Genomic DNA, 57,671 nt, shown 5'->3' on the forward strand with positions numbered 1-57,671 from the left:
ACCGCAGGTCTGCTGGGTGCTGGACAGGCAAATGGGCGACAACTAGGGTTAACTGTGCTAGCTCCCAGTCAGATCAGCTAGCCAGCACCGGTCGCGTTTTCGAGGAACTGCAAGGGTTTTCAGGACGACGGGCAAGGCAACGCGACAGCGCATTCCGCGTCATGGGCCGTCAGCGGAACCCCCTCCACGTACCGCAACAAGCTGGAGTCCTGTCATGAAAATGCTCCTCACCGTCGAGTTCCCACTCGAGCCATTCAATACCCTCGTGAGAACCGGCAAAGTGGGCGACGTCATCGCCCGCATCCTCGAAGCCATCAAGCCGCAAGCAGCCTACTTCACTGAGCAAGACGGCAAGCGCGGCGGTATCTTTATCGTTGACGTGCAAGAGTCGTCGGATATCCCCGCCTTGGCGGAGCCCTTCTTCCTCAACCTCCAGGCCGACTGCAGATTCCGCATCCTGATGAGTCCCGAAGACCTGCAAATGGCAGGGCTGGAAGAGCTAGGCAAGCAATGGGCGTAAATGCCGCCTGACCGCCACGCACGGGGACAGCAGCAAGCGGCGCCTCGGCGTTTGCACATCGACTCCGGCTCCACAGGGCAAAAGCGCGCGTCTTCATTTTCCGAGCCGAGCGTTTCGCCTGGGCGATGAATTCGCGCCCTCCCCCCGCCGTCATGCATGCCGTCACGGCGGCTACTCACAGCACGCTTTCATCTTCGTACCGCGCCTTGCGGGTCACACCGACCGGCATAGTCATGGCCTTGGCCGTGCGGCCCACTCCCCCGGGACCAGGCGTGATTCGGCGGTTAAAAATGAATCTCGGCGTTCTTCATACCCAGCTCGCGCAACTCGTCGATCAAGTCATCCAGATGAACAAATGACTCGACTTCCTCGCGCTCATCGACCAGGAAATAGCTTCTCCCCGCATCTTTCTTGAAGAACACGATCCACTCTTTGAGGTTGGTCGGGTTGGCAATCACATGGGTGTCGAAGGTGACGCCCTCGGCATGTTTGGTCTTGACGTCGTTACGGTTCATCTCGGTCTCCCGCTGGTAGGTGCGCGCGCACCTGTGCGCTCAATGTCAGTCGCCTGCGCCGCTACGCTTCAACCAGAAAAGCTCTGCAACGGGCCTCGGGACGCTCGATCAAAGAGCCGCGTTATTATCACCACATGATAATATCATGCACATGCACTCGCAGAGGAGCTCACCATGATTGCAGTACGCGAAGCCTGGAAGGCCGGCCTGCTGGGGCGCAAGCACTGGCTGAACAATCTGGTCTCCGGAATCATCGTCGGGATAGTGGCGCTGCCACTGGCAATGGCCTTTGCCATGGCCTCCGGGGTCAAGCCGGAGCAAGGCATCTATACCGCGATCATTGGCGGCGTACTGGTTTCCCTGTTTGGTGGCAGTCGTGTACAAATCGCCGGGCCGACCGGCGCTTTCATTGTGATCCTGGCGAGCATCACCGCCGAGCACGGCATCGCCGGCATGCAGATCGCCACCATGATGGCCGGGGTCATGCTGCTGTTGCTGGGTATTACCCGGCTTGGCTCGGTGATCAAGTTCATTCCCGCCCCGGTGATCGTCGGCTTCACCGCCGGGATCGGGGTGATCATCTGGGTCGGCCAATGGCAAGACTTCTTCGGCTTGCCCAGAGTCGACGGTGAGCACTTCCACGAGAAGGTCTGGCAGTTGCTCCAGGCGCTGCCCCAGCTGCACCCGGCCACCACGCTGCTGGCCCTCCTCAGCCTGAGCCTGGTGCTGCTGGCGCCAACGCTTCCGGGTCTCAAGCGCGTGCCCGGCCCGCTGGTGGCGATGCTGCTGGTCACGCTGATCCAGGCGTTGTTTCACTTCGATGGCGTGGCCACCATCGGCAGTGCCTTTGGCGGTATCCCCCAGGGCCTGCCCGATTTCGCTCTGCCTGAAGTCAGCTTGCCGCGGGTTATCGAGCTGATCGGCCCGGCGTTTGCGATTGCCATGCTGGGGGCGATCGAGTCGCTGCTGTCGGCGGTGGTGGCCGACGGCATGACGGCCACCAAGCATGACTCCAACCAGGAACTGGTCGGCCAGGGCATTGCCAACCTGCTCACACCCTTATTCGGCGGCATCGCTGCCACTGGCGCGATTGCGCGCACGGCAACCAATATCCGTAACGGCGGCACCAGCCCGCTCGCCGGCATCATGCACGCGCTCACCCTGCTGCTGATCATCCTGTTCCTGGCCCCGCTGGCCTCGGACATACCGCTGTGCGCACTGGCGGCGATCCTCTTCGTGGTTGCCTACAACATGAGCGAACTGCGCCATTTCAAACGCATGGTGCTGCGGGCGCCACGGGCCGACGTGGCGATTCTGCTGATCACCTTCGGTCTGACGGTATTCAGTGATCTGGTGGTGGCCGTGAACATCGGCGTGATCCTGGCGATGCTGCACTTCATGCGCCGCATGGCCGCCTCCGTGGAGGTTCAGCAGGTCGTCGAACAGGAACTCGAAGCGGAGTTACGCGTTGGCGGTCAAAGCCGCCTGCCAGCCGGCGTGCTGGTGTACACCATTGAAGGACCGCTGTTCTTTGCCGCAGCAGAAACCTTCGAGCGCGCGCTGGCCCAGACCCACACCGACCCGCGCTTGCTGGTGATTCGCCTGAACCGCGTGCCATTCATGGATATCACCGGCCTGCAAACCCTGGAGGAAGTGATCCAGCAACTGCACAAACGCAAGATAGTGGTGAAACTCTGCGAGGCGAACCGCAAGGTGCTGGCCAAGCTGGATAAGGTAGGCATCCTGCACCTGATCGGTGCAGAGCATTACCACGCCGACTTCAACGCCGCGCTGGGCCCCTTCGCGGCGAGCGAACCGACACCGGGTCATGGCTGAGTCGACCAAGGCATGGCCGAGCACCAGGCTGAGCCGCTCGGCGGATCATGGCTTGGCGCCGGGCCCGCGCTTGCTCTGGGTGGCGTAGGTGACGCCGTGGCTCTCGAGGTAATCGCGAATCAGTTGGCGCACGACCTGGGAAGGGGTCAGATCCTGTCCGGCGCACAGCTCCTCGAACGCCTTCTTCTTGACCGGATCAATCAGCACGGTGAGACGCGCAGTCTTGCTTTCCATAGAATCGCCAATCACTCTAATCTGATGTTAATCAAATTATAATAGTAGAAGCCGCGGCTGTCACGGCACGGCGCCCTGCCAAGCCGGGCCGAGGGCTTGCGATCCGCCCAGCCACAGCGGCAAGCTTCGGCTAAATCCGCATAATTATTTGATCGTTCAATAAAAATCGTCCTAGACTGCGCCCCCACCCAGCCAAAAATCCAACCCACGGAGACACCGATGCCCAAGGTCGGAATGCAACCGATCCGCCGCTCGCAATTGATTGCGGCGACCCTCGAAGCCGTCGACCAGGTCGGCATGGGCGATGCCAGCATTGCCTATATTGCCCGGCTGGCGGGGGTTTCCAATGGCATCATCAGCCACTATTTCAAGGACAAGAACGGCCTGCTCGACGCCACCATGCGCCACCTGATGCAGGCCCTGAGCACAGCCTCGCGCGCGCGCCGTGCAGCGCTCAAGGACGACAGTCCGCGCGCGCATCTGCGCGCGATCATCGACAGCAACTTCGACGCCAGCCAGGTCAGCGGCCCGGCCATGAAGACCTGGCTGGCCTTCTGGGCCAGCAGCATGCACCAGCCATCCTTGCGCCGCTTGCAGCGGGTCAACGACCATCGCCTGGATTCCAACCTGTGCTGCCAGTTCCGCCGCATCCTGCCCGTGCCGCAGGCCCGCGCCGCCTCACGCGGTCTGGCCGCCCTGATCGACGGTCTCTGGCTGCGCGGCGCCTTGTCCGGCGGCGACTTCGACACCGAGCAGGCGATCCAGATCGCCTACGACTATCTCGACCAGCAACTGGCCAAGCAGCAACTCGAGGCCGCCTGATCCTGCCCGGGCGCAACTAATCCGGGCGCGATCGAAACACTCGCTGATTCCCCCGCACGAGTCACGCCGGACACTCGGCCGGCACCCGCACGCCGCGCACAAAGCCCTGCCCCGCCTGAACACCCCGCTTGTCGTATCCAGACCGCCACGAGTCGTTCCGGATAATTATTATTGATTGATCGTTCAATAAAAATCACGTAGGCTGGATTTCACTCTTCCGGCCTGGACAGTAACGCCGCGCGCGCCACTGAACCTGCCGACCCATCTGGCCAAGGCGCACTGAAGCCGCCAGCCAGCCTTGCGCAGACCACAGACAAGAGAGGACTCCACCATGCCCCGATTCGACGAACAGAAGCTCTACATCGGTGGTCGCTATGTCGACTCGACCAGCGGCGCCACCTTCGAAAGCATCAATCCGGCCAATGGTGAAGTGCTCGCCAACGTGCAGAGCGCCAGCCAGGCCGACGTCGAGCGCGCGGTGGCCAGCGCCACCGCCGGGCAGAAGGTCTGGGCAGCGATGACCGCCATGCAGCGTTCGCGCATTCTGCGCAAGGCCGTGGACATCCTCCGCGAACGCAACGACGAACTGGCCGAGCTGGAAACCCTCGACACCGGCAAGCCGCTGTCGGAGACCCGCTACGTCGATATCGTCACCGGTGCCGACGTGCTCGAGTATTACGCCGGCCTGGTGCCGGCCATCGAAGGCCAGCAGATCCCCCTGCGCGACAGTGCCTTCGTCTACACCCGCCGCGAGCCCTTGGGCGTGGTCGCCGGCATCGGCGCCTGGAACTACCCGATCCAGATCGCCCTGTGGAAATCCGCTCCGGCCCTGGCCGCTGGCAACGCGATGATCTTCAAGCCCAGCGAAGTCACCTCGCTGACCACCCTCAAACTGGCCGAAATCTACAGCGAAGCCGGCCTGCCGGATGGCGTGTTCAACGTGCTCACCGGCAGCGGCCGCGAAGTCGGCCAGTGGCTGACCGAACACCCGGGCATCGAGAAGATTTCCTTCACAGGCGGCACCGTCACCGGCAAGAAGGTCATGGCCAGCGCCTCCAGCTCGTCGCTGAAGGAAGTGACCATGGAGCTGGGCGGCAAATCGCCACTGATCATCTTCGAAGACGCCGACCTCGACCGCGCCGCCGACATCGCGGTGATGGCCAACTTCTACAGCTCCGGCCAGGTCTGCACCAACGGCACCCGGGTGTTCGTGCCGCGCATGCTGCAGGCGCGTTTCGAGAGCAAGGTACTGGAGCGGGTCAAGCGCATTCGCCTGGGCAACCCGCAGATTGAGTCCACCAACTTCGGCCCGCTGGTCAGCTCGGCCCACATGGAGAGCGTGCTCGGCTACATCGCCAAGGGCCGTAGCGAAGGCGCACGCCTGCTGATCGGTGGCGAGCGGGTGACCGAGGGTGAATTCGCCGATGGCGCCTACGTGGCGCCCACCGTGTTCACCGATTGCACGGACAAGATGACCATCGTGCGCGAAGAAATCTTCGGCCCGGTGATGAGCATCCTGGTCTACGACAGCGAAGACGAAGTGATCCGCCGCGCCAACGACACCGACTACGGCCTGGCGGCTGGCGTGGTGACCCGTGATCTGGCGCGCGCGCACCGGGTCATCCACCAGCTGGAAGCCGGTATCTGCTGGATCAATACCTGGGGCGAGTCGCCGGCGGAAATGCCGGTGGGCGGCTACAAGCAGTCCGGGGTCGGCCGCGAAAATGGCCTGAGCACCCTGGAGCATTACACCCGGACCAAGTCGGTCCAGGTGGAACTGGGCGCCTACGCCTCGGTGTTTTGAGCGGCGAGTGATCGGTGGATGAGCGGCGCGCACTGCCCGGCCGCAGGCCAGGCAACGCCGCCTCAGCCACCCGCTCGCCAGCCCGATCGACCCGCCAGGATTCGGCGCGGAGCGATCGGCCGCATGACCAAGCCCGGTCTTGCGCCCCGCCCTTATGGCCGGCGCAGACCCGTCAATACAGGTAACGCCCATGTCCCAAGAATTCGACTACATCATCATCGGCGCCGGCTCGGCCGGTAACGTGCTGGCCACCCGCCTGACCGAGGATGCCGACGTCAGCGTGCTGCTGCTGGAAGCCGGCGGCCCGGACTACCGCCTGGATTTTCGCACCCAGATGCCCGCCGCCCTGGCCTTCCCGCTGCAGGGCCGCCGCTACAACTGGGCCTACGAGACCGAGCCGGAGCCGCACATGAACAACCGCCGGATGGAGTGCGGGCGCGGCAAGGGCCTGGGCGGCTCATCCTTGATCAACGGCATGTGCTACATCCGCGGTAACGCCCTCGACTACGACGGCTGGGCCAAGGACAAGGGCCTGGAAGACTGGAGCTACCTGGACTGCCTGCCCTATTTCCGCAAGGCGGAAACGCGCGACAGCGGCGCCAACGCCTACCACGGCGGCGATGGCCCGGTCAGCGTGTGCACGCCGAAGACCGGCAACAATCCGCTGTTCCACGCCATGGTCGAGGCCGGCGTGCAGGCCGGCTTCCCGCGCACCGACGACCTCAACGGCTACCAGCAGGAAGGTTTTGGCCCGATGGACCGCACCGTGACCCCGCAGGGCCGGCGCGCCAGTACCGCGCGCGGTTATCTCGACCAGGCCAAGGGCCGGCCGAACCTGACCATCGTCACCCACGCCCTCACCGACCGCATCCTGTTCAGCGGCAAGCGCGCCATTGGCGTCGACTACCTGCAGGGCGACAGCACCAGCCCGACCACCGTCAAGGCGCGCCGCGAAGTGCTGCTGTGCAGCGGCGCCATTGCTTCGCCGCAGATCCTCCAGCGGTCGGGCGTCGGCCCGGCCGCGCTGCTGCGTGAGCTGGACATTCCGCTGGTCCACGAGCTGCCCGGGGTCGGCGAGAACCTGCAGGACCACCTGGAGATGTACCTGCAATACGCCTGCAAGCAGCCGGTTTCGTTGTACCCGGCGCTGCAGTGGTGGAACCAGCCGAAGATCGGCGCCAAGTGGATGTTCCTCGGCAAGGGCATCGGCGCCAGCAACCAGTTCGAGGCCGGTGGCTTCATCCGCACCAGCGCCGAGTTCGAGTGGCCGAACATCCAGTACCACTTCCTGCCGGTGGCGATCAATTACAACGGCAGCAACGCGGTCAAGGAGCACGGCTTCCAGGCCCATGTCGGCTCCATGCGCTCGCCGAGCCGCGGTCGCGTCCAGGCCAGGTCGAAAGACCCGCGCCAGCACCCGAGCATCCTGTTCAACTACATGTCCAGCCCCCAGGACTGGCAGGAGTTCCGCGACGGCATCCGCATTACCCGCGAGATCATGAACCAATCGGCACTCGACCCCTTCCGCGGGCGTGAACTCAGCCCCGGTGCCGCGGTGCAAAGCGACGCCGAACTGGATGCCTTCGTCCGCGATCATGCGGAAACCGCCTTCCATCCGTCCTGCTCCTGCAAGATGGGCGAAGACGCTATGGCAGTGGTCGACGGCCAGGGCCGCGTGCACGGCATGCAAGGCCTGCGGGTGGTCGATGCCTCGATCATGCCGCTGATCACCACCGGCAACCTCAATGCACCGACCATCATGATGGCCGAGAAGATCGCCGACAAAATCCGCGGGCGCACGCCGCTGCCGCGCAGCACCGCGCCCTACTACGTGGCGGGCAACGCACCGGTGCGCCACACCCCGCAGCGCAGCTGAATACGGTTCAGAGGTTGTGAAAAGATCGAGCGCCGCAGCGAGACCGTCTCCAGGCGGGAGTTTTTTCACAGCCTCTCAGTAGCCGGTCATTTCCAGGTAGCCAACGCCCTGGTGGCTGCCGCTGAACCGGATCGGTCCCTCCCAGTAGGGAAAGCGGGTGGCCATCCAGGCCTGCTCCTGCAACGGCGTGGTGTCGATGGAGAACGCCTTGGCGGGGATGCGCAGGCGCCAGGCGGTCGGCAGGCGCCGGCCGGCAACGCGACTGAAGTGCACGGGGACCATCTCGATGTCCGCCTCGCTCAGCGACTGGGCCTGGCCGTCCGCCGCGATCCAGGTGCCGGCGCGGTAATGCGCGCCGCCGGCCTGGCGCAACTGGAACAGCATCAGCTTCTCGCCCGTCTGCAGATGCAGGGAGAACCAGTCCCAGCCCTGCTGATCGGGCGCCAGCGGCTGGCTGCTCCACTCGTGGTCGAGCCAGGCCTGGCCCGTGACCGCATGTCGCTGGCCGTCCAGCAGTAGGCTGCCTTCGGCCTGGAAGAACGGCTGGCTGTAGTAATAGGAGGCCTGGCCCTGGGCGGACTTCTGGCTGAACCCCTTACGCCCGTGCAGCACCGGCGGCCGTGCGCTGGTGAGGCGCAGGCGATAGCCGAAGCCCGCGCCGCGCGCATTCAGCTCCAGCTCGCCCAGGCCGCCATTGGCCGGGCCGTGGCTGGCTAGCTGCCAGTCGTCGATCCAGGCCTGCAAGGGTTCGGCCATCACCCCGGCCTGGCCGATACCGCCGCGGGCGAAGGTCTCGGCATAACGATGACCGTCCGCCCCCGTCAGGGCGGCATGGCCCATCCACAGGTTCTGGTTGCGCCAGTCCGTCTCATGCGAACCCGGCTGCAGGGCGTTGCGAAACAGCGTCCACTGCACGCCCCAGGCGCGGCCCTGGGCGTCCTCCAGGTTGGCGGTGAGGTACCACCACTCGATGCGGTAGTCCGGGTGCGCGCCGTGGTCGGCCGGAAACCCCAGCGCCCGCCCCGGCGCGACCCGGGCAAAACCCGCCGCCGAACCACCCAGTCCGGCGAAGCCCACGGCCGGCGGCGTTTCGGCCTCGCAGGCGGCGAGCAGCAGCAGGCCGGCGAGCAACGCCAGGAAGGCACTGGCGCTGTGTCTCTCGCCCCCGTATGCCATCGGCCTCCTACCATTGCATGAGCGCACGCGATCCATCAGCGAGTCCTCCTAGCGTTCATCGGCGAAGCTGCGCAACAGCGCCGCCGGGGTGCTGCGGCCGAGTTGCCAGAGCGGCCAGGCGGCGGCCAGCAGGGTGGCGAGCAGCGCCAGGCCGAGCAACTGCAGGAGCTGGCCGGGGAATACCTGCAGCGGCAGGCGCCAGCCGAAGGCCTGCACGTTGATCACCGCGACCAGGCACCAGGCCAGCAACAGGCCCAGCGGCAGCGCCAGGAGCAGGGTCAGCACGGCCAGCAACAGGGTCTGGCCGAGACTCAGCCAGGCCAGGCGCCTGCGGTCGACGCCCAGCGCCCAGAGCGGCGCCAGCTGGCTCAGGCGGGTCTGGCCGAGGGTCAGCAAACTGATCAGCAGCGCCACCGCGGCCACGCCCAGGGTCAGGCTGTTGAGCGCGGCGGTGGCGGCGAAGGTGCGCTCGAATACCCGGTTCGACCAGGCCTTGAGCGCGGCCTGGTCGATCACCCGACTGTCGTCCAGGGCAAAGCGCGCCTGCAGCGCCTGGATCAACGCGGGCACCTCTGCGGCCGGCAGGCGCAGGCTGAAACTGCGCGGGGCCAGCCCCGGCCAGTGGCGCTGCAGGCCTGCCGCATCGACCAGCAGATGCCCCCTGGGATTGCCGTAGTCGGCGTAGATGCCGAGCACCTCCAGCTCCCAGGTACCGCTCGGGGTGGGCAGGCGCAGGCGCTCGCCCAGGTGCAGGTCGAGGCGCCGCGCCAGTTGCTCGCTGAGCATCAAGCCCTGCTGCCGTGCCAGGCGCTCCCAGGCCCCGGCGCTGGCGCTCAGCAGCGGCCAGTGCGCGCGGTAATACGCTTGCGTGCGGATACCGTTCAGTTGTGCCGGCCAGCCCTGCAGTTGCAGCTCGACCCGCCAGCTCGGCAGCAGCGCGCGCACCTGCGGCTGCTTGGTCAACCAGGCCTCTATGGCCGTGGCCTGGCTGGTGTCGACCGGGTTCAGGTAGAGTTCGGCGGCCAGGCGCTGGTCGAGCCAGCCACTGAAGGTCTGACGAAAGCCCGCGGTCATGCTGCCGACGCCGATGTTTGCCGCCAGCGCCAGCAACAGGGCCATCAACGCCAGCGCCAGACTCGGCAGTTGCTGGCGGCTGTCGGCGACGAACCACTGGGCCAGCGGCGTACGGCAATGGGGCAGCCAGGCCTCGAGCACGCGACTCAGGCCCACCGGCAAGGCCAGTGCCGCACCCAGCAGCAAGGCGGCGAGCAGGACAAAGCCGGCCGCCAGGCTGTCGCCGAACCACAGCGCCAGCAGCGCCACACCGCCGAGCAGCGCCGCCAGCCAGCCCTGACGCCGTAGCCAGCGCGCCTGGGCCTGCTGCCAGGCCTCGGGCTGGGCCAGGGCCAACAGCGGCAGACGCGCGGCGCGCAGCAGGCTGCCGGCGCCCGCGCACAAGGCCCCGAACAGGCAGACCAGCAGGCCGCCCAGCCACCACTGCGGCGCCAGGCTGAGCCGCCCGGCCACCTCGGCGCCATACAGGCTGCGCAGGCTGGCGGCGACATCCGGCAACAGCCAGGCCGCCACGGCATAGCCGCTGAGCAAGCCGGCGACCGCGCCGAGCAGCGCCAGCACGCCGAGCTCCACGACCAGGGCGACCAGCAGGCCGCGCAGACTCACCCCGCAGCTGCGCAGGTTGCGCAGCAACACCCGGCGCTGCTCCAGGGCCAGACCGATGGCGGCGTGGACGATGAACAGGCCGACGACGAAGGCCAGCAGGCCGAGGGCGCTGAGGTTGAGGTGAAAACTGTCGGTGAGCTGGGCCAGATTGGCGCCCTGGTCACCGCGCTGCAGCACCAGCTGCGTGGCCAGTTCCGCCGGCAGCGGCGGTGCGGCGCGGGCGAACGCGGCCGGCAGCAACAAGCGCGAGAGCTGGCCGCGAGCGTCGAGCAGGCGCTGGGCCACGCCAATGTCCACCAGCAGCACCCCGGGCGCCAGCTGCGGCCACACCGCCAGTGGTGGCAGGCGCTGACCGGATGCACTGAGCGGCTGCGCCCCGGCTGGCAGACCCAGCTCGGCCAAGGTGTCGGCGGCAATCCAGCTGCGCCCGGGCCGGCCGAGAAAAGCCGCCAGGTCCCGGCGCTCGCGCGTTTGCCCGGCCAGCGCGCTGCCCGCCGGCAGGGTCAAAGGCTCGATGCCGATCAACTGCAGGCGCTGTTCGCGCTGCCCCTGCAGGCGCAGGCGCCCTTGCAGCAACGGCGAGACCGGCCAGCCGGCGCGGCGCAATTCGATGAAGTGCTGCTGGGCAATCCTGCCGCCATCGCGGGCGACCAGGCTGTAGCGCTCGGCGCCGCCGAGCAGCTGACTGGCGCGGGCATAGCTGTCGCGGGCCTGGCTGTTCAGCGCCTGCACCCCGGCCCACAGGCTGGTGGCCAGCCACAGGCCGGCCAGCACGCTGAACAATTGCAGCGGATGGCGGCGCCAATGACTGAGCAACGCACTCAGGGTCCAATACAGGCGGCGCATCATCCGGCCGCCTCCAGCAGGCGCCCGCCCTGCAGGCACCGGCACCGTTGCAGGCGGGCCGCCAGGCTGGCGCTGTGGGTGACCATCAGCAGGCTGGTCGAGCTGCCGGCGAGCAGCTCCAGCAGCAGGGTCAACACCTGGTCGGCGCTGCGCTCATCCAGGCTGCCGGTGGGCTCGTCGGCCAGCAGCAGCGGCGGCCTCACGGCCAGCGCCCGACCCAGGGCGACCCGCTGCTGCTGGCCGACCGAGAGCTGTTCGGGGTAGCGCCCAAGCAGGGCCGCCAGACCGAGCCGCTCGACCAGTTCGGCCTGCCAGTGCGGGTCATGGCGGCCGGCCAGGCGCGCCTGGAAGGCCAGGTTGTCGGCGACGCGCAGGCTGGCGATCAGGTTGAATTGCTGGAAGACCAGACCGATACCGCTGCGCCGCCAGGCCGCCAGCTGCCCTTCACCGAGGTCGTCCAGCACGCGGCCGTCGACCTCGATCCGCCCGGCATCGGCGCGATCCAGCCCGGCCAACAGGTGCAGCAGGGTGCTCTTGCCGCTGCCGGACTCGCCCATCAGGGCCAGGCTCTCACCCGTCGCCAGTTCCAGGTCGATGCCACGCAGCACCGCCAGCGTGCCCTGGGGCGTCGTATAGCTCTTGCACAAGCCCTGGACTTTGAGCATCTGTCTGCCACCTGAGCGCGGGGGATGGTGCCGCCAGGAACCCCCGCACCCGGCCGGACAAGGGCGACGCCTCTCTCAGTAAAGCAAAGCCACCGTCACCTGCAGCGGCAGGTGCCGCCCTGTGGCTCTTGCGCCGGAGTCGTTGCCCTGCGGGGATCCTCGTCGCGCCCAGGGGACGAGTCTTCGCGCGGCCGGGTCTCGGCGCTCGGCTCAATCAGCGCCAGCAGGCGCTCGAACGCCTCCCGGCGGCCTTGCCGATCGCTGGGCGCCCTGTCGAGTCGGCCCTCGGCAGCCTGCGCACTGGCCGCACGCAGGTAGGCATTCAGGCGCTTGGCCAGGTCGATCGACAGACGCAGGCTCTGCTTGCTGCTCATGATGTCCCTCTCGCCGTGCGGACGGTTTGATCAGGCGACCTCTAGCGGGCCTCGCGTCGAACCTGCCCGCCGCATGGGGCAAATCCGGACTGCGCATCGGCCGTGGCGGCCTGCGCAGCTGTTGCGCATGCAGATTGCGCGTGCAGCGGAGGGCATTCGCCATGCCGTAACAGCATCAGCTGCCCTCGGCTGCGGGGTCTTGTTCCAAGCTAGAGGCCGAGCAGGCAAACGGTATTGACCTAAATCAAGGCCTGCTGCGGATGTGCCGAACCCCCGGCCAGCGCCTGGCTCGCGAGCGACTTACTTCAGGCCCAAACGCCGGGCCAGACGGATCAGGTTGGCGCGATCCACCCCCAGCTCGCGGGCGCTGTCGGCCCATCTGTGCTCGTGACGGGCCAGGGTCTGGCTGATCAACTGCTTCTGGTAGGCATCCAGGGCCTCGCGCAGCGGCACGCCGCCGGCTGCGGGCAGCGCCAGCGGCGGCGTTTCGGCAGTGGCTTGAGGCTGTGGCAGGTCCAAGGCCTGGCAGTCGATGCTGAGGATGCGCGGGCGCTCGGCGCAGGCCGACAAGGCCTTGAGCGCGGCACGGCCGATCAGGTGCTCGAGCTCGCGTACGTTGCCCGGCCAGTCGTGGCCCAGCAGGGCCTTCTGCGCATCGGCCGTCAGGCGCAGGCCGCGCAGCCCCAGGCGCGGACGATTCTCCTCGAGGAAGTAGCCGGCCAGCAACAGCACGTCGCGACCGCGCTCGCGCAGCGCCGGGACTTTCAGCGGGTACACGCTCAGGCGATGGTAGAGGTCGGCGCGAAAGCGCCCGGCGCGCACCTCTTCGGCGAGGTCGCGATTGCTCGCCGCCAGCACCCGGACATTGACCCGGTGCTCGCGATCCGAGCCGACCCGCTGCAACTGGCCGCTCTGCAGCACCCGCAGCAACTTGGCCTGCACCACCACCGGCAACTCGCCGACCTCGTCGAGAAACAGGGTGCCGCCGTCGGCCAGCTCGAACTTGCCGCTGCGCTCGTTGACCGCACCGGAGAAGGCGCCGCGCACGTGGCCGAACAACTCGCTCTCGACCAGGGTCTCGGGCAAGGCCGCGCAGTTGAGGCTGATCAACGGCCGCTTGGCCCGCGCCGAGGCGGCATGGATGGCCTCGGCCACCAGCTCCTTGCCGACCCCGGTTTCCCCGCTGATCAGCACCGTCAGTTCGCTGTCGCCGACCAGCGCGATTTCCTCCAGCAGCCGTTTGTGCTGCGGGCTCTGGCCGATCAGCTCGCGCGGCCGGTGCTGGTCGGCAGCCTGCTTGTAGACCTCGGCCAACTGGTGTTCGTCCTCGACCCGGCGCAACAACTGGGCGATGCGGTTGTTGGCCATCACGGTGGCGGCGGCCAGGCTGGCGAAGGCCGCCAGGGTGTCCAGGTCGACCCTGCCGAAGCTGGCCGGGTCCAGCGAATCGAGGGTCAGCAGGCCCCACAGCTGATCCTGCAGGTACAGCGGACAGCCCAGGCAATCATGCACCTCGAGGTGGCCGCGATGGCCCTCGACCAGACCGTCATAGGGGTCGGGCAAGCCGCAGTCCGTGGCGAAGCGGGTCGGCCCGCGCTGCGCCAGCAAGGCCTGCAGGCGCGGATGCTCGCCCAGCTTGAAGCGTCGCCCCAGGGTATCGGTGCTCAAGCCATCAACCGCCAGCGGCACCAGCACCTCGCCCTCGAGCCTGAGCAAGGCCACCGCATCGCACGGCAACAGCTGGCGCAGCGCCAGCAACAGGCGCCGATAGCGCTCGGCCTCGGGCAACTCGCGGGACAGGTCGGCGACCAGGGGGATCAATGCCGTGAGCAGTGGATTTGCTGTCATAAAGACTACCAGGTGTCATAAAGACTCGAATACGCCAACAGTCATAAAGACAGCAATGCATGCAAGCCATTGAAATTATTGGACTATAAAAGTGGCACGAGCTGTGCACCATCCTAAGCACCATGAACTTAGCACGCCTGAGCGCGCCGGCCGAATGCTTCTCGATGATTGACCGGCGCCCCTCAGGCGGCACAGCCCACACAGGAACCACTCAATGCTCACTGCCCAACAACGCACCCTGATCAAGGCCACAGTGCCGCTGCTGGAAACCGGCGGCGAAGCCCTGACTCGCCACTTCTACCAATTGATGCTCGGCGAATATCCGCAGGTTCGCCCCCTGTTCAACCAGGCGCACCAGGCCAGCGGCGACCAGCAACGCGCACTGGCCAACGGCGTGCTGATGTACGCCCGCAATATCGACCGCCTGGAGGCCCTCGGCCCGCTGGTCGGGCAGATCGTCAGCAAGCATGTGTCGTTGCAGATCCTGCCCGAGCATTACCCGATCGTCGGCAGCTGCCTGTTGCGGGCGATTCGCGAGGTGCTCGGCGAGCAGATCGCCACCGACGAAGTGATCGACGCCTGGGGCGCCGCTTATGGTCAGCTGGCGCAGATCCTGATTGATGCCGAAGAGGGCGCCTATGCCGCCAACGCCGAAGCCAAGGGCGGCTGGCGCGGCGCCCGCGGCTTCCGGGTGGCGCAAAAGATCGTGGAAAGCGAGGAGATCGTCTCCCTGCACCTGGTGCCGGAAGACGGCGGCGCGCTGCTCGACTTTCAGCCGGGTCAGTACATCGGCCTGCGCCTGCAACTGGATGGCGAGGAACTGCGCCGCAACTACTCGCTGTCGGCCTGCGGCAATGGTCGCGAATACCGCATCAGCGTCAAGCGCGAGCCCGGTGGCAAGGCCTCCAACTACCTGCACGACCGGGTCCAGGTCGGCGACCGCCTGGAGCTGTTCCCACCAGCCGGCGATTTCGTCCTGCGTGAGTCGAACAAGCCGCTGGTGCTGATCAGCGCCGGCGTCGGCATCACCCCGGCGCTGAGCATGCTCGAAGCGGCGCGCGGGCATGGCCGGCCGATCCATTTCATCCACTGCGCCCGCCATGCCGGTGTGCACGCCTTCCGCGGCTGGGTCGACGCCCAGACCCTGGCCCACCCGCAGGTGCGGCACTTCGTCTGCTACAGCGAACCGCGCGACGAAGACCAGGGCCATGCCGAAGGTTTCCTGACCCGCGAGCAACTGGCCGAGTGGCTGCCAGAGGAACGCGACCTGGACGCTTACTTCCTCGGCCCCAAGCCCTTCATGGCCCAGGTGAAAAAGCACCTGCGCGAACTCGGCGTACCGGAGCAGCAGAGCCACTACGAGTTCTTCGGCCCGGCCAGTTCGCTGGAGGCCTGAACTGAGGTCGACCCGTCCGGCGCGCTTGCGCCGGGCGGCTCCAGCAATAGGAGTACCTGTCATGAGCCTGTTCGATTGCCCGCAACGCCTGCGTCGCCTGTCCAACCAGCTGCTGTCGAGCGGTGGCGTCGCCCTGCTGCTGGGCGTGTTCGGCGCCTACGGTTGGGCCGAACACCTCAGCCTGGGCACCCTGGTCGGTGCCCACAGCCTGACCATCCTCGGTCCGGCGCTGTTGAAAATCGGCTACGTGATGCGCCTGCTCGCCGAAAAACCGGCACCCGCTGGCACCGCCACGGCCTGCTACTGCGCGGCCTGAACCGGGCGAACGGCTGAATCGCCCACCCGGCGAGGATGCGCCGCGCGCACGCCAAGAGTCGCAGCAGCGTGGCCATGATCGGCAGAGAACGGCCAAAAGCGGACGTTTAATTTTAGTTACATTCATAACTCTTTATGGAAACCCGTGTTCGAAGTAATGAATGTGCCGGTTTGCTTAGACCATCATTCCGCAATGTAATGATGCACCTACAAGAGATAACTTTGAGCAATAATTGGAGTTGGGTCTAGGGCGAAGTCGATATGGATTTTTTTAGGGGGGGGGGGGCAGCATACTTTAATGGATAGTGGCAGGTAGAGCTCTTTAGGCCGGAGACGCCATTGAGGCACTTGACAGGTGATCTACCAAGGAGTATCTGATGTACTCTTTAAGTTCATCCAAGTATATCTCTCCTGTGGTGACTGCTTCTATGCTTTGCTTAACTATTCTGACGCGATGTGAACGAGCCAGATCCGCTCGAGAAATAAGGGTTTTTTTCCCAGTCTCGTCACGACCACTTTCTATCGTGGCGTCAAATAGTTGCTTGGCAAGCGCGTCCTTCAGGGCCGAAGGATCTTCATCATTATATGTTACCAGTTTAATGCTGAGCAGATAGGGGGGAGGCATAAGTCCCAAAACCCCGGCCCACGGCTCATCGCTGTCCGGGCTCAGGCTGATAAAAATCCCATACAATTTGTCAGCATGTTTAGTAAGTTTCGAATGCAAGATCTCTTTGATTCTTGAACTGCTCAAGGCATCGTTAAACTCATCCGGTAAGGCCACACGTGTGTAGCTTCGGCCCAGCCATCCAGAAAAAGCGTCAAGCCACTGGTTTTTTTCCCAATTATCTCCGCCCTCTTTTGGTTCGTCGATCAAATGGAAGTCTGGCCTACCAATTTCGGCTAAAATTTGGCGAGGGAGCCAAGCCCGGCGTTGGATGTCGATGGCGAAATATACGAGTTCTGCGTCCAGCCTCCCCCTGACATGTAAAATTCGAGGATGGTCCCCTTTGACAAATGCAGGGTCGGGTTTCTCTATTTTTTTCGCTGAGACGATCTCAAATACCGGAATCTGTTCAAAATTTTGACTGTAGAGATTGCATGTTTGAGACGCAATTACCCAGTAGTCATCGTCAGTACTTCCCTGCAGATCTCCGTCGAGTCTGTTGGCGCGCAAAACTGAGCCCTGCCACCACTCCCCCTGCTTGATGGCCTCAGCTAATGCACTAGACATCTGTTGACCGATCTACGTCGATTAGATGAGAGGTTCCTTGACGCATGTCGATGCTCCGATTGGTAGCCTGACCCAAGCGAGGGCTTAGCTCGACTATTTTCTCCAAAGCGAATGACTTAAGCTCGCCCACGGATAATGACTCATCGTTCAAAACTGCTAAAAATGACCTTCCAGATGTCGGTATATTCCAGACGGTTTTCAATCGGGATAAGTCGATATCTTGGGGGCTTTCCTTAATGATATCTAAAAGAATTTCTGCTCTGTTGACAGTTGCAGCGCGAGGCATGCTCTTATCATCATACCAGTCATATACTGATTTTCGAGTTACACCGAACAGCTCCGCAACTTGAGTTATCGACAAAGAAAGTTGATCTTGAACTGATGTCAATCTATTCGAAAAAGGTAGTGGTTTGCCGGCCTCGCCGTATTTCTCGTCGTTTGCACTCAAAACACTATCGAGTGCGCGATAAAGCTCGAATTTCGGATCGAAAAGTTCTGAATTTATATATACGGTGAAGCTTTTCTTTCTAATGAAAGAGGTATAAATATCTTCTTGCTTGTATAGATCAGCAACTTGAAATGCAATTGGTGCGGAGGCCTCAGACGGCCAAGCGGAATAATTTGCTACCATACTGGTGGAGTATTGATCGACCAGACAAGTAGACGTATCCATTACTAACATTATGCTTCTCCTTTCCATGTACGGAAGGCATGATCAGTCAGTACATCTGGATGACGGAAAAAGTCATTTGCTAAATCATGAAGAGATTTAAGTCCCGCAAGTACTAAAGATTTCTCCATTCGCCGAGGAGATTCAAATAACGCTACCGCATCCATGTCAAGAATTAGTTCGTTAAGGCCAGTGCCAAGGAGCTTAAATTCTGTATGTGGCTGCTGAGTCATCATTATCAACCCAAGAACATCATGCGGAATGGGAAGCGCTCCTGGCATCGACTGAGCAGAAACTCTTAGTCGAGAATCTTCTTTTCGGTACTCACCAAGAATTGTGCCGCCTACGCTGGTGTGCTCTGATAACTGAGGAGGCAGCCAAGCTTTAGAAATATAGTTAGAAATATTTTCATCAGGCTTTGCCGTAATTTTGTCTACATATCGAACACCCATGTTCAATACATCTACAAAACGCATGTGATTTAAAAGTACAGAAAGAGCTTTTTCATACTTTCCTATAAAATCATTGAATCTAGTGTATTTAGTTGTGAACATAAGCAATTGATCATTAGCAAACTGAAAGCAGTAGCTTTTATCTGACGACATCAGCATCCACGCATCGCTTTTCACCGGATTCAGCGGGGTCGGCCCCATTTGCTCAATTTGAATCGTGTTCATCAGTGGTGCGATGTCACGCATTTCGTCTTGAATCTCGGCGATTTTACTAGGTAGGCGAGCCCATGGTGCGAAACGCACTGACGCGATCACATGGGTGAGGGGCGAGTGGGTAAGGATGCCGGTACGGATGGTCATTTTTTCGCCTATAAGGCTGTGGTCAGTAGGTAGCTTTGGCGGCGACTATACACCAAAGTAAACACTATCCTAGTCGTAACACACAGCTTGTCCACAGAGTCTGTGGAAAAAACGCGTCGCTCCAAGCGAGCCTCAATCTAAGCAGCTTTATGTCCGCATTTTTAAAGGGGGCCGGCTAAAGGCTAGACAGGATATAGGTCGTTCGCGCAACAGCCTGCGAGAGATAGAGCTATTAAATTTTCCACTTCAAACGGTCTGCTACTGGCCGTTTTTTGCCCTTCGGGTCGTTCTCTGCCGGTCATGGCCAAGAAGCGTGCCGGTCAGGTCGAATGCAGATGGGTGGGCAAGTCTGTGCAATTACCCATCAAGTCCGACAGGTTCCTAGAGCACCCCGGCCTGACGCAGTTGGTCGATCTGCTCAAGGCTCAAACCCAGCCATTGCTGCAACACCTGCTCGGTGTGTTCGCCGAGTAGCGGTGGGGCATTGCGGTATTGCACCGGGGTCGCCGACAGGCGAATCGGGCTGGCCACCTGCGGCACGCTGCCGGCCAGCGGGTGGGGCAACTCGACGCGCAGGCCTCGGGCCTGCACCTGCGGGTCGGCGAAGACCTGCTGCAGGTCATTGATCGGCCCGCAGGGCACGCCGGCCTGTTCCAGGGCCGCCAGCCATTGGGCGGTGGTCTTGAACACGGTGGCCTGGCGGATCAGCGGAATCAGTTCGGCGCGATGGGCGACGCGGGCCTGATTGGTGGAAAAACGCGAGTCGGCGGCCAAAGCCGTAAGGCCGGCGACCTCGCAAAACTTGCGGAACTGGCCATCGTTGCCGACCGTGAGGATGATGTCGCCATCGGCCGTGGGGAAGTCCTGGTAGGGCACGATGTTCGGGTGGGCATTGCCCAGCCGGCGCGGCGCCACGCCGGTGGTCAGGTAGTTCATCGCCTGGTTGGCCAGGCAGGCGACCTGCACGTCGAGCAGGGCCATGTCGATGTGCTGGCCATTGCCGGTCTGGTCGCGACTGGCCAGGGCGGCCAGAATCGCCGCGGTCGAATACAGGCCGGTGAGGATGTCGGTCAGGGCCACGCCGACCTTGACCGGCCCGGCGCCCTCTTCGTCATCGGCGCGTCCGGTCAGGCTCATCAAGCCGCCGAGGCCCTGGATCATGAAGTCGTAACCGGCGCGCTTGGCGTAGGGGCCGTCCTGGCCGAAGCCGGTGATCGAGCAGTAGATCAGCTTCGGGTTCAGTTCCTTCAGCGCGGCGTAATCGAGGCCGTAGGCGGCCAGGCCGCCGACCTTGAAATTCTCGATCAGGATGTCGGCCTTGGCCACCATCTCGCGCACCAGGCGCTGGCCTTCGGCCTGGGTGAAATCCACGGTGAGTGACTGCTTGTTGCGATTGGCCGAGAGGTAATAGGCGGCCTCACTGGTGTTCTCGCCCGCGGCGTCCCTGAGGAACGGCGGGCCCCAGTGACGGGTGTCATCGCCGCTGCCTGGGCGTTCGATCTTGATCACCTCGGCGCCGAGGTCGGCCAGAATCTGCCCGGCCCAAGGCCCGGCGAGCACGCGGGACAGGTCAAGAACGCGGATATGCGACAGGGCGCCGGACATAGCTTCAACTCCAGGGAATGGCCGCGTGCAACAACACGCATGCGTTCATCCTAGGAGTCTGGCGCTGCCCGGGCAAACGAGGATTTCGCACGCAACTGTGCCAAATCCTCACTCCATAGCGAGACAACATTGCCAATGTACGGGGGCTGCCCCTAGTTGCTGTGCGTAATGCGCCTACTCGACGCCGGCCTGACCGGCCTGCGTGGCTTCGCCGATCACCCGCTGGTGGGGGAAGTACGCGGTTGCGGGCTGATTGCCGCGGTCGCGCTGGCGGCGATCGCCAGACCAAGGCGCCCCCTGGCGAGCTCGGCAGCCTCGGTCGCTACCTGGCCGGCCGCGCCCAGGAACACGGCAAGATCACCCGGGCCATGGGCGATGCGATTGCCTTCTGCCCGCCGCTGATCAGCAGCGCCCGGGAGATCGGCCTGATCGTCGTGCGCTTCGCCCGCGCCCTGGACGACACCCGCCGCTGGCTGCGCCAGTAACGCCACGGTGTCCGGCAGCGGCCGGCCAGTGGGCCGCTGCCGAACCACCCTCAGTTGAGCAGCGCCTGGTCCTGGGCCACGAAACGCATCATCCACTCGGCCACCAGAGCCCCCTGGTGCGACTGCTCCAGGCTGACCATGGCCTGCCGGCAGACCTGCTCGCCCCAGTGCTCCTTGCGAATGTCGAGGATCGCCCGCGAATAGTCCGCCACCAGCTCCGGATGGCCCTGCCAGCACAGCACCTGGTCGCCGATCTGGTAGGCGGCGATCGGGCAGAAGGCATTGGCCGCCAGCACGGTGGCATTGGCCGGCGCCTGGGTGACCTGGTCCTGGTGGATGATCAGCAGCGACAGCGCCTCGACGCGCGGCTGCATCCAGGGCCGCTGTTGCAGCACCTGATACTGCTGCACGCCCAGGCCCCAACCCTGCTCGGCGCGCTCGGTCTTGCCGCCGAGCAGCAGGGCCAGTAACTGGTGGCCGAAACAGATGCCGAGCAGCTTGTCGCCGGCGTCGTAGCGCGCCAGCACATAGCCGCGCAGGACCTGGAGCCAGGGCTCGTCGCCGAAGGAGTCGTACTTGCTGCCGGTGATCAGGTAGGCGTCGAAGCACCGCCCTTGCTCCGGATACTGCCCCTGGATCACATTGAAGACCTCGAACTCGGCGGAGATCGGTTGCTGGGCGAACAGCTGCTGGAACATCCAGCCATAACCGCGGTACTGCTCGACCAGCTCGGGGCGGATGTGGTCGGTTTCGAGAATGCAAATGCTCAATGCCATTAAGGGATTCCTGACGCGGGGAATGGGGAGAACACAGGCTTGGAGGCGGCGGCAACCGTCAGCCAAGGGGCTCGCGCAGCGGCCGGTCGCCGCCGCGCGAAGTCACGGGATCAGCCCTGCAGGTCCTGCAGGGTCAGGTCCAGGCACAGCCGCGCCTTGTCCACCAGCTCGTCGATCTCGGCTTTGCTGATCACCAGTGGCGGCGCGATGATCATGGTGTCGCCCACGGCGCGCATGATCAGGCCGTTGTTGAAGCAATGGCCGCGGCAGATCATGCCGGCGCCCTGGCCTTCGTAACGGGCGCGAGTGGTCTTGTCCTTGACCAGCTCGATGGCGCCGAGCATGCCAACGCCACGGACTTCACCGACCAGCGGATGGTCGAGCAGCTCGCGCAGGCGCCGCTGCAGGTAGGGCGCGGTCTCTTCGCGGACCGTCTCGAGGATCTTCTCGTCGCGCAGGATGCGGATGTTTTCCAGCGCCACGGCGGCGGCCACCGGGTGACCGGAATAGGTGAAGCCGTGGTTGAAATCACCGCCCTGCTTGAGCACCTCGAACACCTTGTCGCTGACGATCAGGCCGCCCATCGGGATGTAACCGGAGGTCAGGCCCTTGGCAATGGTCATCAGGTCCGGTTGCAGGCCGTAGAAGTCGCTGCCGAACCACTCGCCGGTGCGACCGAAGCCGCAGATCACTTCGTCGGCCACAAACAGAATGTCGTATTTGGCGAGAATCTCGCGGATCTTCGGCCAGTAGCTGTCCGGCGGCACTATCACCCCGCCGGCGCCCTGGATCGGCTCGGCGATAAAGGCGGCGACCTGGTCTTCACCGACTTCGAGGATTTTCTGTTCCAGCTGCTCGGCAGCCCAGATGCCGAACTGGTCCGGGCTCATGTCGCCGCCTTCGCCGAACCAGTACGGCTGGGCAATGTGCTCGATGCCCGGGATGGTGCCGCTCTGGGCGTGCATGCCGGCCATGCCACCCAGCGCGGCACCGGCGACGGTGGAGCCGTGGTAACCGTTGATGCGGCTGATGATGACCTTCTTCGCAGGCTGGCCCTTGACCGCCCAATAGTGGCGAACCATGCGCAGCATGGTGTCGTTGCCTTCCGAGCCCGAACCGGTAAAGAACAGGTGGTTCATGCCTGCCGGCGCGAGCTCGGCGATCACCTTGGCCAGCTCCAGCACCGGCGGATGCGCGGTCATGAAGAAGGTGTTGTAGAACGGCAGCTCCTTCATCTGTTTGCTGGCGGCGTCGGCCAGTTCATCGCGACCGTAGCCGACGGCGGCGCACCACAGGCCGGCCATGCCGTCGAGGATCTTGTTGCCTTCGCTGTCCCACACGTACACGCCCTCCCCCTTGACGATGATGCGTGGGCCGGTGTCGATCAGCTGCTGAAAATCGCTGAACGGGGCCAAGTGATGGTCACGGCTCATGGCCTGCCATTTCAGGGTTTGCGGGTTCTTGTGGGTAGTGCTCATAGCGCCTCCGATGTCGTGGCAGTGCAGCGACTGGTCAGGTTGCCGGCAAATCAGCTTCTCGCCAGCAGGTGTTTGATGGCGAAGTCCGCGTCGGCGGCCTGCTCGTGCAATTCATGCTGCTTGATCATGTTGTACAGCTCGATAAAGGGCGCGCCGAAGACCTCGGTCATGATCGGGCAACGCTGCAACTCCGCCAGCGCCTCGCTCAGATCCGCCGGCAACGCGCCGCGCTCGCTGCCGTTTGCTAGAGAGCTCGCCGGGCGATCGCTGACTTCCGGCCTCGGTTCGATCTCTTGCTGCATCCCGGCCAGGCCGGCACCGAGCATCAGCGCCAGGCTCAGGTAGGGGTTAGCATCGCCGCCCGGCAGGCGGTGTTCGACCCGACGATTGGCTGGGTCGGAATGCGGCACGCGGAAGGCCGCGGTGCGGTTGTCATAGCCCCACTCGACGCTGGCCGGCGACGCATCCGGACGCTGCAGGCGCACATAGGAGTGGGCGTAGGGCGCGAGAATCGCCATCGAGGCGCGTGCCGAGGCCTGCCAGCCACCGATGAAGTGCTTGATGCGGGGGTGCGGCGAGCTGTCGGTGGCGGTAAACGGGTTGCCGCCGGCTTCGTCGGCCAGGCTGATGTGCCAATGCAGGCCGGTACCCGGCTCGGTCAGATAGGGCTTGGCCATGAAGGTCGCCAGGCAACCATGGCGACGGGCGATCTCGCGGGTCAGGCGCTTGAAGCGGAACACCGCGTCGGCCTGGGCCAGCGGCTCGCCGGGGGCGAAGTTGACCTCGTACTGGCCCAGCGCCGACTCATGACCGTAGCCGGTAATAGGAATGCCCTGGGCCTCACAGGCCGCCCACAGCTCATCGAAGAACGGCGCGAAGCTGCTGGCAGTCTCTGCCGAGGCCAGGTCGTGGGAGCTTTCGATATGCGGCACCTGCGCCGACATGCCGTGGGCCACCTGCAGGCCGCCCTCGGCGTTGCGCTGCGGATGGACCAGGAAAAACTCCAGCTCGGGGGCGACCCTGGCGGTGTACCCGGCGGCCTGGAGACGGCCCAGCACGCGCTTGAGCAACTGCCGCGGCGACAACTCGGCCACTTGGTACTGGCAATGGCCATCGGCCGCGGTAAAGCTCGCCTCGAGATCGCAGATCACCGTCGCCGTCGGCACCGTAGCCAGCGGATCGCGCACCAGGGTGCGCCAGTCCGGGCGCATGGCCATGTCCGGGAACATCGGCGGGAAAATTCGCTTGAACACTTGCGGCGGCTCGCCGCCGGTCACCGTCAGGCCGAGGAACAGCGAGGGCATCTTCGCCCCCAGGGTCTCGGCGAAGCTGGCCCGGCTGAGGATCTTGCCGCGCGCCACGCTGGTCAGGTCGGCGAACACCAGTTCGACCCGGCGGATGTCGTTGGCCTGCAGCCAGGCCAGGGCCTCGCTGGCGGTGGAAAGCTGGGGATGCATGGGAGAAGAACCTCGGAAACTGGAGCAGGGCGCTGCCGGCAGGCAACGCATGATGAACGTCCGACCGGTGGCTGCCGTCAGCCGCCGGTCTGGCTGGGCGCGAGCGCGACGCAGGGCAGGCCGACCCAGCTCAGGGCGGCCAACCACTCTTCGGTCAGGTGGGCCACCGTGTGCTGGCGCAGCAGGGCGACCAACTCGGCATGGTGCTGATGCCGCGCTTTCTGGCTGGCGAATCGTGGATCGGTTGCCCATTGCGGCTGGCCGGCCAGGGCGCTCAGCTCGGAAAACTGGTAGTCGTTGCTGACCGCCAGGAAGAAGGCACCATCGGCACTCGGGAAGATATGACAGGGTGCATACGACGGCTGCCCGCCCGCCACCGCGCGCCCTGGCGCCGCGCTGGCCGCGCCGCGGGTCACGGTGTGGATGAGCGTTTCCGGCGTCATGGCCTTCCTCCATCGGGGTCAGATTACAGATTGCCTAGCGGGCAGAAACTACAACGGGCGGGTAGCCTGGCTACCCGCCCGTTGGCGCTTCAGGCCTCAGAAGAAGGCCTGGATACCGGTCTGGGCGCGGCCGAGGATCAGCGCATGGACGTCATGGGTCCCTTCATAGGTATTGACCACTTCCAGGTTGACCAGGTGGCGGGCCACGCCGAACTCGTCGCTGATGCCGTTGCCGCCGAGCATGTCGCGGGCCAGGCGGGCGATGTCCAGCGACTTGCCGCAGCTGTTGCGCTTCATGATCGAGGTGATTTCCACCGCCGCGGTGCCTTCGTCCTTCATCCGGCCGAGGCGCAGGCAGCCTTGCAGAGCCAGGGTGATCTCGGTCTGCATGTCGGCCAGCTTCTTCTGGATCAGCTGATTGGCGGCCAGCGGGCGGCCGAACTGCTTGCGGTCCAGGCAGTACTGGCGCGCGGTGTGCCAGCAGTCTTCGGCGGCGCCCAGGGCGCCCCAGCTGATGCCGTAACGGGCGGAGTTGAGGCAGGTGAACGGACCTTTCAGGCCACGCACATCGGGGAAGGCGTTTTCTTCCGGGCAGAACACGTTGTCCATGACGATCTCGCCGGTGATCGAGGCGCGCAGGCCGACCTTGCCGTGAATTGCCGGGGTGCTCAGGCCCTGCCAGCCTTTTTCCAGGACGAAGCCGCGGATCTCGCCGGCATCGTCCTTGGCCCAGACCACGAACACGTCGGCGATCGGGCTGTTGGTGATCCACATCTTGGCGCCGGTGAGGCGGTAACCGCCGTCGACCTTCTTCGCCCGGGTGATCATCGAGCCCGGGTCGGAGCCGTGGTCCGGCTCGGTCAGGCCGAAGCAGCCGATGTATTCGCCGCTGGCCAGCTTGGGCAGGTACTTCTGCCGGGTGGCTTCGTTGCCGAACTCGAAGATCGGCACCATCACCAGGGAGGACTGCACGCTCATCATCGAGCGGTAGCCGGAGTCGACCCGCTCCACTTCGCGGGCGATCAGGCCGTAGCACACATAGTTCAGGCCGCTGCCGCCGTAGGCTTCCGGGATGGTCGCGCCGAGCAGGCCGGTGTCGCCCATCTCGCGGAAGATCGCCGGGTCGGTCTGCTCGTTGCGGAAGGCTTCGATCACCCGCGGCGCCAGTTTGTCGGCGGCGAACTGTTGCGCGCTGTCGCGCACCATGCGCTCTTCTTCAGTCAGTTGCTGATCGAGCAGCAGCGGGTCGATCCAGTTGAAGCTTGCCTTGGCCATCACGAAAACCTCGAGTTGAAACGGGGAGTAATCATCGCGGCCTGGGCCGCGCCCACGGGGTGCATGGAATTGATCCTAGGCCGCAAGTGCATGCGGGGCAAACGAGGTTTTCGCATACAGCTGTGCTTTTTACTCACTCCGAGTTAGCTTTGAAGCCAGTTAAATCCACAACAGAGTGAGAGTGCCGCACAGATGCGCCGCAAAATCCCCAGCACCACGGCCCTGATCGCCTTCGAGTCGGCGGCCCGCCATCAGAGCTTTACCCGGGCAGCCGAGGAACTGGCCCTGACCCAGAGCGCGATCTGCCGGCAGATCGCCGGGCTGGAGGAGTTTCTCAACGTAGAACTGTTCCGCCGTTCGCGGCGCGGGGTCAAGCTGACCGAGGCCGGCTTGTCCTACGCCAGACGGGTGGCCGCGCAACTCGACGCGGTGGAGCGCGACACCCTGGCGGTGATGGGCCAGCAAGGCGCCATGAGCATCGAACTGGCGGTGGTGCCGACCTTCGGCACCCAGTGGCTGCTGCCGCGCCTGAAGGATTTCCAGCGCCTGTACCCGCAGGTCACGGTCAACCTGACCAACCGCACCCGGCCGTTCCTGTTCGCCGATACCCAGTTCGATGCTGCCGTGTACTTCGGTGACGGCGACTGGTCAGGCACCGCCTCGCACCTGCTGATGCGCGAGAACCCCATGCCGGTGTGCAGCCCGGCGCTGCTCGCCGGGCAAAGCAGCCTCAGCGCCGAGCAGATCGCCAGCCTGCCGCTGCTGCAGCAAACCACCCGCCCTTATGCCTGGCGCCAGTGGTTCAGTTCGCTGGGGCTGACGATGGCCCGGGACTTGAGCGGGGCGCGTTACGAGCTGTTCTCCATGCTCGCCCAGGCTGCCATGCATGAGATGGGCGTGGCCTTGATTCCGCCCTTTCTAATCCAACGGGAACTGGCCGAGGGCCGCCTGGTGCTGGCACTGGAACATGCCTACAGCAGCGACAAGGCCTATTACCTGATGATTCCCGAACGCAAAGTGGAATCGGCGGCGCTGCAAAGCTTTCGCGACTGGCTGGTTGAGCAAGCGCGCGAGTATGCCCGGGCGAGTGATCTGGAATAAACGACAGCATGCGAAGTAATTGCCCCTGCTGCACGCGGCCAGGCAGGGCCTTCCGCTTGCCCGCAAGCGGCGCAAAGCCGCCTTTCAACATGCACAATCCAGGGCAAGCTGACCCGGTAGTCAATATCCAAGCGCACTACACTCGGCTGCCAGCCATCCCGCGGTGACGTCCAATTTATTGCACAGCGGAGCGGGCATAACGCCCTGAATGCCTGCGCGGGATGGTCGATTCGGCGGGGCCGCGGTCATTTGATGGGCAATTATTCATAGCGCGCATGCCGACGGCGCGTAAAACGCCCGCCAACAGCCTTGGCGGCCACGCCCAGCAAGCCTTTGCCGGAAATAATGGTTGGCAGGTCGCAGAGTGACTTGTAGTTGTCGCAAGGTTTTACTCCATAACGCCTTGAAGGACTTATGCTGCGCCTGCAAAATGCCGCCCCCCGCCCGCAACATAGCTTCTGCTAGGGTGATTTGTGCTGATCCTCCCTTCGCCGGCGTGCCACCCGCAGTGTGCCGGTTCACTAAAAAAGATCACGCAGGAGATTTGACGTGCACATCGGTGTTCCTCTCGAAACCCATGTCGGCGAAACGCGAGTAGCCGCCACGCCAGAAACCATCAAGAAACTGATCGGCCAAGGCCATCAGGTCACCGTGCAGAGCGGAGCCGGCATCAGCGCCAGTATCCCCGACAGCGCCTATCAGGCCGCTGGCGCGAGCATTGGCAGCGACGCCGCTGCCTTCGCTGCCGAGCTGGTACTCAAGGTCGTGGCGCCCACGGATGCCGAACTGGCCCACATGCAGGCCAGCGCGGTGCTGGTCGGCATGCTCAACCCGTTCAGCAACGAGACCATCGCGCGGCTGAACGCCCGCGGCATCACTGCCTTCGCCCTCGAGGCCGCGCCGCGCACCTCGCGCGCGCAGAGCCTCGATGTGCTCAGTTCGCAGGCCAACATCGCCGGCTACAAGGCCGTGCTGCTGGCCGCGCACCATTACCCGCGCTTCATGCCGATGCTGATGACCGCTGCCGGTACGGTAAAGGCCGCCCGCGTGCTGGTCCTCGGCGCCGGTGTCGCCGGTCTGCAGGCGATTGCCACGGCCAGACGCCTGGGGGCAGTGATCGAAGCCTCGGACGTACGCCCGGCAGTCAAGGAGCAGATCGAGTCGCTCGGCGCCAAGTTCGTCGACGTCCCCTGCGAGACCGATGAAGAGCGCGAGTGCGCCGAAGGTGTCGGCGGCTACGCGCGGCCGATGCCGGCCTCGTGGATGGAGCGCCAGGCCAAGGCGGTGCACGAGCGCGCCAAGCAGGCCGATATCGTCATCACCACCGCACTGATCCCGGGGCGCAAGGCGCCGACCCTGCTGCATGAGAGCACCGTGGAGCAGATGAAGCCCGGCTCGGTGGTCATCGACCTGGCCGCGGCCCAGGGCGGCAACTGCCCGCTGACGGTCGCCGAGCAGGTGGTGATCCAGCACGGCGTGACCATCGTTGGCCACAGCAACCTGGCGGCCCTGGTGCCGGCCGATGCCTCGGCGCTGTATGCGCGCAACCTGCTGGATTTCCTCAAGCTGGTCATCGACAAGGATGCTCAGTTCCACCTCAACCTCGAAGACGACATCGTCGCCGCGTGCCTGATGTGCACGGGCGGCAAAGTCGTCCGGACCAACGGCTAAGGAGTAGGGACATGGATATGATTTCCGATGGCATGTACAACCTGATCATCTTCGCGCTGGCGATCTACGTCGGCTACCACGTGGTGTGGAACGTCACCCCGGCCCTGCACACGCCGCTGATGGCGGTGACCAACGCAATTTCTGCGATCGTCATCGTCGGCGCCATGCTCGCTGCCGCGCTGACCGTCACCCCGCTGGGCAAGACCATGGGCACCCTGGCCGTGGCTTTGGCCGCGGTCAACGTGTTCGGCGGTTTCCTGGTAACCCGGCGCATGCTGGAAATGTTCAAGAAGAAGGTACGCCCTGCCGCAAGCAGCAGCGCGGCCGCGGAGAAGCACTGACCATGAGCATGAACCTGATCACTGTTCTCTACCTCGTCGCCTCGATCTGCTTTATCCAGGCGCTCAAGGGCCTGTCGCACCCTACCTCGTCGCGGCGCGGCAACCTGTTCGGCATGCTCGGCATGGGCCTGGCCATCCTCACCACCGTCGGCCTGGTGTACAAACTCGGCAGCGAACTAGCCACCCAGGGCCTCGGCTTCGTCATCCTCGGCCTGCTGGTCGGCGGCAGCGTTGGCACGATCATGGCCAAACGCGTGGAAATGACCAAGATGCCGGAGCTGGTCGCCTTCATGCACAGCATGATCGGCCTGGCCGCGGTGTTCATCGCCATCGCCGCGGTGGTCGAACCGCAGTCGCTGGGAATCGTGGCCAGCCTCGGCGACGCGATCCCGGCCGGTAACCGCCTGGAGCTGTTCCTCGGTGCGGCCATCGGCGCCATCACCTTCTCCGGTTCGGTGATCGCCTTCGGCAAGCTGTCGGGCAAGTACAAGTTCCGCCTGTTCCAGGGCGCACCGGTGCAGTTCGTCGGTCAGCACAAGCTCAACCTGGCAATCGGCCTGGCGATTCTGGGCCTCGGCCTGGTGTTCACCTTGACCGGCAACCTCGGCGCCTTCGCCCTGCTGCTGGCCCTGGCGTTCGTCATCGGCGTGCTGATCATCATCCCGATCGGTGGCGCCGACATGCCGGTGGTGGTGTCGATGCTCAACAGCTACTCGGGCTGGGCGGCGGCCGGTATCGGTTTCTCGCTGAACAACTCGATGCTGATCATCGCCGGCTCGCTGGTTGGTTCCAGCGGCGCGATCCTCTCGTACATCATGTGCAAGGCGATGAACCGTTCGTTCTTCAACGTCATCCTCGGCGGCTTCGGCGGCGCGACCGACGTCACCGGCCCGGCCGCCGACAAGGAAGCCCGTCCGGTCAAGTCCGGCTCGAGCGACGACGCGGCCTTCCTCCTGACCAACGCCGACACCGTGATCATCGTGCCCGGCTACGGCCTGGCGGTCGCCCGTGCCCAGCACGCGCTGATGGAACTGGCGGAGAAGCTGAGCCACCGTGGCGTCACCGTGAAGTACGCGATCCACCCGGTGGCCGGGCGCATGCCCGGGCACATGAACGTGCTGCTGGCCGAGGCCGAAGTGCCTTACGAGCAGGTGTTCGAGATGGACGACATCAACTCCGAGTTCGGCCAGGCCGACGTGGTACTGGTGCTCGGGGCCAACGACGTGGTCAACCCGGCCGCGAAGAACGATCCGAAGTCGCCGATCGCCGGCATGCCGATCCTCGAGGCTTACAAAGCCAAGACCGTGATCGTCAACAAGCGCTCGATGGCCAGCGGCTACGCCGGCCTGGATAACGAACTGTTCTATATGGACAAGACCATGATGGTCTTCGGCGATGCCAAGAAGGTCATCGAGGATATGGTCAAGGCGGTGGAGTAACGGCTGAGAGGCGTTCACTTGCCAACCAATGCCGCTCACTTGACTCAAGTGAGCGGCATTTTTTATGCGCCGGCTTCTAGCTGCTGCGGCTGCCGGGCTAGAGCTATCGAGGGCATATATACGTACTCCACATGCGCGATGGCGAAACAGGAATAATTCCTCCTTGCTTCAATTAATTTATAGTGGCTTGGCACCGCGCCAAAACAGATAAAAAGCAACATTTGCCCAGACAAATCCGCGGTGGATCAAGGAGCAGGGATGCTATCAGGCCCGCGAACTGGAGATTCGGTCGTACTTGCCGCAAAGGCTCTGCGCTCGACGGTGATCGAAGACGCCAGCGTTCAGGCGGCTATGCAGCCCTGGATCGAGATGGAGTGTTACCAGCTGAGCACAGGCAAACAGCTGGCGCGGATGGAAACACTGGATCTGGGCAGCCAACAAATCGTCCGCGAATCCCAGGCAACGTCCGTGCAAAAGCTGGGCGTTACCCCGGCGAATCTCTGCACTCTCTCGTACTGCACGCCCACGCCAAACTTTCGCTTCTCCGAGATTGGTGCCAGCGAGACCGATAGCCTTTTCTTTATGCCTGAGCATACAGAATTCGACATCTACGTCCCCGCGGGTGCGCAAACCGCTTATGTCAGCTTCGACCAGGACGAATTCCTGAAGGGCGCACGTGCGCTCAATCCCGAACAATGGGAGCGAACCCCCGAGCAGTTGCAACAACTGCAAACGGCTCAACAAGCCGCGTTAAAGGGTGCAATCAATCACTGGTTCAGCATGACCCGCGAACTCGGCGCGTACATGCCCGCTGTGGATAAAGGCTTGATGCGCCGCCTGCTGTTAGAAAACATTCTGCAGGTCGCCACAACTGCAAATCTGACTGAATCACAGCCACCGCCAGTTGAGCGCGCCCGGGCTTTTCACATTTGCCGCATGGCCCGCACCTTTGTCGAAGACAGCCTTGCCGTCGATGCCGTGCCGACCGTCACCGATATCTGCAGAACCATCGGTGTATCGGAGCGTGCCCTGCAATACGCCTTTCGTGCCTACGTCGACCTGTCACCAGTTGCTTATCTGCGCCTGTGCCGCCTCAATCACGTACGCGTGACCTTACGCGCCTTGGATCCGTGCACCGCAACGGTCACTTCAGTGGCCATGCGCTTCGGCTTTTTGCACCTTGGGCGTTTTGCTCAGGATTACCGGCAACTATTCGACGAGTCCCCCTCTGTCACGCTTGCTTGCTGATCCGTCTGCATAGCCCCGTTGGTGCCGCTGCAACAACCAACACTAATAAGGCCTTGCCTCAATACGTTTGCGGAAATCGGATAGCCGTAGTCCCGGCCGGCCAATAGGCTCGGCGAATTTCGGTTAAAAGGTTCCGCCATGAATCGCATCTACTGCTCCATATTCAACACCGCTCTGGGCACCTGGGTGGCTGTGCCCGAAACAGCAAAAGCCCGCGGCAAGAGCAATGGCGGTGCGCGCACTGCGCGCGGAGCAAGGCGTGCGCCTTTGTTTGCATGCACGGCGTTGGTGGCGGGGATGGCGATGGCAGGCATGGCGAGTGCGCAGACCTGGACCGGGACGACCGATACTAATTGGGATACCGCAACCAACTGGACTGGCGGTACGCCGGCCGCAGCCGGTACGGCAGACATAAATGCCGCAGCCGGCAACCAGCCAACTCTTGGCAGCGTAACGCCGGGCCTGACAGCAACCAACGTTTCCGCCGGGACGCTGACGATTTCGGCCGGTGGCGAGCTTGTTTCAACCGATGTAAATATTTCCGGGGCGGGTGCGATACACAACGCTGGCGCTATTAGCGGCAATGTGATCAGCACAGGCGCTGGAACCGGAATCGACAGTGCGGGCACGATCAATGGCAATCTAAGCTCAGGCGGGATCACCACGATTTCTGCGGGCAGCGTTACGGGCGCTCTAGCTGTGACAGGCGGTACGACCACTGTTTCAGGAGGCGCAACTGTTGGCGGCGATGTGAATGTTGGCGGCGGCGTGCTTACCCTTGGAGCCGGTACTAACCTGGGGCCAAACAGCAATCGTGTTGTCGTTGTTCAAAAGACTAACGGTAATGCAAGGATGGATCTGGGCGGAAATACGGTTGCGGCAAGCCAGATTATTGCGAATATCGCCTCGGGTACATCATTTACCAATGGAACCGTGACGGTAGCCAATCTTGCGCAGATAGGCGTTGGAACGATTGACGCGGTGCTGGCTGGCGCGGGTACCTTTCGAAGGGTAGCGCTCAACCCCGGCATTGCCAGTACTTTCACGGCCGCCAACACCTATACCGGGGCGACCGATGTGCAGGGGCGTCTGGTCATTTCATCAACTGGCAGCATTCTGAATACAGCTTCGATCACGATTGATGGAGCCGGCGTGCTTCGGGTGGACGGCGCTGGCGGTAACGCCATCAGCGACAGCATGCGCATCACAAACAATGGGGCGTTTGAGATTTATGGCAGTGATGAAACCATCGGCTCCATTGCCGGAACCGGAAATATTTCTGTTGCCAGTGGCACCAACCTGATCCTTAGCGACGGCACGACCCACAGCATTGATGGTGTCGTTTCCGGCGCTGGCGGGCTGACCATCGACAAATCGGCAGGCGTTGTGACCCTGAGCGGGACCAATGCCCATACCGGTGCGACAACCCTGGAAGCGGGCGGCCTGACGCTTGCAGGGGGCGCGGCGATTGCCGACACCGGCGCTGTGGTGGTTAACGGCGGCACCCTGACGCTGTCGGACAGCGAAACCATCGGCACCCTTTCAGGCAGCGGTGGCGCGATCCAGTTGGGCAGCAATACCCTGACGGTGAATGCCATCAGTGGCAGTGCCGACTATGCGGGGGCGATCAGCGGCAGCGGCGGGCTCGGCAAAACTGGCGCGGGCACCTTGGCGCTGTCGGGTACGAACACCTATACCGGGGATACGACCCTCACGGCCGGTACAGTTGCCATCAACAATGCTGGCGCTCTGGGTGCGGACAGTGGGTATCTCTGGCTGGCTGGTGGGACCTTGTTAGCCACGGAAAGCCTGACGCTGGGCAAGGCAAACTTGATTACTCAGAGCGGCACCACGAGTACGATTGCCGCCGCAAACGGGAAAACGTTGACCCTTACGGGCAACGTTAACCCAATAGGTAGCAACGCGGTTCTGAACTTTGGCGCGGCAGGGCAAGAAGGGACGGTAGTTGCCTCGAATATGTCCAGCGCAACCAATACCGCGAGGGTAAACGTGGCAGGTGGAACGCTCAGAGTGGGGGCGGGCGAGTTTATCAACAGCGGACTTGGTTTCATTGCTGGGACCAGTGTCGCTGGGGCCGCGACGCTGGATATGGCTGGACTGCTTGTCAGAATCAACAACCTGTCTGGAACCGGTACGGTGAACTCCAGCGCCGGTAGCGCAACCTTGCAAACGCTGGGCACCTCCAACTTTGGCGGCACTATCGCGGATGGCGCGGGCACCTCAAACCTGGATGTCTCTTCTGGCGCACTGACACTAAGCGGGGGCAATACCTACACCGGCACAACACTGTTGTCCGGGGGCAACCTGACGCTTACGGGGGCGGGCGCACTGGCTTCCACTGATGTGACCATCAACGCCGGGCGAACGTTGACCACGCAAGGTGGCGCGGCAACCGGTTTGGCCGCCGCTACGGCCTTGACTAACAGTGGTGTACTTGCCCTGACCGGGGATGAAGAAATCGGCAGCATCGCCGGGGCTGGTGCCGTCACGCTGGACGCACACACGCTAACCATTGGCGGGCTAAACAGCTCCACAGAGCTCTCGGGTGTGGTGAGCGGAACGGGGGGCCTGATCAAGTCCGGTACCGGGCAACTAACCCTTTCCGGCGCAAACACTTATGTGGGCCAAACGGCAGTGACCGCTGGCACGCTAGACGTGACTGGCAGCATCGCCTCCACCAGCGTTGTTGTTGAAGACAGCGCAAGCCTGACCGCCGATGGCGCGTCGCTAAGCGATGCTGCGAGCGTGACGCTCAATGGCACCGGCAGTCTGACCGTCAACAGCGCGACCGAGACCATCGGGTCGCTTTCGGCGGCGGCGGGATCTACGGTTGTACTGAATGCTGGGCTGACGGTCGGTGATACTGCCGATACAACAGTTGCTGGGGCCATTTCCGGTATTGGCGCATTGACCAAGGTCGGGGCCGGCACCTTGCTGCTCTCTGGCGGCAATACCTACAGCGGCGGCACCACTATCAGCGCAGGCACCTTGGTGGCGAACAATACGAGTGGTAGCGCCACTGGAAGTGGTGCGGTGACGGTCGCCAGCGGCAGCGCCCTTGGTGGTAGCGGCAGTATCGCCGGCAGTGTCACGGTCGCCGATGGCGGTCGTCTGGCCGCCGGTAACTCGCCCGGAAACTTGACCCTGGGCGAGTTACTGCTGAATAACGCCTCGGTCCTCGACTATGAGCTCGCTTCCCCCAGCGATATCGCGGGAGTAGATAGCGACCTGATCACGGTGACCGGCAACCTGACGCTGGATGGCATTCTCAATATCACCGACCTGGGCGGCTTTGATTTTGCTGTCAGCTCTGGCGATACCGGCAGCTACAGGCTGTTCAACTATGGCGGCACGCTGATCGATAATGTCATATCGTTCGGCTCCGGATTATTGGCCGGCTACAACTACAGCATCGATACTGCCACCGCGGGTGCCGTTACCTTGGTGGCCGATTTCACCGGCCTGCAGTTCTGGGACGGCAATAACAACATTGCAAACGCAACGGTTGACGGCGGCAATGGCACCTGGTCGGCTGGCGACACCAACTGGACAAATCAAAGCGGCAACACAAACAGCAACTCGGGTGAACTTACCGCCATATTTGGCGGCACTGCCGGAACAGTTGAGGTTGACGGTTCTCATACCGTTCAAGGGCTACAGTTCGTTACCGATAACTACCTGCTGCAAGACACTGACAATAATGGCGCTTTAGTACTGGCTGATAGCGGTGCCGACGTGCGGGCTGACAGTGGTGTTAATGCAGTAATTGATGTGGCGCTTGGCGGCACCGGCAGCCTTTCTAAAACAGGTGCTGGCACGATTACCTTGCAAGGTAATAATACCTACACCGGCGACACCATTATTTCTGACGGTACATTGCAGTTAGGCGATAACAATCGAATTGCAAATACCAGTGATCTGGTTATCAATGGTGGCACTTTCGATCTGAACAATTTTAATGAGACGGTGGCGAATCTCTCGGGTAGCGGCGGCACTATCAATATCGGCGCAGGCGGTACTGGCACTCTGACCGTTAATCAAACGGTGGACCAGACCTATGCAGGTAATTTTTCGGGAGCTAGCGGTAGGTTCCAAGATGCGATTATCAAAAATGGCGCGGCAACCTTAACCTTGACCGGTACCAATTCACAGACGGGTGTAGGCATTGTCCAAATTAACGCCGGTCGCCTGGCAGTAGAGGGTGGCAATGCCATTGGGGATTCACAAATGCTGACTGGGGTTGGCGAATTTGAGCTGCTCAGTGATGAGACCATAGGCTTCCTTAACATGAGTGGTGGCCAAGTATTACTCAATGATAATACGTTAACCTTAGGTAGCAATTCAGATGTCTCTGGCGGCACTTATGCCGCTATTTCCGGTACAGGCAATATCATTATCGACGGCGATGCATTACAGGTTTTTTATGCAGCGAGTACCTACACCGGCAGCACTACCATCAACAGTGGAGAATTACGGACCCGCAACTTATCGGCTTTGGGCAACAACAGTGCTGTGGCGGTTAATTCCGGTGGAGCGCTTCTGCTCTTGGATGATCTGAACATTGGCTCATTGGCTGGCGATGGAGCGGTCACTCTTACGAGTCTATTCGGTTCTCATCGTTTGACATCCGGCGCAGATAACACCTCTACCACCTTCAGTGGTGTGCTCTCCGGCGCAGGCGGCCGCTTGAACAAAACCGGCACGGGCACCCTGACCCTGACGGGCAGCAATACCTATACCGGCGGCACCACTATCAGCGCCGGGGTGCTGCAGGGGACGACGGCTTCGCTGCAGGGCGACATCATCAACAATGCCACGCTGGCTTTCGATCAGGACGCGAGCGGTACTTTCAGCGAAGTAATCAGTGGCAGCGGTGCACTGAGCAAGTCCGGTAGCGGCACGCTGATCCTCTCCGGGGCCAACAGCTACAGCGGCGGCACCACCATCAGCGCCGGGGTGCTGCAGGGGACGACGGCTTCGCTGCAGGGCGACATCATCAACGATGCCACGCTGGCTTTCGATCAGGACGCGAGCGGTACTTTCAGCGAAGTAATCAGTGGCAGCGGTGCACTGAGCAAGTCCGGTAGCGGCACGCTGATCCTCTCCGGGGCCAACAGCTACAGCGGCGGCACCACCATCAGCGCCGGGGTGCTGCAGGGGACGACGGCTTCGCTGCAGGGCGACATCATCAACAATGCCACGCTGGCTTTCGATCAGGACGCGAGCGGTACTTTCAGCGAAGTAATCAGTGGCAGCGGTGCCCTGAGCAAGTCCGGTAGCGGCACGCTGATCCTCTCCGGGGCCAACAGCTATAGTGGGGGTACCACGGTCTCTGGCGGCATATTGCAGGGCAGTAGTACGTCCCTGCAGGGCGACATCGGCAACAATGCCATGATCAACTTCGACCAGGCGGCTGATGGCGTTTATGCCGGGGTGATGAAGGGTTCGGGCAGTCTTATAAAGTCCGGTGCCGGCATGCTCACGCTTTCAGGTATGAGCAGCTACAGCGGTACCACCATCATTGAGGGTGGCAGGCTGGCGGTGAATGGCTCGATTGCCAACTCAGCGACCACGATTAATGCAGGCGGCACCCTGGGTGGCAGCGGCATAGTGGGCAGTATCTCGCTCAATGGAGGTGTCCTCGCCCCCGGCAACTCGATCGGCACGCTCAATGTGGCCGGCGATCTGGACTTCTCGGCGGGCGGCGTTTTTGAGGTGGAAGTCGATGCCGCCGGCAACAGTGACCGTATCGATGTCACGGGCAGTGCAGTACTCACCAATGGCACAGTGCTGGTGTTGCCCGAGGCCGGCGACTACAAGGTCAGCACGGATTACACCATCCTCACCGCGGCGGGCGGTTTGGGCGGCACTACCTTTGGCAGTGTCAGTTCCAATCTTGCCTTCCTGACGCCAACGCTGTCTTACGATGCCAACAACGTATTGCTCAACTTGCGCCGCAATTCGTCTGACTATGCCTCGGTTGCCGAGACTGCCAACCAGGGTTCTGTTGGCACCGCACTCGATACATTGTTCGGTTCCGATAGTGCAGGGGCTGATGAGCTGTTCAATAATCTCAATATTTTGAGTGCCGCAGGTGCCAGCCAGGCCTATGACTCGCTCAGTGGTGTGCAGCATACCTACAGCAATCAGATTGCTCTGCAGTCGCTGAATCAGTTCAAAGGGCTGCTGTTCGATCGCTTGCAAGGCAACAGCCAGTTTCTCGCCAGAAACGGTCAGCTCATGCTGGCCTATAACGACAACGGCACGGTGACCGATGTTGGCTCGCAACTACTCGGCAGTCGACCTGTAGCGGATCGCGGTTGGTGGCTGCGTGGCACCGGCAGTTATGGCGAAATCGACGGTACGCGCAATGCAAGCGGCGCCCATTACAACGCCAGCGGCACGGCGACCGGCATTGATGTCAACCTGGATGATTCACTGACCCTCGGTGCCGCCTTCGGCTACAACACCACCGGTGCCGGCGTGGATCAGGGTGATCTTGAGGTCGACAGCTATCAGGCCGCTTTCTACGGCAGGTGGCTGCTTGATGATGGGTATTACGCCAGCGGCATTGCGGGCTTTGGCTACCATGACATCGATGCCAAACGCGGCATCAACGTCGGTATCTCCAGCAGCACCGCGAAATCGGATTACGACGCCTGGACCGGTAACGTTGCCGTTGAAGCCGGTCGCACGTTTGCCCTTAACCAGCGCACCCGGATCACACCGCTGGCCGGGCTTGAGTACGCCCACATCAACCGCGAAAGCTTTACCGAGCATGGCGCCGGCGCGGCCGACCTGCATGTCAGCCGCGACCAGCAGGATTCCCTGCGTTCAGCGCTTGGCGCACGCCTTGAACACAGCTGGACAACCAACAATGGCAGCCGAATCCAGCCCACTATTGAACTGGCCTGGCTACATGAGTTCATGGATAACGAAGCAGGGTTACGCGCCGGCTTTGCCCCGGCCCCTACAGCTACGTTCAATGTTAGCGGACCCGAACTGGATCGCGACCGCGCCCGGATCGGCCTGGGCCTCAACATGCAGGTCAACGAGACTGCCTCGCTGAGGCTCGGTTATCAGGGCGAGTTCGCAAGCTCTGACCAACGTCACGACGTCTCGGCCACCTTCAAGATGGCATGGTGAAACTGACCAGCGAGGTCGCTCGATGCGCCGGCTCCAGACACTGATCGAAAAATGAAGCTGGCGACGGGCTGGCCTGCTTTGCAGGCCAGCTCTTGCACCCTGCGAGCGAAACGAACTCAGCGGTGAAATCCTTTGCAGCTGCGAACACAAACGCAAGAACCATACTTTTCCAGTGCGGGTATTTGAATCCCCCTTGCGCAATGCTCGCCGTCCGAGTCCCACCAACCTAACTCTGCATGAGCAATCAGGCTTCGCAGCACGTTTGCGGAAACCGGATAACCGCATACCCATTGGCTGCTTAGGCTGAGCGAACTTTCAGCCATGGGACAAAGCAGCGATGTTGGAAGCAGTGACTCCACACGGTCACGGCCTGGCTGTAGTCCGCGTCCAGCAGGTGCTGATAGCGTTGACCCACCAAGGGGCTACAGCGAATTCGGTATCCACCCTGTGCCCGGACACATGACCGTGATCGTCAACAAGCGCTCGATGGCCAGCGGCTACGCCGGCCTGGATAACGAACTGTTCTATATGGACAAGACCATGATGGTCTTCGGCGACGCGAAGAAGGTCATCGAGGATATGGTCAAAGCCGTCGACTGACCGTAGTAGCGCAAGAGAAAACCCGGCCACTGCGTGCCGGGTTTTTTTCTGCGCGCAGGAACGCCACCTTCTCGCTTGGCGACTTCTCTGCAGGGGCTCATCAGCGATACAGATTGGCGCCGACCCGCCACAGAAGCGGCTAAAAAACTGAACCAGAGATCAGCAGTGTCAGGCAATCAATTTGCAACTGTACCTATAGACAACCACTGCACATTGATTCGCATGCGAGATAAATAACTGCTCTACGCACAAACACACGGCAATTCACTTATCACCGGTACAGTAGGCGCATAAAACAGCAAAACAGTTACAAAGCACACTATCTAATAGCTCAACAATATTACCCAGCTGTGACTATGGCACTGCTTGCAAGAAGCGGAATATGGGCACCAGGCAAAACACTCTCTAGACCCGCCACAAGCGGAAGGATGACACCATGGAACGTACACTCAGTTCCGACTTCGTTTTTGAAACCAACTCCTCCAACGCCACCAGCGGTCTGCCGCTGCGTATGGTTGCCGCCCTGTTCACCTGGCAGCGCCGCATGACCAGCCGTCGCCAACTGGCGCGCCTGGATGCCCGCCTGCTGGCCGATGCCGGCATCAGCGAGGCCCAGCGCCACGCCGAGTTGAGCAAGCCGTTCTGGCGTTAAGCCTGGCGGCGCAAGCCGCTCAGCACGCACTGACAAACCCGCCCACGCCCAGCGTTGGCGGGTTTTGTCGTTATAGCCCGGGGCAAACAGCACAGCTGCCGCGCTCTCCAGCAGCACAGTTTTATAAAAGCAGTAACTGACCCAGTACACTTTTGCCTGACTGTGACTGCCCGGCTGGCCAGTGTCGCGCGACTATGGATACCCATACCGCCACGCCCGCCCTGCACGGGAAGGATCATTGCCATGGAGCGTATTCTCAGCGACAGCCCAGCACCTTTCGAACAGTCGTACAACGACTCGCTCGCCCGTCTGCGCGGCACCGTCAAACGTTGGCAGCTCAATATCCGCACCCGCCGCCAACTGGCCCAGTTGGACCCCCACCAGCTGGCCGACGCCGGTATCAGCCCCGGCGAGCGCCTGGCAGAACTGGAAAAGCCGTTCTGGCGCTAAGCAAGCATGGTGTGTCGACTGCCCACTGAGCTAGGCTGGCAACAATCTGGCGTGGCCGATTGCCACGCCTTGGCTAGATGGCTCAGGAGCTTCAGGATGATCGCCTTGCGTACACTCGGTTTTTCCGCTTTGTGGGTGCTGGCCACCAGCGCCTCGGCGTCCAGTTTCGTCGCCACTACCGATACCCTGGGCGGCGCCCTCATGGGCACCTCGGACGCGACCTCCGACGCCACCTCCTCGCTGCGTGACGACAAAATCGTACTGGCCGCCCGGAGCGACGCGGCCAGTTTCATCGCCAGCCAGGGCGCCATCCGTGGCGTGCGACTGGAGGCAGCGCTGCGGCATATCCGCCAGCTAACGCCTGGCCTGGCAGCCGACGATGAGCAACTGGCGCAGGCCATTCTCAGCCGTTGAGGCTCCCACAGGCCGGCCGCTGATGGGCCGGCCTGGCTTGCCCATGCCCGCTAATGCCAGACGTGGCAGCACGCGCGCAATGGTCGTAGATGCACTTAAGTGCGATGCCCCGGAACTGCCTGTACGCATAACCGTCCAACCTTAACCACTAGCGTCTCGGAGATTGCCATGCATCGTCCCTTGCTCGTCGCTGTCGCCCTACTTGCCTTATCTGTCGGCAGTGTCCAGGCGCAGACCCTGGTTGCCACCAGCAACATCATCGTGCGCGCGCTGGACCGTACGTTCGACTTCACCTCGGACACCACCACCTCGGTGCGCGACTCGAAAATCGTCCTCGCCGCACGTGACGATGCGGCCAGTTTCGTCGCCTCCCAGGGCGTGATTCGCGGCGCGCAGCTGGAAGCAGCGCTCAGCACCATTCGCAGCCGCGTGCCGGAAGCGCAGCAAGCCTCCGATCAGGTGCTGGCCGAAGCCATTCTCGCCAGGTGAACCTGACCCGCGCCTGGCTGCTGCTACTTGCCCTGCTGGCCAGCAGCAGCCATGCCGGGTTACGCCTGAGCCTTGAGCGCGACGATCTCAGCCAGGGTGAACAGCAGGCCAGCCAGGCGCTGCTGAGCGAGGCCCTCGCGGCCCTGCCAGCCCTGTTCAAGCAGCGCCTGGACCGGCGCGTCCAGGTGCGCTGGCGAGCACTGCCGGCCGAAGTCTACGGTCGCGCCGGACGCTTCAGCGGTATCGAACTGAACAGCCAGTTGCTGCCGTCACTCAGCGACGGCAGCGCCACCACGTCACCCACCCAGCGCCCACATGGCACTGTACGCCGCGAGCTGCTGGCCACCGTGCTGCACGAACTGACCCACCTCTATGATCGTGCACGGCTCTGGCCGCAGGAGGAAAAACGCCTGCAGCACCGCTGCCGACAGCGCCTCGCCAGCCTCGGCCCAATAGGTTTGCCCGACGCCTGCCGCGGCCAGACCGCAAGACGCTTTACCCTCAGCGATGACCCGCATCTGCTCGACCTGGCTGGCTGGCCGCAACGGGTCGGCCGGCGCGGCGCGCGCGAGCAGGCCAACGGCCAGGTGGCGCGCAGCCCGGATGTCTACGAGCTGAGCAACCCACGCGAATTCGTCGCGGTGAACCTCGAGTACTTCCTCCTCGACCCCAGCTACGCCTGTCGCCGGCCTTTACTGGCACGTCATTTCCGCGCGCATTTCGCCGGCTGGGCACCGGCCCAGCAGCCCTGCAGCGACGGCTACGCCTACCTCAACGCCGGCCGCGATTTCGCCCGCCAACCGCTGGGCACGCTCGACCCCGCACGGGTCTACCAGGTCGACTACCTGCTCGCCGAGGCTAACCAGCAATGGGCCAGCCGCTGGGGCCACAGCATGCTGCGTCTGGTGATCTGCGCCCCCGGCCGGCCGCGCGGACCGGATTGCCGCCTCGACCTGGACGAGCACCTGGTGCTGTCCTACCGCGCCTTCGTCGGTGATCTGCAGCTGTCCAGCTGGGGCGGCCTGACCGGCGCCTACCCGTCGCGCCTGTTCGTCCTGCCGCTGGCCCAGGTGATCGAGGAATACACCAAGGTGGAACTGCGCAGCCTGGCCTCGGTGCCGCTGAAGCTCGACCGCGTGCAGCTGGAGGACTTGGTCACCCGTGCCGCCGAACAGCACTGGAGCTACGACGGCGACTACTACTTCATCTCCAATAACTGCGCGGTGGAAACCCTCAAGCTGCTGCGTAGCGGCAGCCAGCACCCGCGCCTGCAGGCGCTTGACAGCATGCTGCCCAACGGTTTGCTCGACACCCTGGTGGCCCGTGATTTGGCCGATCGCAGCGTGCTCGATGACCCGGGCGAAGCTCTGCGCCTGGGCTATCGCTTCGACTCCTTCCGCGACCGCTACCAGGCCATGTTCGCCGTGTTGCAACAGCGCCTGCCGATCGCCCAGACCAGCGTCGAGGACTGGCTGGAGCAGAGCGCCGAGGTCCGGCGGCCCTGGTTCGCCAAGGCCGACCTGCGGGCCAGCGCCGCACTCTTGCTGCTCGAGCAAGCCGCGCTACGCCGCCAATTGTTGCTGGCCCAGGACGAGCTCAAGCGCCGCTACCTCAGCGGTCGCGCGGCCAAGGATCCGAGCCTGAACAAGGCCGGCGGCGCCCTGCAACGAATCCTCGCCAACAGCGGCTTTCTCAGCCGCCCGGCGGAGCTGCTCGAGGGCGGTTATGGCCTGCCGCAACGCGCCGAATGGCAACAGCTGGAAGCCGAGAGCCGCAACCGCCAGCAGCAACTGCACCAGCTCAGCGACGACCTCGACCAGGAAGTGCGCCACTTGCTGGAGCCGGCGCGCCTGGCGGAACTGCAAGCCAACGAAGCCAACCTGGTGCAGCTCGGCGAACACCTGCGCAGGCTGCACAAGGCCAGCGGCGGCCTGATACTGCCATAGGCCGTGCAGGACAGCGGCGGCCCTAACTGGCCGTTGAACAACCACTACGCTTGGCTATGCGGCGTTCGTTATATTTTTCAACGGCCTGCTAAGGGATGTGTTCCTGCTGCTCTTGCGGCAACTGTTCGTCCACATGCAGCCAGGGCAAACGGTTCTGCACCCAGATATGCCGGTCCGCAGGCGCCCGTTGCGGCTGATCCAGGGTGGCGACGGTGATATCCAGGGTTTCCGGGCTGAGCGTGGTGAACAGGGTCAGGTGGGCACCGCAGCTCGGACAGAAACTGCGCGTGCAACTGGCCGACGAGGCGAACTCGCTCGGCGTACCGGCCAGCCAGGCAAAGCTTGCCAGTGGCACGGTGATCCAGGTGGTGAGGATGCCGCCGGTACTGCGTCGGCAGATCGAGCAATGACAATGGGCGATGTCTTGCAAGGGGGCGTGGAATTGGTAGCGCATGGCGCCGCACTGGCAGCCGCCGCAGTGAACCTCGCTCATGATTGCTCCTCCGCTGTCGCGCTTTCTCCAGCCTAGCCGGTCGACGCGCTTGCGTCGCCGCAGCCGGCTGGCCAAGATGGCCGCTGGTCCGATGGCGGGGGTTGCCGTGCTGGAGTTGTTGCTGGCCTTGTGGCCATTGTTCGCCTTGATCGTCGCCGGCTACGCGCTGCGGCGCCTGGACTTCCCCAGCGAAGCCTTCTGGCCCGGTGCCGAGCGGCTGAACTACTTCATCCTGTTTCCCGCCCTGCTGTTCAGCAGCCTGGCCAGGGCGCCGCTGGACAACCCGGCGCTGCCACGCCTGGCCCTGGCGGTGCTGCTCGGCCTGGGCATCGCCTGGCTGGCGCTGCTCCTGTTGCGGCGCCTGCGCGGTTGGCCGGCCGGACGTTTCGGCGCCTTCAGCCAGGGTGCGCTGCGCTTCAACACTTACCTGGGTCTGGCGGCGGTGGGCAGCCTGTATGGCCAGCAAGGCCTGACCCTGGCCGCCTTGATGCTGGCCCTGATGGTGCCCACGGTCAACGTGCTCTCGGTCTGGTCGCTGACTGCCGAACGCGGTGTCAGTGCGCGCAGCCTGCTCCTGCCGATCCTCAAGAACCCGCTGATCCTCGCCTGCCTCGGCGGCGCCCTGATCAACCTCAGCGGGCTCGGCCTGCCCGGCGGCAGCGAGCGCCTGCTCGGCCTGCTCGCCGCCGCCAGCCTGCCGCTCGGCCTGCTCTGCGTCGGTGCCGCGCTCAAGCCCGAGCAACTCGGCGGCGAGATTCCCGCCCTGGCCTGGAACAGCGGCCTGCGCCTGCTGGCCATGCCGCTGCTGGCCTGGGTCGTGGCCTATGGCCTGCGCTTGCCCGTGCTGGAAAGCAGCGTGCTGGTGCTGTTCTTCGCCCTACCGACGGCGCCGACCGCCTATGTGCTGACCCGCCAACTGGGCGGCGACAGCCACCTGATGGCCGGCATCATCACCCTGCAGACGCTGCTGGCGGCCGCGAGCCTACCCTTGCTGCTGATACTGGTGGTGGGCTGAAGGACGAACCCACCGGGCGTTAAATATATTGGACTGCCGTAGATGCTGAAAATAAATTAAAACCCTTTATAAACAACACTATAAGACGTAATTTACCGACAACCAGCATCCATTCCGGCTGGTCATCCACACAAATATCGCACCATTCGTTTGACATATTTTACGGCTTTGGCAGACTGAGCCGGTGTTTCGACGGCCAGTGAGCAGCGCGAACAGGCTCAACCGCCACCCGCTCGGCAAGCCTCTGCCAGCCTGTTGCGCCAGCGCAGGCGCCCGTCGACACCGGCAACAAAAACAGGAAGCAGCGCCACAGCGATGGCCCTTCCTGCACAGCAACGGCAGCTTCTCCCTGCCCCAAGGTGATCTATGTCCAACAACAGCAGTACTACCCCCAACACCTTACGCAAGCCCGTGGTCCTCATGTCCATGGGCACCCAGGAACGTAAAGGCCATGCCTATCAGGTGATGACCCACAAATACATCGCCCCCCTCGTCGAGTTCTCCGCTTGCGTACCGTTGCTGGCACCGACCTGCTTCGGCACCGATGACCTCGAGCAATACCTCGACATGGTCGACGGCGTGTACCTCACTGGCGCCGGCAGCAACATCGACCCAGCGCTCTACAACCAGGAAAACCTGACACCGGACAAGGCCCAGGATCGCGATCGCGACCTGTTCGACCTGCCGCTGATCCGCGCCGCAATTGCGCGCGGCCTGCCGATCTTCGGCATCTGCCGCGGCATGCAGGAAATCAACGTGGCCCTGGGTGGCGACATCCACCAGAAGCTCTATGCCGTCGGCGGCTTCGACGACCACCGCGAGGACTCCAACGACCCGGTGGCAGTGCAATATGGCGAAAGCCATAACGTGCGCCTGGTCCCCGGCAGCTGGCTGGCCGACTTGCTGGCCAAGGATGAGATCACCATCAACTCGCTGCACGGCCAGGGTATCGCCACCCTGGGCGAAGGCCTTGAAGCACTGGCCTACGCCGAAGACGGCCTGATCGAAGCCATCCACGCACCAGCACTGGCGCAATTCACCCTCGCGGTGCAGTGGCACCCGGAATGGCAAACCAGCGAAAACCCCGACTCGGTGAAAATCTTCCAGGCCTTCGGCACGGCCTGCCGCCAGCGCGTGGCGCAGACGGCGGCTAACCCGCGCTAGTGCGCGCTGCTTGGCGGCCGCGCTGCTGCGCGCAGGGGGGCGCTTCGCGGATGAGCCAGCGGCAGTTCTGCTCGCGGCCCTGAGCGCGTGGCTCTGCCCAGCCGCGGCCGACCAGCTTGTTACGGTCCTCAGCGATCCGCCGATGCCAGGTCATCGGCGGATCCTGACCGCCTGGGTATGCGGGTGCGATGGCCCCTGAACAGACCACGCACATCCCACTCATTGAGGTGCTGCGCGTCGACAAGGCTTGAGGCCAGCTGGGCGAGCAGGCGCATTGGTCCACACATTTGGCCGGGTTGCTCAGAATAGCTGGGTCAACGCGCGGCTTGCTGGTCCCGTTGCTGCAGATAGTCATTGAGTATCTGGCGGTACTGGTTGCCCGCCTGCAACCCCGCCAGGCCCTGGTTGAAGGCCAACAGCACCTGCTCGGCGCGCGGGTGACGACGCGATACGATCAGGTGCAAACTTCTTTCGGGAAAAGCGCTCTGCGAGCGACGAAATCGACTGGCAGGCTCGCCCGTGGCTTCCAGCGCGGCCGCGCCAATGGGGCCATTGGCGATAAAGAAATCATCGCGCTGAAGCAGCAGCAAGCGGGCGCACTCGTTCAGTCCCGCGGGCGCATGACGGGCCAGCAATCCACTTTCGACCATGCTCTGGATGGCCACCGGCAACTGCCAGCCGAGCGGGTAGCACAGGCGCTTGCCGGCCAGCGCCGGCAGGTCGTCGACCTCGTAGACCTCGCCAGCCCGGCTGAACAGCTGCGCCCTGACCACCAGCAGCGGATTGGAGAACAGGTAGTCCTGCTCCATCACCTGCGAGCGCATGTAGGGGAAGGTAGCGTCGTACTGTGCCTCCAGAGTCATGCGCAGGCCGCGGTTCCAGGGTCGCCAGTCCAGCGTGCTGCTGGCCCGACCCTGACTGAAAGCGGTCTGCACCACTTGGGAGAGGAGGCCGCCGCCGGGCAATGCCTTGCCGGTAAAAGGTGCATAGCCATCTCCGGTGACCAGCCTCAGCGGCTCGGCCGCTGCCCAGAGCGGCATGCACAGAGTCGAGAACAGCAGCACCAGCACGTCAATTCTCATCGATACCCAATCCCTTCGATAGCTGGCATATGGCTGCACTTGCCAACACCAGCGGCGGCGCACCAGCGCTATCCGGTGACCCGGCGGAGTCGGTGCTACTCACCCTATCAGCCGAGTTCTCAGTCGAACAGTGCCAATTGGCCAGTGCCACTATCCTCCGGCGGTGGCGGCGGCAATGGCAGATGCGCCAGGCGCTCGGCCAGCCCCGCCGCGCGCTCGGCGCGGGTCGCCACCGCCTCGGCCAGGCGTGCCGGCAGGCCCCATATTTCCACCTTGTGCTTGGCCCGGGTGATGCCGGTGTAGAACAGGCTGCGGCTCAGCAGCGGGCTGGGTTGCTCGGGCAGGGCCAGCAGCACTTCGCTGAATTCCGAGCCCTGGCTCTTGTGCACGGTCATGGCGAAGGCACTGTCGTGACTCGGCAGGCGGGCCGGGGCGAAGGGGCGATAACCGTCCTCGCTTTCGAAGAACACCCGCAGGCCATGTTCGCTGTGCAGGCAGATGCCGATATCGCCATTGAACAGGCCGAGGGCGTAGTCGTTCTGCCGCACCATCACCGGCCGGCCGACGTACCAGCGTTCGCGGCTGGCGACCTGGCTACGCCTTTTCACCCGCGCTTCCAGCGCTTCGTTGATCCCGGCCACGCCCCAGGGGCCTTCGCGCTGGGCGCAGAGGGCACGGAAGTCGTTGAAGGCGGCGAAGGCCGCCTGTGGATCGGCGCTTTTTGCCGCGGCGAGAAAGGGCGCATAACCGCGGTCCAGTCGTTCGAGCAGATCGGCGGGGGTCGGCTGGGCATTCCAGGCCAGGTCGCTGCGCTGTTCTTTGAGCAACTTCAGGGTGCCGCTGACGTCGCCGCCGTTGATCCGCCGCGCCAGCTCGCCGATGCCGCTGTCGCCGGCAAACCGGTGGCTGTGGGTCAGCAGCACCACGGCATCGCCCAGGCGCGAACTCGGCTGGGCGACCGCTACCTGCTGGCCGGTGATGCGTTGCAGGTCGGCGGCCGCCTGGGCGTCGAAGCCGCGGCCCTCGCACAGTTCGGCGAACACCGCGCCGGCTTCCACCGCGCAGAGCTGGTCCTTGTCGCCGAGCAGGATCAGCCGGGCGCTCGGCGGCAGGGCGTCGACCAGCTTGGCCATCAGCGCCAGGTCGACCATCGAGGCTTCGTCGACCACCAGCACGTCCAGCGCCAGCGGGTTGGCCGCGTTATGGCGCACCTGCGGGCTGTCGCCACGGCTGCCGAGCAGGCGGTGCAGGGTGCGCGCCTCATCCGGCAGGGCAGCCTTGATTGCTTCGTCGATCGGCAGGCTGGCCTTGGCAGTGCGGATCGCCTCGGCCATGCGCGCCGCCGCCTTGCCGGTGGGTGCGGCCAGGCCGATGGCCATTCGCTCACCGCCGGGTTGTTCGAGTAACGCGGCGAGCAGGCGCACCACGGTGGTGGTCTTGCCGGTGCCGGGGCCACCGGAGATCACCGCCAGCTTGCGCCGTACCGCCTGGGCCGCGGCCAGGCGCTGCCAGTCAGGTTGCTGGACGTTGAAGGCGAACAGACGGGTCAGGCTTGCGCTGAGCTGGGCCTCGTCGACTCTCGGCAGATCGGCCGCACGGCTGAGCAGCTGCTCGGCGAGCTGGCGTTCGTAGGCCTGGTAGCGCGCCAGATAGAGCCGCCCGTGGTCAAGGATCAGCGGGCTGAAGTCGCCGTCGCCACCGACCAGCGAGGAGGCCTGCAGGTGCGCCTGCCACTCGGCCAGGGCCGGCAGACAGAAGGCGTGGTCCACCCAGGGTCGCTGCCCGGCCCGCCGCGCCAGCAGCAGACAGACGTCGCCGTTATCCAGCGCCGCACAGAGCAGGGCCGCCGAGACCAGCACCAGCGGCTCGGCGCTCGGGTCGAGGCGCCGCAGGCTGTCGACCAGGGCACGTTCCAGCGGGCCGAGGGGCAGGTCGGCAAGGTTCATGGGGCGGTATTCCATCATTTACCCTCCTCGAACAGCCGATCCAACGCATCCAGCAAACCATCCTCCGGCCGCGAGAAATACACCCCGGCGCCGGGCATGCCGCGCAGGAACAGGTAGTAGGCACCGCCCAACTGGCTGCCGTCGAAGTCGCCCAGGCGCTGGCGCAGGAAGCGCCGCAGCGCCACCAGGTAGATCAGGTATTGCAGGTAGTAATGCTCGCCGGCCAGGGCCTGGAGCAGGCGTTCGCCGCCGTAGTAGCTGGCGTCCGGGCCGAGCCAGTTGGACTTGTAATCGGCGATGTACCAGCGGCCGTCGTGCTCGAAGGTCAGGTCGATAAAGCCCTTGAGGAAGCCCTTGAGGCTGTCGAACTCCAGACGGGCGGCCGCTTCGCGCATCGGCGCGGCCAGCCCATGGGCCGGATCGGTGAGGATCGCACGCAGGCGCTGCAGGTCGAGGTTGGCCACCGGGAAGGTGAAGCCCAGTTCCGGCAGGCGCCGCGCCGACTGCAGGCTGGCCAGGGTCAGGCCGGCACCGTTGAGGTCGCTGTCGATCACCAGCTGCAACTGATTCAGCGCTACCTCGCTCCAGTCGCCGCTGATGCCATGACCGCGCAGCGCCGGCTCGATCAGCTCGGCCAACGGCGCCTTGCCGCGCGCCCAGTCCTCCAGGATCGCGTGCAGACAAGTACCGGCGCGGGCGCCGCGGGGGAAGGCGAAGAAGCCGCTACCCGGCTCGCTGGCCGCGGGCAGCACCAGGCTGTCGCGGTCCGGCGCTTCCATGTGCATGCCGGAAGCCAGGCCGGAGAAGCTGCCGATGCGCCAGGCGCTGTGCAGGCTGCGGTTCATGCTGTCCAGCTGCCGAGGCGGCGGCGCGCGGCGTTCACCGGCGGCGCTGGCTTCGCTCTCGCGCAGCGCTTGCACGGCCATATGGCCGTGGCTGGCGCCCACCAGTTGCTCGATTTCGCCGCGCAGGCCGCTGGGGCTGAGCGCTTGCAGATGGCCGGCGAGTTCGCCCAGGGCATCCTCGCCCGGCAACTGGCGACCATGCAGCAGCCAGGCCAGGGCACTGCTGTGCAGGCCGGCCTCGTTGAGCGTGCCGTCCTTTTTCGGCTTGCAGTCCACCGGCCCCCAGTGCAGCCAGAGGCGGTCGCGGGCCCGGGTCAGGGCCACGTAAGTCAGGCGCAGGCGCTCGGCGAAACGCTCGTGGCGGGCGCGCTCGCGGTGCGTGTCGAAGTCGTCGCCACCCAAATCGAGCAACGGCGCGCCGTCATCGGCATGGCAGGTGATGTCTTCGCTCTGGCGCAGCAAGGCGCCGTCCCACAGGTAGGGGCAGAACACCAGGGGGTATTCCAGGCCCTTGGCGGTGTGGATGGTGACGATCTGCACCCGCTCGGCATCGCTTTCCAGACGCAGCAGGGCTTCTTCGCCGTGGCTCTCGGTGCTGCGCTGGGCATTGAACCAGCTCAGCAGTTGCTCCAGACCCGGCCGCTGCAGGCTCTCGCTCTGCAGCAGTTCGGCCAGGTGCAGCAGGTTGGTCAGGCGGCGTTCGCCATCGACCAGAGCGAGCAGCCGTGGCGCCACTTGCTGCTCGTCCAGCCAGGCACGGAAGGCGCGCATGAAACCCTGCTGCTGCCAGAGCTGGTGGTAGCGCTCGGCGGCTTCGCGTTCGCTATCCCAGGCCTGGGCGTCGTCCTGGCAGGCGGCCAGATCGGCGGCGCTGCGCCCGAGCAGGCGGCTGGCCAGGGCATAGCGCAGCGCGCCTTCGCGGCCCGGCTCGGCATAGGCGGCCAGCACCGCGGCCAGCTCGCCGGCCTCTTCGCTGTGCCAGACGTTTTCCTTGCCGCGGCGCACGCTGGGCACCCCGCGCGCCGCCAGTTCGGCGGCGACTTCCCCGGCCTGGCGGTGGCTGGCGACCAATACGGCGATATCGCCGCCCTTCAGCGGAGTCCGCTCGCCCGACTCCTCGAAATAGGCCTCGCCGCGGCTGCTCGCCGCCAGCAAGGCGGCGATGCGCCGGGCCGTATCGCGGGCGACCAGGGTGCCGGCTTCGCCCTTGCCGAGGTAATCGTCGTCCAGCCAGACCAGAGCCAAGGGTGCGTCCTGCTCCGCATCGACCACCGGCAGCACCAGCTGCGCCCGCGCCCGCTGGCTGGCGCCGACTGGCGGATAGGCCAGGCCCCTTTCGGCGAAGGGCATGGGCCGGTCGAACAGCTGGTTGAGCGCGGCGATCAGCTCGGGGGTGGAGCGGTGGTTGGTGGCCAGGCTGTACTGGCGCGCCGCTTCGTCGCGAGCCTTGAGGTAGGTGGCCAGATCGGCGCCGCGAAACGCATAGATCGCCTGCTTCGGATCGCCGACGAAGCACAGGTCGCCCTGGTGTTCATAGATGCGCCGGAACACCTGGTACTGCACCGGGTCGGTGTCCTGGAATTCGTCGATCAGCGCCACCGGGTACTGCTCGCGCAGGGTCCCGGCCAGGTGGTCGCCGCCCTCGCCGTAGAGGCCCTGCTGCAGCTTGTTGAGCAGGTCGTCGAAGGCCAGCAGGCGCTGGGCGGCCTTGCGCTGTGGCAGTTGTTCGTTGAGCTGGCCGATCAGGCGTACCTGCAGGTCGATCAGACGCTGCTCGGCTTCGGGCTGTGCGGTCTGCAGGGCTGCGCACAGGCCTTGCAGGGCATCGGCCAGCGGGCTATCCGGCGCGCTTTCGCCTTTCTTGCTGGCCTTGGCCAGACCTTCACGCGCCAGGCGCTGGTGCGCCTCGGTCTTGCTGAACAGCGCGGCGGAGTCGCTGAAGTAGCCGTCCAGCTCGGCCTGCCAGACGCCGAGCTTGGCCGGGTTGCACATATTGCTCTTGAAGCCGGCGAACGCCTTGAGCTGCTGCAGCCATTCACCGCTCAGTTGCTGCCAGCAGTCCCGCGCGTGCTGCCAGGCGTTGCGCAGGCCGCTCATCTCGCTGCTGGCCCCGGGCTGCGGCTCGATGCGCAGGTAGGGTTTGCCCAGGTGATTGCGCAGGCGCTGGCGCAGGCTCTGCGGGGTCAATTTGTGCTGCACCAGAAAGGCCGCCCACTCCGGCTCGGCGGCGGCCAGCTCATGGCGCCAGAGGTCGGCGAGCAGGGCGTCGAGAATCTCGCGGTCGTCGTGGGTCAGCTCGTTGTCAAAATCGCCGCCGGCCTCGAACGCGGCGTCCTGCAGCGCACGCTGGCAGAAGCCGTGAATGGTGAAGATCGCCGCCTCGTCGAAGCCATGCACCGCCAGCAGCAGGCGCCGATGACTGGCGGCATCCGGGTACTCGCCGTGCAGGCGATTGAGCAGCTCATCGCTGCCGGGGCCGTTGTCGTAGACCGCCAGCAACTCGGCCAGACGCAGGCGAATGCGCTCGCGCAATTCGGCGGTGGCCGCGGTGGTGAAGGTCACCACCAGGATCTGGCTGACGCTGAGGCGCTTTTCCAGCAGCAGGCGGGCGTAGAGCGCGGTCAGGGTCCAGGTCTTGCCGGTGCCGGCGCTGGCCTCGATCAGCGAGCGACCGGCGAAGCTGTCGTGCAGCAGGTCCAGCGGTGCGCTCGTCATGCCTCGTCCTCGTCACTGCCGTGCAGGGCATCCAGCGCCGGGCCATAGAGTTGTTCGGCGAGCGCTTCGAAGCGCTCGTCCAGCGGCTCGCGGTCGCGGAAGGCCAGGGCGTTCCAGGGGTCCTGACCTTCGCCGCTCATGTAGTCGTTGCCTTGCCACATCACCCGCGCTTCGCTGCGCGCGGCGTCGAGCGGCTCCTTGCGCCCGGGCTTGCGCCATTTGCGGGCGAAGCCATAACTGCACTTGGCCAGCACCGGCAGCGGTTCGCACAGGGCGCTCTTGTAGGCCTCGAGCCAGGGTTCGAGCAGTTCGAACGGGTTGCTCAGCGGGCCCAGGCGCCATTCGCTTTTCGGCGACAGCAGGCGGCTGTCGCGGGCGATGCCCGCGGTGGCGGCGCAGTTGAGCAGCAGGTGGCGCAGCCAGAACGGCGCCAGCTCCCAGGCGCCGAGGTCGCGCAGGCGGTAGTCGAACAGGCCGCTGGCGCTGACCCCGTCGAGCCAGCCGTGGATGCGCACACCGGCCAGCCGGATATCCACCAGCAGCGGTTGCGGCGCATCACTCGGGCGCTCGTCGAACAGGGTCGGGGCGAAGGCACGGATCGGCCCACGAATCTGCCCCCAGTGGGCCTGGCCCAGTTCGCCCACCGGCAGCCAGCCGGAGGCGGCGGCCACGCTGCGCTCCTCGCGCTCGCACCAGCCCTGCTCGACGGCCCGCAGCGCCAGCTGGCGCAGGCCGTGCTGGCTGGTCCATTCGACGCTGAAGGGTTCGTCGCCGGCCAGGGCTTCTTCGCTTTGCGCCAGACGCAGGCCGAGGCGCTGTTCCAGCAGGTAGCGCGCCGGGTGCTTGAAGCAGTGGATCAACTGACTGGGTTCCAGGCACAGCGGATCGCCGCCCGGCCCGTCCTGATCTGGCGCGGCCAGGGTGCTGGCGAAGGGCTGCGGCGCTTCGACCGCCTCGCTCAAGCGCTGGGCGGCGCGGAACCAGGGCGCGGCGAAACCGGCCTGGGCGCCACCGACGAAGTTGCCGGCGGCGAAGGGCTGCAGCGGATGCTGGTGGGTGATGTGGGCGCTGGCTTTTGCCGTCTGCGGATCGACGCAGACCGCGGTGAGATCGATGACATCCAGCAGTTCGCTGACCAGCACCGAGGGTGGCAGTTCGGCGTTGCTGCGCGGGTCGCGGCCGACGTAGCTGAGGTACAGGCCGCCACGTGCCGAGAGCAGGGTTTCCAGCAGCAGGTAACGGTCGTCGAGGCGCCGGGCGCGGTCGCCACGCCGGGGTTTCTGGCCGATCAGGTCGAAGCCGGCGGCCGGGGTGCGCCGTGGCAGGGCGCCGTCGTCCAGGCCGAGCAGGCAGACCAGGCGGAACGGCAGGCTACGCATCGGCACCATGGTGCAGAAGGTCACCGCGCCGGTGAGAAAGCCCGAGGCGCCGCCGCCCTGCTCAAGCGCCGAGGTCAGTTGCTGGCGGATCAGCGCCAGCTCCAGCGGCCGCTCGATGCCGGACGCCAGCGCCTGATCCTGCAGCGCCGCACAGGCTCTGGAGAGCAAAAGCAGGGTGTCGCCGGCCTCGCGCTCGTCGAACAGGTCGTCGACCAGCTGCACCAGGGTCGCGGCCCATTCGCTCAGGCTGCGTGGGCGTTGCAGGCTCTGGGCCAGGGCGGCCAGGCGCTCGACGAAGGCGACCAGGCGCCCGAGCAACTGGGCGCGGCCACCTTCCAGGGCATCCAGCGGCCAGCTGGCGCCAAGCAGGGGCGCATGCGAGCCGGCCAGTTGCGGCGGCGCGACGAAGCCCAGCAGCAGGCGGTCCAGACCCTGGCGCCAGGTAAAGGCGCTGTCGGCCGGCAGACCCAGTTGCTGGCGATGGTCGCCGTCGCGGCCCCAGCGCACCCCGGCGTCGCGCAGCCAGTCGCGCAGCAGCGGCAGGTCCTCGGCTTCGATACCGGCGCGGCGGGCGAGCGCCGGCTGCTCCAGCCAGGCGAGGATTTCCTCGGCGGCAAAGCGGCTGTCGGGCAGGGCCAGCAGGTTGAGAAAGGCTTCGATCAGCGGGACTTCCGCGCGCAGGCTGCGGTCGGCCAGGCTGAAGGGAATGCGGGGTCCGGCCGTCCGGGGGGCGGCCGTCCGCGGCGCGCCGCTTTTGGCCGCGAAAATCGCCTCGATATAGGGTGCGTAACGCTCGATATCCGGGGTCAGCACCACCACCTGGTCCGGGGTCAGCTCGGGCTCGGCGGCAAAGCGGGCGAGCAACTGGTCATGCAGGATTTCCACCTCGCGTAGCGGCGAGTGGGCGATATGCAGCTCCAGCGAGCGGTCGTCCTCGCGCAACAGCAGGCGTTCATCAACCTGGCGGGTGCGCAGACGCAGGATGTCGTTCTGCAGGGCCTGCAACAGGCTGGCGTCGTGCAGGTCGTCATCCTCGGAGTACAGGCCGGTTTCCTGGCTGCCTTCGGCCGAGGCCAGGGAGAACAGGCTGTCGAAGAAGTCACGACCCTGCTTGCCCAGGCTGGCCAATAGCGGATGGCCGACGTCCAGGTACCAGTCGTCTGGGCTCAGCTCGGGCTGGCGGGCCAGCTCGCGGATATCGCGAATCTCGCCCCAGGCCTCGCGGCAGGGGTTGAGGGCGAAGATCACCACCTCGGTGTGCCGCGCCAGGCCTTCGAGCACGCGCAGGTGGTGGGTCGGCAGGCTGCTGATGCCAAACACCAGCAGGCGCTCGGGCAGCTCGGCGATGGGCGTATCGTCGTACAGGCGGCGCAGCAGGTCGTCGAGCAGGCGCGCGCGATGCGGATGGCCATCGCGGGTCAGCTCGCGCCAGAGCAGCGCCTGCCAGGCTTCGTCGGGGCCGAGGCCGAGCAGTTCGTTGCGCTCCCAGGCGGCCAGCCAGTCGTCGCGATACAGCAGGTATTGGTCGAATACGTCGGCGATCTTGCTGGCCAACGACAGGCGCCGACGCTCATCGCCGCCCTCCAGGTAATGCGCCAGGCGCGGCGCTTCGGCGAGGTTTTGCGGCTCGCACAGCCAATCGTAGAGGCGCCAGGCAAGCGTGCTGGGCGCGAACGCCGACTGCTCGGGCAACTGGCCCAGGACCAGGCGCGACAGGTCCCAGACGAACTTGGCCGGCAACTGCACCTCGAGCTGCATGGCGATGCCCTGCTTGCGCGCCAGTTCCAGGGTCAGCCAACGGCCCATGCCCTGGCTCGGCACCACCACCAGCGCCGGGGCGAAGGGCTCACGCAGCGGCTGGGCGAGCAGGGTGGTGGCCAGTTCGCCGAGAGTTTCCAAGTCGGGAGCGTGATAAAGGTTGAGCATGGTGGGCACTGCATCCGTGGCGAAGCGCTAGGTTAACCAGTCTGGCGGCGCGGGGCGACCGCCAGTGCTAGGATGCAGCGTACAAGGCCAGGAGGCGCGATGAACGACACGACCGACGATGCAGCGGATGTATTCCCCTATCTGCAACTACTCTACGAGCGTGGCGGTTCGGATCTGTTCTTCAGTGTCGGCGCGCCGCCGCACATGAAGCTCGAGGGCCACAGCCAACCGGTCGGCGAACGCGTGCTGCAGGCCGGCGAGGTGCAGCGGCAAGCCTACCAGTTGATGACCCAGAAACAGATCATGGAGTTCGAGCGCGATCTGGAGATGAACCTGGCGGTCAGCGTGCAGAACGCCGGGCGCTTTCGGGTCAACGTCTACTACCAGCGCGGCGAAGTGAGCATGGTGGTGCGCCTGATCAAGAGCCAGATCCCCGACTTCACGGCACTCGGCCTGCCCAAACTGCTGGAGAAACTCAGCTTGCAGGATCGCGGCCTGATCCTCATGGTCGGCGCGGCCGGCTCCGGCAAGTCGACCACCCTGGCGGCCATGCTGGATTTCCGCAACCGCCACAAGAGCGGGCATATCGTCTGTATCGAAGACCCCATCGAGTTCCTCCATAAACACCAGAAATCGATCATCGACCAGCGCGAAGTCGGCCTGGACACCCACAGCTTCGCCGACGCCCTGCGCAACGTGCTGCGCGAGGCGCCGGACGTGATCATGCTCGGCGAGATCCGCGATGCCGCGACCATGCAGCACGCCCTGCACTACGCGGAAACCGGTCACCTGTGCCTGGCCACCCTGCATGCCACCAGCAGCAGCCACGCCATCGAGCGGATCGTGCGCTTCTTTCCAGACGAGGCACGCAAGCAGGTCCTGGCCGACCTGGCGCAGAATTTAATGGCGGTGATCGGCCAGCGCCTGGTCCCCGGCGTGGCGCAGAAACGCGTGGCCGCGGTGGAGTTGATGCTGGCCACCCCCTATATCCGCGACCTGATCCAGCGCGACCAGCTGGAGGATCTGCGCGAAGCCACGGCGCGGGCGCTGGAGCAGGGCCTGCAGACCTTCGACCAACACCTCTACCAACTGCTCGAAGCCGGCCGGATCACCCTGGCCGAAGCGCTCAAGTTCGCCGATTCGCGCACCGATCTGAGCCTCAAGGTCAAGCTGCAACGTGGCTTCGCGGCCGAGGATGGCGAGCTCAAGGTATTGCGCGACAGCTGAGCCGGGCCATGCCACTTAGGTGCAAGTGCCGGCCGGGAGCGCTTCTGCCACCCTGGCGCCCAGCAGTCCAATGAGGAGATCGCAATGCCCACCCTGGCCTTCGATGTATACGGCACCCTGATCGACCCCAGCGATGTTACCCGGCAACTGCGCACGACACTCGGTGAGCGCGCCGAGGGCTTCTACCAGAGCTGGCGCGACAAGCAGCTGGAGTACAGCTTC

44 protein-coding genes and 1 pseudogene (1 of these 45 running past the window's edge) are annotated in these 57,671 nt (G+C 64.2%); 24 read left to right on the forward strand and 21 right to left on the reverse strand.

Annotation, left to right across the window (positions count from 1 at the left end; genetic code table 11):
* Positions 1-214 precede the first annotated feature (214 nt).
* Complete coding sequence (locus PH586_RS09580; protein WP_271347542.1) at positions 215-520, forward strand: panthothenate synthetase; 306 nt, start codon at positions 215-217, stop codon at positions 518-520.
* Positions 521-804: 284 nt separating this feature from the next.
* On the opposite strand, the gene PH586_RS09585 is transcribed toward PH586_RS09580, so the two are convergent.
* A complete protein-coding gene (locus PH586_RS09585) occupies positions 805-1,035 on the reverse strand; it encodes a hypothetical protein (RefSeq protein WP_271347543.1) in 231 nt (76 codons plus the stop codon).
* A 174-nt stretch (positions 1,036-1,209) separates the two neighbouring features.
* Between PH586_RS09585 and PH586_RS09590 the strand changes: the two genes are divergently transcribed.
* On the forward strand, positions 1,210-2,871 hold the full coding sequence (locus PH586_RS09590; RefSeq protein ID WP_271347544.1) for a SulP family inorganic anion transporter: 1,662 nt from the start codon (positions 1,210-1,212) through the stop codon (positions 2,869-2,871).
* Between the two features lie 45 nt (positions 2,872-2,916).
* Here PH586_RS09590 and PH586_RS09595 read toward each other — a convergent pair whose 3' ends face one another.
* Positions 2,917-3,105: a CopG family transcriptional regulator gene (locus PH586_RS09595; RefSeq protein ID WP_271347545.1), complete on the reverse strand. Its 189-nt coding sequence runs from the start codon at positions 3,103-3,105 to the stop codon at positions 2,917-2,919.
* Between the two features lie 219 nt (positions 3,106-3,324).
* On the opposite strand from PH586_RS09595, the gene betI reads away from it, so the two are divergent.
* The 3 genes from betI to betA all read left to right on the forward strand — a co-directional run bounded on the left by betI (position 3,325) and on the right by betA (position 7,607).
* Complete coding sequence (gene betI / locus PH586_RS09600) at positions 3,325-3,927, forward strand: transcriptional regulator BetI (RefSeq protein WP_271347546.1); 603 nt, start codon at positions 3,325-3,327, stop codon at positions 3,925-3,927.
* 331 nt (positions 3,928-4,258) lie between these two features.
* Positions 4,259-5,731, forward strand: a complete 1,473-nt coding sequence (gene betB, locus PH586_RS09605) for a betaine-aldehyde dehydrogenase (RefSeq protein ID WP_271347547.1) — start codon at positions 4,259-4,261, stop codon at positions 5,729-5,731.
* Positions 5,732-5,921: 190 nt separating this feature from the next.
* Positions 5,922-7,607, forward strand: a complete 1,686-nt coding sequence (gene betA, locus PH586_RS09610) for a choline dehydrogenase (RefSeq protein ID WP_271347548.1) — start codon at positions 5,922-5,924, stop codon at positions 7,605-7,607.
* Positions 7,608-7,682: 75 nt separating this feature from the next.
* Here the strand turns inward: betA and PH586_RS09615 are convergent, their stop codons facing one another.
* From PH586_RS09615 to norR, 5 genes are all read right to left on the reverse strand, one after another.
* A complete protein-coding gene (locus tag PH586_RS09615; RefSeq protein ID WP_271347549.1) occupies positions 7,683-8,783 on the reverse strand; it encodes a lipocalin-like domain-containing protein in 1,101 nt (366 codons plus the stop codon).
* A gap of 48 nt (positions 8,784-8,831) precedes the next feature.
* A complete protein-coding gene (locus PH586_RS09620) occupies positions 8,832-11,309 on the reverse strand; it encodes an FtsX-like permease family protein (RefSeq protein WP_271347953.1) in 2,478 nt (825 codons plus the stop codon).
* Complete coding sequence (locus PH586_RS09625) at positions 11,309-11,974, reverse strand: ABC transporter ATP-binding protein (protein WP_271347550.1); 666 nt, start codon at positions 11,972-11,974, stop codon at positions 11,309-11,311. Before PH586_RS09625 ends, PH586_RS09620 begins: the two co-directional genes overlap by 1 nt.
* Positions 11,975-12,069: 95 nt before the next feature.
* On the reverse strand, positions 12,070-12,348 hold the full coding sequence (locus PH586_RS09630) for a hypothetical protein (RefSeq protein WP_271347551.1): 279 nt from the start codon (positions 12,346-12,348) through the stop codon (positions 12,070-12,072).
* A gap of 300 nt (positions 12,349-12,648) precedes the next feature.
* Entirely contained in the window at positions 12,649-14,196 is a 1,548-nt protein-coding gene (norR, locus tag PH586_RS09635) for a nitric oxide reductase transcriptional regulator NorR (RefSeq protein WP_271347552.1), read from the reverse strand.
* Positions 14,197-14,410: 214 nt separating this feature from the next.
* Here norR and hmpA point away from each other — a divergent pair, with 214 nt between their 5' ends.
* On the forward strand, positions 14,411-15,592 hold the full coding sequence (hmpA, locus tag PH586_RS09640; RefSeq protein WP_271347553.1) for an NO-inducible flavohemoprotein: 1,182 nt from the start codon (positions 14,411-14,413) through the stop codon (positions 15,590-15,592).
* A gap of 61 nt (positions 15,593-15,653) precedes the next feature.
* Positions 15,654-15,908: a transmembrane sensor/regulator PpyR gene (locus tag PH586_RS09645; protein WP_271347554.1), complete on the forward strand. Its 255-nt coding sequence runs from the start codon at positions 15,654-15,656 to the stop codon at positions 15,906-15,908.
* A gap of 321 nt (positions 15,909-16,229) precedes the next feature.
* Here the strand turns inward: PH586_RS09645 and PH586_RS09650 are convergent, their stop codons facing one another.
* From PH586_RS09650 to PH586_RS09665, 4 genes are all read right to left on the reverse strand, one after another.
* The gene (locus PH586_RS09650; RefSeq protein ID WP_271347555.1) at positions 16,230-17,138 is read right to left on the reverse strand and encodes a hypothetical protein; all 909 of its coding nucleotides are present in this window, start codon (positions 17,136-17,138) and stop codon (positions 16,230-16,232) included.
* Positions 17,131-17,820 (reverse strand): helix-turn-helix domain-containing protein, encoded by a 690-nt coding sequence (locus PH586_RS09655; RefSeq protein WP_271347556.1) that lies wholly within the window; start codon positions 17,818-17,820, stop codon positions 17,131-17,133. Before PH586_RS09655 ends, PH586_RS09650 begins: the two co-directional genes overlap by 8 nt.
* Positions 17,820-18,620, reverse strand: coding sequence for a TIGR04255 family protein (locus PH586_RS09660; protein WP_271347557.1), 801 nt, complete (start codon positions 18,618-18,620; stop codon positions 17,820-17,822). Before PH586_RS09660 ends, PH586_RS09655 begins: the two co-directional genes overlap by 1 nt.
* 381 nt (positions 18,621-19,001) lie before the next feature.
* Entirely contained in the window at positions 19,002-20,225 is a 1,224-nt protein-coding gene (locus PH586_RS09665; RefSeq protein ID WP_271347558.1) for a CaiB/BaiF CoA transferase family protein, read from the reverse strand.
* A 242-nt stretch (positions 20,226-20,467) separates the two neighbouring features.
* Between PH586_RS09665 and PH586_RS09670 the strand changes: the two genes are divergently transcribed.
* On the forward strand, positions 20,468-20,710 hold the full coding sequence (locus tag PH586_RS09670; protein ID WP_271347559.1) for a hypothetical protein: 243 nt from the start codon (positions 20,468-20,470) through the stop codon (positions 20,708-20,710).
* Positions 20,711-20,760: 50 nt separating this feature from the next.
* Here PH586_RS09670 and PH586_RS09675 read toward each other — a convergent pair whose 3' ends face one another.
* From PH586_RS09675 to PH586_RS09695, 5 genes are all read right to left on the reverse strand, one after another.
* On the reverse strand, positions 20,761-21,486 hold the full coding sequence (locus PH586_RS09675; RefSeq protein ID WP_271347560.1) for an amidotransferase: 726 nt from the start codon (positions 21,484-21,486) through the stop codon (positions 20,761-20,763).
* Between the two features lie 110 nt (positions 21,487-21,596).
* On the reverse strand, positions 21,597-22,964 hold the full coding sequence (locus tag PH586_RS09680; protein WP_271347561.1) for an aspartate aminotransferase family protein: 1,368 nt from the start codon (positions 22,962-22,964) through the stop codon (positions 21,597-21,599).
* Positions 22,965-23,014: 50 nt separating this feature from the next.
* Positions 23,015-24,421, reverse strand: a complete 1,407-nt coding sequence (locus PH586_RS09685) for a glutamine synthetase family protein (protein ID WP_271347562.1) — start codon at positions 24,419-24,421, stop codon at positions 23,015-23,017.
* Positions 24,422-24,498: 77 nt separating this feature from the next.
* On the reverse strand, positions 24,499-24,864 hold the full coding sequence (locus PH586_RS09690; RefSeq protein ID WP_271347563.1) for a CoA transferase: 366 nt from the start codon (positions 24,862-24,864) through the stop codon (positions 24,499-24,501).
* A gap of 96 nt (positions 24,865-24,960) precedes the next feature.
* Positions 24,961-26,142, reverse strand: a complete 1,182-nt coding sequence (locus PH586_RS09695) for an acyl-CoA dehydrogenase (RefSeq protein ID WP_271347564.1) — start codon at positions 26,140-26,142, stop codon at positions 24,961-24,963.
* Between the two features lie 189 nt (positions 26,143-26,331).
* Between PH586_RS09695 and PH586_RS09700 the strand changes: the two genes are divergently transcribed.
* The 12 genes and pseudogenes from PH586_RS09700 to PH586_RS09755 all read left to right on the forward strand — a co-directional run bounded on the left by PH586_RS09700 (position 26,332) and on the right by PH586_RS09755 (position 43,657).
* Positions 26,332-27,240 carry a LysR family transcriptional regulator gene (locus PH586_RS09700; RefSeq protein WP_271347565.1) on the forward strand — a complete coding sequence of 303 codons (909 nt, stop codon included), beginning with the start codon at positions 26,332-26,334 and terminating at the stop codon, positions 27,238-27,240.
* A gap of 549 nt (positions 27,241-27,789) precedes the next feature.
* Positions 27,790-28,911, forward strand: a complete 1,122-nt coding sequence (locus PH586_RS09705) for a Re/Si-specific NAD(P)(+) transhydrogenase subunit alpha (protein ID WP_271347566.1) — start codon at positions 27,790-27,792, stop codon at positions 28,909-28,911.
* An 11-nt stretch (positions 28,912-28,922) separates the two neighbouring features.
* Positions 28,923-29,252, forward strand: coding sequence for an NAD(P) transhydrogenase subunit alpha (locus tag PH586_RS09710; protein WP_271347567.1), 330 nt, complete (start codon positions 28,923-28,925; stop codon positions 29,250-29,252).
* A gap of 2 nt (positions 29,253-29,254) precedes the next feature.
* Positions 29,255-30,691 (forward strand): NAD(P)(+) transhydrogenase (Re/Si-specific) subunit beta, encoded by a 1,437-nt coding sequence (locus PH586_RS09715; RefSeq protein ID WP_271347568.1) that lies wholly within the window; start codon positions 29,255-29,257, stop codon positions 30,689-30,691.
* Positions 30,692-30,949: 258 nt separating this feature from the next.
* Positions 30,950-31,939 (forward strand): helix-turn-helix domain-containing protein, encoded by a 990-nt coding sequence (locus tag PH586_RS09720; protein ID WP_271347569.1) that lies wholly within the window; start codon positions 30,950-30,952, stop codon positions 31,937-31,939.
* 138 nt (positions 31,940-32,077) lie between these two features.
* A complete protein-coding gene (locus PH586_RS09725; RefSeq protein ID WP_271347570.1) occupies positions 32,078-39,106 on the forward strand; it encodes an autotransporter-associated beta strand repeat-containing protein in 7,029 nt (2,342 codons plus the stop codon).
* 462 nt (positions 39,107-39,568) lie between these two features.
* A pseudogene (locus PH586_RS09730) lies at positions 39,569-39,706 on the forward strand (NAD(P)(+) transhydrogenase (Re/Si-specific) subunit beta); the annotation flags it as partial.
* 436 nt (positions 39,707-40,142) lie between these two features.
* Positions 40,143-40,358: a DUF1127 domain-containing protein gene (locus tag PH586_RS09735; protein ID WP_238041016.1), complete on the forward strand. Its 216-nt coding sequence runs from the start codon at positions 40,143-40,145 to the stop codon at positions 40,356-40,358.
* A gap of 243 nt (positions 40,359-40,601) precedes the next feature.
* Positions 40,602-40,808 (forward strand): DUF1127 domain-containing protein, encoded by a 207-nt coding sequence (locus PH586_RS09740; protein ID WP_271347572.1) that lies wholly within the window; start codon positions 40,602-40,604, stop codon positions 40,806-40,808.
* Positions 40,809-40,904: 96 nt separating this feature from the next.
* Complete coding sequence (locus PH586_RS09745) at positions 40,905-41,222, forward strand: DUF2388 domain-containing protein (RefSeq protein WP_271347573.1); 318 nt, start codon at positions 40,905-40,907, stop codon at positions 41,220-41,222.
* A gap of 168 nt (positions 41,223-41,390) precedes the next feature.
* A complete protein-coding gene (locus PH586_RS09750) occupies positions 41,391-41,711 on the forward strand; it encodes a DUF2388 domain-containing protein (protein ID WP_271347574.1) in 321 nt (106 codons plus the stop codon).
* A gap of 2 nt (positions 41,712-41,713) precedes the next feature.
* The gene (locus PH586_RS09755) at positions 41,714-43,657 is read left to right on the forward strand and encodes a DUF7844 domain-containing protein (RefSeq protein ID WP_456300313.1); all 1,944 of its coding nucleotides are present in this window, start codon (positions 41,714-41,716) and stop codon (positions 43,655-43,657) included.
* A gap of 88 nt (positions 43,658-43,745) precedes the next feature.
* On the opposite strand, the gene PH586_RS09760 is transcribed toward PH586_RS09755, so the two are convergent.
* Positions 43,746-44,150: a GFA family protein gene (locus PH586_RS09760; protein ID WP_271347576.1), complete on the reverse strand. Its 405-nt coding sequence runs from the start codon at positions 44,148-44,150 to the stop codon at positions 43,746-43,748.
* Between the two features lie 76 nt (positions 44,151-44,226).
* Between PH586_RS09760 and PH586_RS09765 the strand changes: the two genes are divergently transcribed.
* A complete protein-coding gene (locus PH586_RS09765; RefSeq protein ID WP_271347954.1) occupies positions 44,227-45,165 on the forward strand; it encodes an AEC family transporter in 939 nt (312 codons plus the stop codon).
* A 366-nt stretch (positions 45,166-45,531) separates the two neighbouring features.
* The gene (locus PH586_RS09770) at positions 45,532-46,329 is read left to right on the forward strand and encodes a gamma-glutamyl-gamma-aminobutyrate hydrolase family protein (RefSeq protein WP_271347577.1); all 798 of its coding nucleotides are present in this window, start codon (positions 45,532-45,534) and stop codon (positions 46,327-46,329) included.
* A gap of 314 nt (positions 46,330-46,643) precedes the next feature.
* Here PH586_RS09770 and PH586_RS09775 read toward each other — a convergent pair whose 3' ends face one another.
* From PH586_RS09775 to recC, 4 genes are all read right to left on the reverse strand, one after another.
* On the reverse strand, positions 46,644-47,411 hold the full coding sequence (locus PH586_RS09775; protein WP_271347578.1) for a substrate-binding periplasmic protein: 768 nt from the start codon (positions 47,409-47,411) through the stop codon (positions 46,644-46,646).
* Positions 47,412-47,530: 119 nt separating this feature from the next.
* Positions 47,531-49,357 carry an exodeoxyribonuclease V subunit alpha gene (gene recD / locus PH586_RS09780; RefSeq protein WP_271347955.1) on the reverse strand — a complete coding sequence of 609 codons (1,827 nt, stop codon included), beginning with the start codon at positions 49,355-49,357 and terminating at the stop codon, positions 47,531-47,533.
* A gap of 14 nt (positions 49,358-49,371) precedes the next feature.
* Positions 49,372-52,917 carry an exodeoxyribonuclease V subunit beta gene (gene recB, locus PH586_RS09785; protein WP_271347579.1) on the reverse strand — a complete coding sequence of 1,182 codons (3,546 nt, stop codon included), beginning with the start codon at positions 52,915-52,917 and terminating at the stop codon, positions 49,372-49,374.
* Positions 52,914-56,222 (reverse strand): exodeoxyribonuclease V subunit gamma, encoded by a 3,309-nt coding sequence (recC, locus tag PH586_RS09790; protein ID WP_271347580.1) that lies wholly within the window; start codon positions 56,220-56,222, stop codon positions 52,914-52,916. Before recC ends, recB begins: the two co-directional genes overlap by 4 nt.
* Before the next feature lie 99 nt (positions 56,223-56,321).
* Between recC and PH586_RS09795 the strand changes: the two genes are divergently transcribed.
* A complete protein-coding gene (locus PH586_RS09795; RefSeq protein WP_271347581.1) occupies positions 56,322-57,449 on the forward strand; it encodes a PilT/PilU family type 4a pilus ATPase in 1,128 nt (375 codons plus the stop codon).
* Between the two features lie 84 nt (positions 57,450-57,533).
* Positions 57,534-57,671, forward strand: partial view of a haloacid dehalogenase type II gene (locus PH586_RS09800; RefSeq protein WP_271347582.1) — the beginning only. It continues 531 nt past the right edge of the window; only the first 138 of its 669 coding nucleotides appear in the window; the start codon lies at positions 57,534-57,536; the stop codon falls past the right edge of the window.

The organism is Pseudomonas aestuarii (assembly GCF_027988105.1).
Lineage (GTDB): Bacteria > Pseudomonadota > Gammaproteobacteria > Pseudomonadales > Pseudomonadaceae > Aquipseudomonas > Aquipseudomonas aestuarii.

Bases quoted from the DNA above. Each gene is read 5' to 3' on its own strand.
- PH586_RS09700 (WP_271347565.1), top strand. From the start codon at position 26,332: ATGCGCCGCAAAATCCCCAGCACCACGGCCCTGATCGCCTTCGAGTCG.
- hmpA (WP_271347553.1), top strand. From the start codon at position 14,411: ATGCTCACTGCCCAACAACGCACCCTGATCAAGGCCACAGTGCCGCTG.
- PH586_RS09595 (WP_271347545.1), bottom strand. From the start codon at position 3,105: ATGGAAAGCAAGACTGCGCGTCTCACCGTGCTGATTGATCCGGTCAAG.
- norR (WP_271347552.1), bottom strand. From the start codon at position 14,196: ATGACAGCAAATCCACTGCTCACGGCATTGATCCCCCTGGTCGCCGAC.
- PH586_RS09645 (WP_271347554.1), top strand. From the start codon at position 15,654: ATGAGCCTGTTCGATTGCCCGCAACGCCTGCGTCGCCTGTCCAACCAG.
- PH586_RS09690 (WP_271347563.1), bottom strand. From the start codon at position 24,864: ATGACGCCGGAAACGCTCATCCACACCGTGACCCGCGGCGCGGCCAGC.
- PH586_RS09770 (WP_271347577.1), top strand. From the start codon at position 45,532: ATGTCCAACAACAGCAGTACTACCCCCAACACCTTACGCAAGCCCGTG.
- PH586_RS09760 (WP_271347576.1), bottom strand. From the start codon at position 44,150: ATGAGCGAGGTTCACTGCGGCGGCTGCCAGTGCGGCGCCATGCGCTAC.
- PH586_RS09745 (WP_271347573.1), top strand. From the start codon at position 40,905: ATGATCGCCTTGCGTACACTCGGTTTTTCCGCTTTGTGGGTGCTGGCC.
- recD (WP_271347955.1), bottom strand. From the start codon at position 49,357: ATGAACCTTGCCGACCTGCCCCTCGGCCCGCTGGAACGTGCCCTGGTC.
- betA (WP_271347548.1), top strand. From the start codon at position 5,922: ATGTCCCAAGAATTCGACTACATCATCATCGGCGCCGGCTCGGCCGGT.
- PH586_RS09725 (WP_271347570.1), top strand. From the start codon at position 32,078: ATGAATCGCATCTACTGCTCCATATTCAACACCGCTCTGGGCACCTGG.
- betB (WP_271347547.1), top strand. From the start codon at position 4,259: ATGCCCCGATTCGACGAACAGAAGCTCTACATCGGTGGTCGCTATGTC.
- recC (WP_271347580.1), bottom strand. From the start codon at position 56,222: ATGCTCAACCTTTATCACGCTCCCGACTTGGAAACTCTCGGCGAACTG.
- PH586_RS09585 (WP_271347543.1), bottom strand. From the start codon at position 1,035: ATGAACCGTAACGACGTCAAGACCAAACATGCCGAGGGCGTCACCTTC.
- betI (WP_271347546.1), top strand. From the start codon at position 3,325: ATGCCCAAGGTCGGAATGCAACCGATCCGCCGCTCGCAATTGATTGCG.
- PH586_RS09685 (WP_271347562.1), bottom strand. From the start codon at position 24,421: ATGCATCCCCAGCTTTCCACCGCCAGCGAGGCCCTGGCCTGGCTGCAG.
- PH586_RS09775 (WP_271347578.1), bottom strand. From the start codon at position 47,411: ATGAGAATTGACGTGCTGGTGCTGCTGTTCTCGACTCTGTGCATGCCG.
- PH586_RS09720 (WP_271347569.1), top strand. From the start codon at position 30,950: ATGCTATCAGGCCCGCGAACTGGAGATTCGGTCGTACTTGCCGCAAAG.
- PH586_RS09665 (WP_271347558.1), bottom strand. From the start codon at position 20,225: ATGTCCGGCGCCCTGTCGCATATCCGCGTTCTTGACCTGTCCCGCGTG.
- PH586_RS09580 (WP_271347542.1), top strand. From the start codon at position 215: ATGAAAATGCTCCTCACCGTCGAGTTCCCACTCGAGCCATTCAATACC.
- PH586_RS09675 (WP_271347560.1), bottom strand. From the start codon at position 21,486: ATGGCATTGAGCATTTGCATTCTCGAAACCGACCACATCCGCCCCGAG.
- recB (WP_271347579.1), bottom strand. From the start codon at position 52,917: ATGACGAGCGCACCGCTGGACCTGCTGCACGACAGCTTCGCCGGTCGC.
- PH586_RS09650 (WP_271347555.1), bottom strand. From the start codon at position 17,138: ATGTCTAGTGCATTAGCTGAGGCCATCAAGCAGGGGGAGTGGTGGCAG.
- PH586_RS09735 (WP_238041016.1), top strand. From the start codon at position 40,143: ATGGAACGTACACTCAGTTCCGACTTCGTTTTTGAAACCAACTCCTCC.
- PH586_RS09655 (WP_271347556.1), bottom strand. From the start codon at position 17,820: ATGTTAGTAATGGATACGTCTACTTGTCTGGTCGATCAATACTCCACC.
- PH586_RS09740 (WP_271347572.1), top strand. From the start codon at position 40,602: ATGGAGCGTATTCTCAGCGACAGCCCAGCACCTTTCGAACAGTCGTAC.
- PH586_RS09795 (WP_271347581.1), top strand. From the start codon at position 56,322: ATGAACGACACGACCGACGATGCAGCGGATGTATTCCCCTATCTGCAA.
- PH586_RS09750 (WP_271347574.1), top strand. From the start codon at position 41,391: ATGCATCGTCCCTTGCTCGTCGCTGTCGCCCTACTTGCCTTATCTGTC.
- PH586_RS09625 (WP_271347550.1), bottom strand. From the start codon at position 11,974: ATGCTCAAAGTCCAGGGCTTGTGCAAGAGCTATACGACGCCCCAGGGC.
- PH586_RS09615 (WP_271347549.1), bottom strand. From the start codon at position 8,783: ATGGCATACGGGGGCGAGAGACACAGCGCCAGTGCCTTCCTGGCGTTG.
- PH586_RS09620 (WP_271347953.1), bottom strand. From the start codon at position 11,309: ATGCGCCGCCTGTATTGGACCCTGAGTGCGTTGCTCAGTCATTGGCGC.
- PH586_RS09710 (WP_271347567.1), top strand. From the start codon at position 28,923: ATGGATATGATTTCCGATGGCATGTACAACCTGATCATCTTCGCGCTG.
- PH586_RS09715 (WP_271347568.1), top strand. From the start codon at position 29,255: ATGAGCATGAACCTGATCACTGTTCTCTACCTCGTCGCCTCGATCTGC.
- PH586_RS09590 (WP_271347544.1), top strand. From the start codon at position 1,210: ATGATTGCAGTACGCGAAGCCTGGAAGGCCGGCCTGCTGGGGCGCAAG.
- PH586_RS09680 (WP_271347561.1), bottom strand. From the start codon at position 22,964: ATGAGCACTACCCACAAGAACCCGCAAACCCTGAAATGGCAGGCCATG.
- PH586_RS09660 (WP_271347557.1), bottom strand. From the start codon at position 18,620: ATGACCATCCGTACCGGCATCCTTACCCACTCGCCCCTCACCCATGTG.
- PH586_RS09765 (WP_271347954.1), top strand. From the start codon at position 44,227: ATGGCCGCTGGTCCGATGGCGGGGGTTGCCGTGCTGGAGTTGTTGCTG.
- PH586_RS09630 (WP_271347551.1), bottom strand. From the start codon at position 12,348: ATGAGCAGCAAGCAGAGCCTGCGTCTGTCGATCGACCTGGCCAAGCGC.